The sequence below is a fragment of the Streptomyces sp. NPDC093591 genome (assembly GCF_044764885.1).
Lineage (GTDB): Bacteria > Actinomycetota > Actinomycetes > Streptomycetales > Streptomycetaceae > Streptomyces.
The window spans coordinates 133,656-191,326 of record NZ_JBIWIY010000007.1; the positions used below are offsets into that span (position 1 = coordinate 133,656).

The following is a 57,671-nucleotide window of genomic DNA, read 5'->3' on the forward strand; positions in this document are numbered from 1 at the left end:
GGACCGGTGCCCGGCTTCGGCGGCACCCCGACGGAACCCTGCGCGGGCACGGCACCCGGCCGCGAAGACGCACCACCAGGACCCTGCCCCGGCATGGCGCCCGACCGGGAAGACCCACCGGCAGAACCCTGCCCAGGACCGGTGCCCGGCTTCGGCGGCACCCCGACGGAACCCTGCGCGGGCACGGCACCCGGCCGCGAAGACGCACCACCAGGACCCTGCCCCGGCATCGCGCCCGACCGGGAAGACCCACCGGCAGGAGCCTGCCCGGGACCGGCACCCGGCTTCGGCGGCACCCCGGTGGCGCCCTGCGTGGCTCGGGTGCCCGGTTGGGGGCGGGCGTCGGTGGAGCCCCGTGCGGGGGACGGGTGGTTGTCGGCCTCGGGGGACGGCTCCGCGGAGATCGGGCGGAGGCGGAAGGTGGTTTCCGCGGCGGTCTCGGCGGGGGCGCCCGTGCGGCGTGGCGTCGGGGGACGGTCGGCCGGGCGAGGCGGGGCGGCATCGGGCGCGGCCTGTCCGGCGCCCTCGTGGCGCAACGATCCGCCACTGTCCCGACGCCCTGCCATCGGCGGCGTGTCCGGGAAGCGCGCCGAGGCGCGGGGCGGCGGCGGGGACGTGGGGGCGTTCGGGTCGGTCCGGTCGCCGCGCGAGGGCGACGGAGAGACACCGGAGTTGTTTCCGGCCACCGACCGGGCGCCTACACCGCTGCTCCGAGGCGACGGCACGGCACCTGAGCCGTCCACGCCCTGCGATCCGGCCCAGGCCTGCGGGTCCGGGGACCCGGCGCCACCGTCGGCTCGCCGAGGCACGGCGGCTTCACCGCGTACGGGCCCTTCAGGCCCCGAGACCGGCCCACCGCCGACACCGCCAGGCACCGATCCCTCCGTTCGCGACCCGTCGCCGGTCGCCCGTGTGGCCTGCGTTCCCGGGACCGGCTGATCGCCCTGCGGACCGCCGGGCACCGGCGGCCGCGTGGGTCTCGGCGGGGTGGTCGGGCGGGGCGGGGCGGCGGGCGGCGGAGGTGCCGTGGGGCGTGGGGGGACGGGGGCGCGGCGCGCTTCCGTGCTCATGCACCCCCCGTTCCCTCGTGCCCGGGCTCGTCCTCGTACGCGGGCCGTCGTCGCGTTGTCCGTCTGCCCGGCGCGGACTCGTCCGACCAGGCACGCATACCCGCACGGGCGGGGTGTCATCCCGGCGCGGTCGTGCGACCGGGGCGTTCCCACACATGCGTGCGCGTCACTCTACGGGTTGATCCTGGGCGAACGGGAACCAGTCCGGGACCCCGTGTGCATCTGCCCGGAACATCCCCCTACCCTGCGGTAATCCTGCATGGCAGGCTTCGTTCATGACTGCGCGCGCCGCCGACCGGGCCCGTTACGACCGGGCCACCGCCCATCTCGACGCCCCTCTCGCGCTCGTGGACCTGGACGCCTTCGACGCCAACGCGGACGATCTCGTCCGCCGGGCCGGCGGGAAGCCGATCCGCGTCGCCAGCAAGTCCGTACGCTGCCGTGCCCTGCTGGAGCGGGTGCTCGCGAAGGACGGGTTCGCGGGGATCATGTCCTTCACGCTCGCCGAGTCCCTGTGGTTGGCGCGGTCCGGGTTCGACGACGTCCTGCTCGCCTATCCGTCCGCCGACCGGGCAGGTTTCGCCGAGTTGGCCGCCGATCCCAAGCTCGCCTCCGCCGTCACCGTGATGGTCGACGATCCGGCACAGCTCCGGCTCATCGACGAGTCCCGGGACGGGGGGCGTGAAGTCGTCCGGGTCTGCCTGGAGTTGGACACCTCGCTGAAGCTGCTCGGCGGGCGCGTGCGCGTCGGCGCCCGGCGTTCGCCGCTGCACTCCCCCGCCCAGGTCGCGGACATGGCTCGGTTCGTCGCCCGGCGGCCGGGGTTCGAGGTGGTCGGGATCATGGCGTACGAGGGGCATGTCGCCGGGGTCGGGGACGCCGTGGCGGGGCGGCCGTTGCGGTCGCGTGCCGTGCGGCTGATGCAGGCCGCCGCGCGCCGGGAGCTCGCCGAGCGGCGGGCCGAGGTGGTGCGGGCGGTGCGGGCCGTGGTGCCGGGACTGCGGTTCGTCAACGGCGGCGGGACCGGCAGTGTGCAGCACACCGCCGCCGAGGAGTCCGTCACCGAGATCGGGGCCGGGTCGGGGCTGTACGTGCCGCGGCTGTTCGACAACTACACGTCCTTCAGCGGGCGTCCGGCCGCGCTGTTCGCCCAGCCGGTCGTGCGCCGGCCGGGGGTCGGGGTGGTGACCGTCCTCGGCGGTGGATACCCGGCCTCGGGTGCGGCCGGGCCCGACCGGCTGCCGGTGCCGTATCTGCCCGAGGGGCTGCGCTACGACCCCCAGGAGGGGCCCGGCGAGGTGCAGACCCCGCTGCTCGGCTCCCCCGCCGACGATCTGCTGATCGGCGACAAGGTGTGGTTCCGGCACGCGAAGGCGGGTGAGCTGTGCGAGCGGTTCGGGGAGCTCCACCTCATCGAGGGAGACTCGGTGACGGCCACCGTGCCGACGTACCGGGGTGAAGGGCACACCTTCCTGTAGCCCGGCCTTCGGTGGCTCAGTCCGTCGCGGACCGGATGCCTCGCGTGAAGCGGTCCATGTCGGCCAGGGGCGGCCCGTCCTCGCCCGCGTCGAAGACGTAACGGACGATGACCGGTGCCTCGGTGCCGGCTGGGGACGCGAAGGCGAGGGACTGGACGTATCCGCCCGGTCCCTCGGCGGTCCTGACCCGCCAGCGCACGAAGTAGCCGGTGCGGCCCGCCACTTCGACCGGGCCGGACTTGACGACCTGGTGGGACTCGATGCCGCCGAAGGGCCGCCGGCCGACGCGGTCACGGTCGTAGGCCTCGTCGGCCGCCTCCTTGATGTCCGCCTTGGCGAGGGCCTCGGGGGCCGTCTCGCCGTCACGGTTCGTCGCCGTGCGCGAGATGACCTTGCCGTGCCGGCAGAAGCCGAGCTCGTCGCCGGGACATTCGTAGGTACCGTCCGTGGCCATGAGCACGTCGGGCTCGGTGAAGGTCTGTGGCCTGACCCAGCCGTCGAGCAACGGCAGGGTGATGCCGTTGAGTTGGTCCACCACGACGGCCGGGTCGTCGGCGGAGGGCTCGGAGGTGGACTCCGACGGGGTGGGGGTGGGGGTCTCGGTGGCCGGCTCACGGGGTGCGGGCTCCGTCGTCGCCAGTGTCGGGGCGGTGTTCACCTCCGCGCCCCCGTCGTCCTCGCCGAGCACGATCGCGCCCGTGACGATCGCGGTGACCAGTACGGCTCCGGCGGCGGTGAGGGCGATGGCCCTCGACCGCAGCGCGGAGGCGTCACCGGCGGACGGCGGACGGGGCGGCACCGGCGACTGCGGGCCGGGGTCCGGCGGGCCGTACGCCTGCGGGTGGCCGGGCACGGGGGGCGCCGGCACCGGCGGTCCCGGGACGTCGGGAGCGCGCCGGTGCTCGGTCCAGGCCGTTCCGTCCCACCAGCGCTCCAGATGCGGGGCCTTGGGGTCGCGGTACCAGCCGGGCGAGGGTGTCATGCTCACCCCGGCCACTGTAGGGCGGCCTACAGCGGCGTGACGTACGCCCCGGAGATTCCGCCGTCGACCAGGAAGTCGGTGGCGTTCACGAACGAGGAGTCGTCGCTGGCCAGGAAGGCGACCGCGGCGGCGATCTCCTCGGCTTCGGCGAAACGGCCGACCGGGATGTGGACGAGGCGGCGCGCGGCGCGCTCCGGGTCCTTGGCGAACAGCTCCTGCAGGAGCGGGGTGTTGACCGGCCCGGGGCACAGGGCGTTGACCCGGATGCCGTCGCGGGCGAACTGCACGCCCAGCTCGCGGGACATGGCCAGGACGCCGCCCTTGGAGGCGGTGTACGAGATCTGGGACGTGGCGGCACCCATCCGCGCCACGAAGGACGCCGTGTTGATGATGGAGCCCTTGCCCTGCTGCCGCATGTAGGGGATGGCGGCCTTGCAGCACAGGTAGACGGAGGTGAGGTTGACCTCCTGGACGCGCTTCCAGGCCTCCAGGCCGGTCTCCAGGATGGAGTCGTCGTCGGGCGGCGAGATACCGGCGTTGTTGAAGGCGATGTCGACGCTGCCGTAGGTGTCGTACGCCGTCCTGAACAGCGCCTCGACCTGCTCGGGGTCGGTGACGTCGACCTTCACGAAGAGCCCGCCGACCTCCTCGGCGACGGCCTTGCCGCGCTGCTCGTCGACGTCGCCGCAGACGACGTGGGCGCCCTCGGAGGCGAGGCGGCGGGCGGTGGCGAGGCCGATGCCGCTGCCGGCTCCGGTGATGACGGCCGTACGGCCGACGAGGCGACGGCAGATGCTTTCCTCGGTGGGAGAGGTCACTGTGCGGGGCCTTCCGTGCTGATGAAGACGTTCTTGGTTTCGGTGAAGGCGGTCAGGGCGTCCGGGCCCAGCTCGCGGCCGATGCCGGACTGCTTGAAGCCGCCGAAGGGGGTCCAGTAGCGGACGCTGGAGTGGGAGTTGACGGACAGGTTGCCGGCCCGGACCGCCTGGGAAACGCGCAGGGCGCGGCCGACGTCACGGGTCCAGATGGAGCCGGAGAGGCCGTAGTCGGTGGCGTTGGCGAGGGCGACGGCCTCCGCCTCGTCCTCGAAGGGGAGGACGACGGCCACGGGTCCGAAGACCTCCTCCACGGCCACGCGCGCGTGCGGGTCGACGCCGGTGAGGACGGTGGGCGGGAACCAGAAGCCGGGGCCTTCGGGGGCCTTGCCGCGGATGCCGCCCAGGTCGTCGGTGACGTACGAACGGACACGGTCCAGCTGGGACTTGGAGATCAGCGGGCCCATCTGCGTCTGCTCGTCGGACGGGTCGCCGACCAGGACCGACTCGATCGCGGGGGCGAGGAGGTCGAGGAAACGGTCGTGGACCGAGCGCTGGACGAGGATGCGGGTGCGGGCGCAGCAGTCCTGGCCGGAGTTGTCGAGGAAGGACATGGGGGTGGCGGCCGCGGCGGCTTCGAGGTCGGCGTCGGCGAAGACGATGTTGGGGCTCTTGCCGCCGAGTTCGAGGGTGACGCGCTTGAGGAGCGCCGAGCCCTTCGCCAACACCTGTTTGCCCACGGTCGTGGACCCCGTGAAGACGATCTTCGCGACACCCGGGTGCTCGACGAGGGCGTTGCCCGCGACGGGGCCGTGGCCGGGAAGGACCTGGAACAGTCCCTCCGGGAGTCCTGCCTCCAGGGCGAGTTCGGCCAGCCGCATCGCGGTCAGCGGGGTCGTCTCGGCGGGCTTGAGGAGGACCGCGTTGCCGGCCGCGAGCGCCGGGGCGGTGCCCCAGGCCGCGATGGGCATCGGGAAGTTCCAGGGGGCGATCACGCCCACGACGCCCAGCGGTTCGAGGATCGTCACGTTCAGGCCGCCGGGGACCGGGATCTGGCGCCCGGTGAGCCGTTCCACTCCCCCGGCCGCGTAGTCGAGCAGATCGCGGACGTTGCCCGCCTCCCAGCGGGCGTTGCCGACGGTGTGTCCGGCCTCGCGGACCTCCAACTGGGCAAGTTCTTCGAGGTGTTCGTCGACGACGACGGCGAACCGGCGCAGCAGCCGGGCGCGTTCACCGGGTGCGAGGGCGGCCCATCCGGACTGCGCCTTCGTGGCCCGTACGACAGCGGCGTCGACGTCGGCCGCGGTGGCGGCGGGGACGGTGGCGACGACCTCTTCGGTGGCCGGATCGAGTACCTGGAGCTGGTCGGACAAGGAGGGCCTCACATGCGTTCGAAGGAGCGGCGCAGCTCCCAGTCGGTCACCGCGGCGTCGAAGGCGTCCAGCTCGACGCGCGCCATGTTGCGGTAGTGCGCGACGACCTCGTCGCCGAAGGCGGCCTTGGCGATCGGGCTGTTCTCCCAGAGCTCGGCGGCCTCGCGCAGGGTCGTCGGGACGTGCTCGAAGTCGGCGGCGTAGGCGTTGCCGGGGCAGGGCTCCGGCAGCTCCAGCTTCTGCTCGATGCCGTACAGACCGGCGGCCACCAGCCCCGCCACCGCGAGGTGCGGGTTGACGTCGCCGCCGGGGAGCCGGTTCTCGAAGCGCATCGAGCGGCCGTGGCCGACGACGCGCAGGGCACAGGTGCGGTTGTCGTAACCCCAGGCGACGGCGGTCGGGGCGAAGGAGCCCGGCTGGAACCGCTTGTAGGAGTTGATGTTGGGGGCGTAGAGCAGCGAGAAGTCACGCAGGGCGGCCAGCTGCCCGGCGAGGAAGTGCCGCATGACGTCCGACATGCCGCCCTCGCCGTCCCCTGCCATGGCGTTGTTGCCGGCGGCGTCCGCGAGGGAGAGGTGGATGTGGCAGGAGTTGCCCTCGCGCTCGTTGTACTTGGCCATGAAGGTGATCGACACGCCCTCCTGGGCGGCGATCTCCTTGGCGCCGGTCTTGTAGACGGCGTGCTGGTCGCAGGTGACCAGGGCGTCGTCGTACTTGAAGGCGATCTCGTGCTGGCCGGGGTTGCATTCGCCCTTGGCGGACTCGACGGTGAGGCCGGCGCCGGTCATCTCGTTGCGGATACGGCGCAGCAGGGGCTCGATCCGTCCCGTCCCCAGCACCGAGTAGTCGATGTTGTACTGGTTGGCCGGCGTGAGCCCGCGGTAGTTCGCGTCCCAGGCCTGCTCGTAGGTGTCCTTGAAGACGATGAACTCCAGCTCGGTGCCGACCTTGGCGGTGTACCCGAGCTCGGCGAGGCGCTCCAGCTGGCGGCGCAGGATCTGGCGAGGGGCGGCGACCACGGGCGAGCCGTCGTTCCAGGCGAGGTCGGCGACGAGCATGGCCGTACCGGCGTTCCAGGGCAGGCGGCGGAGCGTGGCCAGGTCGGGGTGCATGGCGAAGTCGCCGTAGCCGCGGTCCCAGGAGGACATGGCGTAGCCGTCGACGGTGTTCATCTCGGTGTCGACGGCGAGGAGGTAGTTGCAGCCCTCGGTGCCGTGGTGCAGGACCTCGTCGAGGAAGAAGCGGGCGGCGAACCGCTTGCCCTGGAGCCGCCCTTGCATATCGGGGAAGGCCAGGACGACAGTGTCGATCTCACCGCTCGCGACGAGGGCGCGCAGCTCCTCGACGCTCAGCGGGGGTGTGCGGTCTGCCACGGGAGAGCCTCCATTCGGCTACTTCGGTCAGCCGGAAGCCATAAGGTATTGCCGGGGACCATTGATTGGGAAGGGGGTCCGGCCACATGTCGCAGTCCGACCGCATGCCGCAGGCGGGCACGGAGCACGGGGCGCCCGGGGCCGACGACCGGCTGACGTCGGTGCTGCGGCCGGTGCGGGCAGGCAACGGCTTCGAGGAGGCCCTGGAGCAGATCCTCCAGGTGGTCCGGCTCGGGCTGGTGCCGGGCGGCGAACGGCTGCCCGCGGAGCGCGAGCTGGCCGACCGGCTCGGGATCAGCCGGGTGACGCTGCGCGAGGTGCTGAAGGTGCTCCAGGACCAGGGCCTGGTGGAGTCGCGGCGCGGGCGTTACGGCGGCACGTTCGTGCTGCCGCGCCCGCAGACCCCTGGCGAGGAGGAGCTGCGCCGCCGCCTGAAGGGCGTCGACGTCGAGGACACGTTGCGCTTCCGCGAGGTCCTGGAGGTGGGCGCGGCCGGGCTGTGCGCGGCGCACGGCCTGGACGACGACCAGGCCGACCGGCTGCGCGAGGCCTTGGCGCGCACGCACGACGCCCCGCTCGCCGAGTACCGCCGCCTGGACACGCTGCTGCACCTGACCCTCGCCGAGCTGTCCGGCTCCCCCACGCTCACCGCCCAGTACGCGGCCGTCCGCGCCACGGTCAACGACCTGCTCGACTGCATCCCGCTCCTGGTACGCAACCTGGAGCACTCCCAACGGCAGCACACCGCCCTGGTGGAGGCCGTGATCGAGGGCAACGCGGAGTGCGCGCGGGAAATCATGCGGGAGCACTGCGGGGGTACGGCGGCGCTGCTGCGGGGCTTCCTCGGCTGAGCCGCGCCACCGGCCGGCGACCCAAGGATTTACGGGCGATTAACGCACGGGTATTGCCTTCCCATGGCCGACCCCGCAAAGGTGTGGATCCATTCCATTGAGCCGGAGCTCGGTCGACCCCACCGTGCCCGGAAATGCCCGGTGTCCGCCACCCGTGGGGAGTCCACCCATGTCCCAGGAATCCACCAGCACAACCGCCCCCGAGGCGGACGACTATCTGGAACGCAGAGCCCTGCGCCGAGGCAGCGCCGGCTGGGTGCTGCTGACCGGTCTCGGCGTCGCCTACGTCGTCTCCGGCGACTACTCGGGCTGGAACTTCGGCCTCGCCGAGGGCGGCTTCGGGGGCCTCGCGATCGCCATGGTGCTCATGGGCGCGATGTACGCCTGCATGGTCTTCGCCCTCGCCGAGCTGTCCTCGATCCTGCCCACGGCGGGCGGCGGCTACGGCTTCGCCCGCCGGGCGCTGGGCCCGTGGGGCGGCTTTCTGACCGGTACGGCGATCCTCATCGAGTACGTCCTCGCGCCCGCCGCCATCGTCATCTTCATCGGCGACTACGTCGAGTCGCTGGGCCTGTTCGGCCTGGAGTCGGGCTGGCCGATGTACCTGGTCTGCTTCGCGATCTTCCTCGGCATCCATCTGTGGGGCGTGGGCGAGGCACTGCGCTTCAGCTTCGTCGTCACCGGCATCGCGGTGGTGGCCCTGGTCGTGTTCGCGCTGGCGGCGCTGCCGGACTTCAGCTTCGCGTCCCTGGACGACATCCCGGTCGACTCCTCGGCCGCTGGATCGAGCTCCTGGCTGCCGTTCGGCCTGCTCGGCATCTGGGCGGCGTTCCCCTTCGGCATGTGGTTCTTCCTCGGTGTCGAGGGCGTGCCGCTGGCGGCCGAGGAGACCAAGGAGCCGGCCCGCACGCTGCCGAAGGCGATCCGCTGGTCGATGGCCATCCTGGTGGTGCTGGCCGTGGTGACCTTCTTCGCGGCGGCCGGCGCACGTGGCTCGGCGGCGATCCAGGAGGCGGGCAACCCGCTGGTGGAGGCGCTCCAGCCGGACGGCAGGGCGACGGCTCTGAGCCGGATCGTGAACTACGCGGGCCTGGCGGGGTTGGTGGCGTCGTTCTTCTCTTTGATCTACGCGGGGTCGCGGCAGCTGTTCGCCCTGTCGCGGGCAGGCTATCTGCCTCGTTTCCTGTCCCTCACCAGCCGCCGCAAGGCGCCGTACCTGGGCCTGGTGGTGCCCGGCACGATCGGCTTCCTGCTGGCGGCGGTGTCGGGTGACGGCGCCCGGATGCTGAACATCGCGGTCTTCGGCGCGACCATCTCCTACGCGCTGATGTCCCTGTCGCACATCGTGCTGCGCCGCCGGGAGCCCGAGCTGGCGCGGCCGTACCGCACGCCCGGCGGGGTGCTGACGTCGTCGGTCGCCCTGGTGCTGGCCTGCGCGGCACTGGTGGCCACATTCCTCGTGGACGTGACGGCGGCGCTGATCGCGCTGGCGGTGTACGTCGTGGCCGTCGGGTACTTCGGTCTGTACAGCCGTAAGCGGCTGGTGGCGCAGGCGCCGGAGGAGGAATTCGCGGCGCTGGCGGCGGCCGAGGCAGAGTTGGCACGGGACTGAGGCGTTCGACTGTGAGGGAGTTGCGGTGGCCAGGCCGTTGATCGGTGTCAGCACCTATCTGGAGTCCGGTGCGCGCTGGGGTGTGTGGGAGCTGGACGCGGCGCTGCTGCCGGTCGGCTATCCCCGGCTGGTGCAGCGGGCCGGCGGCCTGGCCGCGATGCTGCCGCCGGACGACCCGGCGCACGCGGCCGCGGCCGTGGCGCGGCTGGACGGGCTGGTCATCGCGGGCGGTCCCGACGTGGAGCCCGTACGGTACGGCGCCGAACCGCATCCCCGCACCGGGCCGCCGGCGCGTGCGCGGGACGCCTGGGAGCTGGCCCTGATCGACGCGGGGCTGGCCGCGGGGATTCCTGTGCTGGGGATCTGCCGGGGGATGCAGCTGCTGAACGTCGCCCTCGGCGGCACGCTTGTGCAGCACATCGACGGGCACGCGGAGGTGGTGGGCGTCTTCGGCAGCCACAGCGTGAAGCCGGTGCCGGGGAGTCTGTACGCCGGGGTGGTGGCGGAGGAGGCGTCGGTGCCGACGTATCACCATCAGGCGGTGGATCGGCTGGGTGCGGGGCTGGTGGCCTCGGCGTACGCGGAGGACGGGACGGTGGAGGCGATCGAACTTCCCTCCGCGTCCTGGGTGCTGGGGGTGCAGTGGCATCCGGAGATGGGTGACGATCTGCGGGTGATGCAGGCCCTGGTACGTGCGGCCGGTGGCTGACAGGGGGATTTTCGCCCCCGCCGCCCCTACCCGTCCCATCCCCAGGGGCTCTGCCCCTTCGACCCCGCTCCCAGGGGGCTCTGCCCCCTGGACCCCCGCTCCTCAAACGCCGGAGGGGCTGAGTAGTTCAGCCCGTCCGGCGTTTGAGGACGAGGCCCGGAGGGCCGACAGCGGGGGTCCGGGGGCGGGACGGGTAGGGGCGGCGGGGGCGAGGAACTACCCCCGCGTCAGCGACAGCAGGTCGCGCGCCGGCCCCACCGGACGATGCCCCGTCGGCCACACCGCCCGCAGGTCCCGCGCCAGCGACACATCCGCCACCGGCACACTCACCAGCCGCCGCATCGCCAGCTCCTCCCCCACCGCGAGCTCGCTCAGCACCGCCGGCCCCGCCCCACTCACCGCCGCCGCCTTGACCGCGGTCGTCGAGGACAGCTCGATCAGCGGCCGGGCCAGCCCGCCCAGCGCCGCGTCCAGGACCTGCCGCGTACCCGAACCCTTCTCCCGCAGGATCAACGGAGTCACCGCGAGCTCAGAAGCCTCCAGTGGACGTCGGCGGCGGGACCAGGCGTGCCCCGGCGCGGTCACCACGATCAGGTTGTCGTGGGCGATGACCACGGAGTCCAGCCCCGTCGGCGCGGTGAGCCCCTCCACGAACCCCAGGTCCGCCTCGTCCGCCAGCAGCCGCTCCGCCACCGCCGCCGAGTTCCCGGCGAGCAGCGACACCGCCGTGTCCGGACGCTGGGCGCGCAGCGCGAGGAGCCAGCCCGGCAGCAGGTACTCCGCGATCGTCATGCTCGCCGCCACCCGCAGCCGCGAGTCCCGCCGGTCCCGCAACGCCTGCGCACCTGCGTCGAAGGCCTCCGCGGCCTCCACGACGCGCCGCGCCCAGTCCGTCACCAGCGCCCCCGCGTCCGTGAGCCGCGATCCCCTCGGTGACCGGTCCACCAACGCCACGCCCAGCTGCCGTTCCATCGACCGGATCCGGCTGCTCGCCGCCGGCTGGGTGATCCCCAGCTCACGCGCCGCCCCGCCCAGACTGCCGAGCCGCGCCACCGCCAGCAACAGCTCCAGCGCGCCGAGATCCGGGACACGATGTGCCAGGGTTCCCGCGCGAAACTGCCCCTCCGCCGCTTGAGTCATAAAGCCAGTTTATGTCGCCATAGAGGCAAACTCCCTGGTGGCAAGCAATTCACCCGGCGACCCTGAGCGCATGGTCTCCGCCGTCCGTCATCTCGGACCCAACTGGTACGCGTCCGTCATGGGCACCGCCGCCGTCGCCACCGCCGGAGCCGGACTGCCGCTGCACCTGCCCGGCCTGCGTACCGCCTGCACGGCCGTCTGGGCCCTGTCCCTGGCCCTGCTCGTCACCTTGCTCGGCGCCCGTGCCCTGCACTGGACCCACCACCGCGACCAGGCCCGCGCCCACCTCCTCGACCCGGCCACGGCGCCCTTCTACGGCTGCCTGGCCATGGCCCTGTCGGCCGTCGGCGGCGGTGCCGTCACCGTGGGCCGGGACTGGATCGGGGTCGGAGCGGCGGTCGCCCTCGATGCCGTCCTCTTCACCGCCGGTACGGTCGTCGGGCTGGCGGCGGCGGTCGCCGTCCCGTACCTCATGGCCGTACGCCATCGCATCGAGCCGTCGCAGGCCACGCCCGTGTGGCTGTTGCCGCTCGTCGCGCCCATGGTGTCCGCCGCGCTCGGGCCGCTGCTGGTGCCGCATCTGCCGCCCGGGCAGGCCCAGGAGACCCTGCTGCTCGCCTGCTTCGCGATGTTCGGGCTGAGTCTGCTCGCCACCCTGCTGATGCTGCCGCTGGTCTTCGCCCGGCTGGTCGCCGGCGGACCCCTGCCCCTCGCCCTCACCCCGACCCTGTTCCTGGTGCTGGGCCCGCTCGGGCAGTCCACCACCGCCGTCGGCATGTTCGCCGAGGTCGCACCGGGAGTGGTCGCCGCGCCGTACGGCCAGGCCTTCGGCATTCTCGCCGTGCTCTACGGCGTGCCCGTGCTGGGCTTCGCGCTGCTCTGGTTCGGGCTCGCCACCGCCCATGTGCTGCGGGCTCGGCGGCACGGCATGGGGTTCGCGATGACGTGGTGGGCGTTCACCTTCCCGGTCGGCACCTGTGTCACCGGCGCCGCGGCAATGGCCCGGCACACCGGGCTCGTGGTCTACGACGGTCTCGCGGTCGGGCTGTACCTGGTGCTCGTCGCCGCCTGGGCCGTCGCCACCGTGTGCACTGCCCGCGGTCTGCTCAACGGTGCGCTGCTCGCAGGCCCCCGGACAGCACCCGCGGCGCCTCGGCCAGTGACGGGCCGTACCACGTCAGGTGCCGCCCACTGACCAGCGCACAGGGCAGACCGGGGAACGCCTCCGGACCGTCCTCGGCCGTGAAGCGGTACGGCTCGTCGGGGAGGACGACGACACCGGGGGCCGCCGCCCGCAGGTCGTCCAGGGGGATGCGGGGGTAGCGGTCCTCGTGCGTCGCGTACAGGTGGTCCACGCCGAGGCGGGTCAGTACGTCGCCCGCGAAGGTGTCGCGGCCCAGCACCATCCAGGGGCGCCGCCAGATCGGGACCACGGCTGTCGTACGGCGTTCGGGGAGCGGCAGCGAGGACCAGGTCCGCTCCGCCTCGTCCAGCCAGCGCGGGCGGGCCGTTACCCCGCAGGCGTCCAGCACGCGCGCCAGTTCCCGGAAGGCCGCCGGGACGTCCCGCACCTCGGTCACCAGGACCTCGATACCGGCCGCGCGGAGAGCGGCGAGGTCGGGCTCGCGGTTCTCCTCCTCGTTGGCGATCACCAGGTCGGGGGCGAGGGCGACGATCCGGTCGACCTTGGGGTTCTTGGTGCCGCCGACGCGGGTGACGTCCAGTTCGGCCGGATGGGTGCACCAGTCCGTGGCGCCGACCAGGGCGCCGGGGGCCGAGACGGCCACGGCCTCGGTGAGGGACGGCACCAGGGAGACGACGCGCATCATCGCCCCGGCCGGTCCCGGACCGCCTCGATGTGCTCGGCCACCGCGACGACGACCACGCGCGTGTCCGGCACGGTCGCCCGCCAGCGGTGGCGCACCCCGCCGGTGAGGTACAGGGTGTCGCCGCGGCCGAGGCGGTACGCGCGCCCCTCCGCCTCGATCTCCACGGCGCCGTCGGCGACGTACATCAACTGGTCGTTGCGGTACTGGAATTCACGGCCCGCGTCATGGTCGCCGGTGAACTCCGAGGCGTGCATCTGATGGTGACCGCGCACCAGGGAACGCACCCGCGGTTCCGGCTCCAGCTCGGTGGACTCGGCCCGCACCACGTCGACGCTGCACGCCGGGTCGGCGGCGGCGAGGAGCTCCACGGCGGTCGTGCGCAGCGCGTCGGCGACCTTCTCCAGGGAGCTGCGGCTGGGGCGTGCCCGGTCGTTCTCGACCTGGCTCAGGAAGGGCACCGACAGGCCGCTGCGCTCGGCGACGACGGCGAGGGTGAGGTCCAGGGCGCGACGACGACGCCGCACGGCCGCGCCCACTCGAAGGGACTGTTCTTTGTGGTCGCCCATCGCTCCGGCTCCCTCCTTCGCTCGTCGGCCCGATGTCCTCGCGTCCGCCTCCCGGCGCACACCTTCTGTTGAGTTCTCTGCACCCTACGCATGTTCGGCAAACCGTTTCATGCGCCCGTCGCATCGACGACACCTCAGGGGGAGTACGACCCATCGGTTCGCGCCAGCGGGATCGGCGCCCCGGACGGGACGGCCGCCCGCGCGGCACCGCTGACTCCCGATCAGCACGAGTACCCCGTGTTCATTTCAATGCTGCGGCAGCCTCCCCTGTTCCCTCGCGGCCGCCGGTGGAGTGCCTGGCGGAGCGGCCAGGGGCTCGGGTGGTGGCGTAGCGCTCTGTGGTTGGCCGGATCCTTCTCGTAGGCGTGGGCACAGGTCTCGGTCCGGCCCAGGGTGGTGGTGACGCGAACAGAAACCGGGTGCGGGATTCACGTACGCGTGAATCCCGCACCCGGTGCATTTTTCTACGTCGGGGCCGGCGGAGCTACCCCGTCACAGGCGCCAGCTCGTCCTCGATCCCCGGATGGGCGTCCATCCAACGGCGTGCGGATTCCTTCTCGTTTCCGGCGCCGCCCTTCTGGATCTCCACCTCCAGTGAGGCGAGTTGCTCCTCGGTCAGCTTGAAGTCCTTCAGCCAGCCGCTCAGTTCGGGGAATTCCCGGCCGAAGTCCTTCTTGGCCACGGTGTGGATCTGCTCGCCCTCGCCCCAGGCGCCCTTCGGGTCCTTGAGCTTCTTCAGGTCGTACTTGCCGTACGCCCAGTGCGGCGTCCACAGCGTCACGACCACGGGCTCACGCTTCTTGATCGACCGGTCCAGCTCCGCCAGCATCGACGACGTACTGGACGACACGACCTTGTACTCACCGTCCAGACCGTACGCCTTCAGCACCGACTTGTTCAGCGTGCCCATCATCCCGGCACTCGCCTCGATACCGATGATCTTCCCACCGAACTTCTTCCCCTGCCCCTTCAGGTCGGCGAGCGAATCGACGCCCTTCACATAGGAGGGAACCGTCAACTCCAATGACGTCGGCCCGTACCACGGCCCGAGGTCGTCCAACTTCCCCTTGAAGCGGTCCACGTATTCCTTGTGCGTGGTCGGCAGCCAGCCGTCCAGCTGTACGTCCATCTGCCCCTGCGCGAGCGAGGTGTAGAGCGGGCCGGGGTCGAGCTGCTTGACGTTCGGCTTGTAGCCGCGGTCCTCCAGGATGTTCTGCCAGAGGTAGGTGGCGGCGATGGCCTCGTCCCACGGGAAGTAGCCCATGTTGACGGTCTTGCCCGCGTCCTTGCCCTGCGCCTTCGCGCCGCCGGGAACCGGGGCGAGCTTGTCGACCACGCCGGGGTTCTTCTTCAGCCAGGTGCGCACGCCGTCCTGCTCCTGGCCCTCGCCGGCCGCGCGGATGTCGTTCTCCAGGCCGGTCAGTTGCGTCTCGGTGAGCTTGAAGTCCTTCAGCCACTTCGCGACGGTCGGGTCCTTCTTGCCGAAGCCCTTGTGCGCGACGGTGTGGATCTGCTCGCCCTTGCCCCAGGCGCCCTCGGGGTCCTTGAGCTTCTTCAGGTCGTACTTGCCGTACGCCCAGTGCGGCGACCACAGCGTCACCACGACCGGCTCACGCTTCTTGATCGACCGGTCCAGCTCCGCCAGCATCGACGACGTACTGGACGACACGACCTTGTACTCGCCGTCCAGACCGTACGCCTTCAGCACCGACTTGTTCAGCGTGCCCATCATCCCGGCACTCGCCTCGATACCGATGATCTTCCCGCCGAACTTCTTCCCCTGACCCTTCAGATCGGCGAGCGAATCGACGCCCTTCACATACGACGGAACGGTCAGCTCCAGCGACGTCGGCCCGTACCAGGCACCCAGATCGTCGAGCTGCGAGCTGTACTTGTCCCAGTACGCCTTGTGCGTGGTCGGCAGCCAGGCGTCGGTCTGGAAGTCGATGTCGCCGCGGGCCACGCCCGAGTAGAGCGGGCCGGGGTCGAGCTGCTTGACGTCGGTCTCGTAGCCACGCCGCTCCAGGAGCTCCTTCCACAGGTATGTGGTGGCGGTGCCCTCGTCCCAGGGGATGTAGCCGATGTTGATCTTCTTGCCCTGGCCCACGTTCGTGCTGTTCCCGCCGGCGGTCTGCTCGCTGCCGCCGGAGCCGGTGAGGTTCATGCCGCCGGCGACGAGGGCGAGGACGACGACGCCGATGACCGCCACCGCGCCGCCCGGCTTGTAGTGGGCGAGCCTGAAGCGGCCGGCGGCGGCGACCGCGGCCTTGGCCGCGGCGCGGCGGCCGAGCGGCGAGACCCGCTGGCCCAGCGCGCCGGTCATCCGGTCCAGGTACATCGCGAGGATGACCACGGCGACACCGCTCTCGGCGGCCAGGCCGACCTTGAGCTGGGTGATGGCGGAGTAGACCTGCTCACCGAGGCCACCGGCACCGGCCATGCCGCCGATGACCACCATCGACAGGGCCAGCATGATCACCTGGTTGACGCCGGCCATGATCGTCGGCAGCGCGAGCGGCAGCTGGACGCGGGCCAGCGTGGTGCGCGGGCTGGTGCCGAACGCCTCGGCCGCCTCGATCAGTTCGCCGTCCACCTGCCGGATGCCCAGCTCGGTCATCCGCACGCCCGGCGGCATGGCGAAGATGATCGTCGCGAGGAGGCCGGGGGTGGTGCCGACGCCGAAGAACATGACGCCGGGGATGAGGTAGATGAAGGCCGGCATCGTCTGCATGACGTCGAGCACCGGCCGCAGCTGGGCGCTGACCCGGTTGCTGCGGGCGGCCCAGATGCCCAGCGGCACCGCGAACACGATGGTGATGACCGCGGCGACGAGGACGAGCGAGAGCGTGTCCATCGCGTCGTCCCACAGGCCGAGCGAGTCGATCAGGGCGAGGCCGACGAAGGCCAGGGCACCGGGCAGCAGACCGCGCAGCCAGCACGCGATCACGGCGAGGATGCCGGCCATCAGCAGCGGCTCGCCGCCGCCGAGGACGGCGTCGACCGCGTCGTACATGCCGCCGAGGACGGCGTTGATGATGTCGAACACCCAGTTCAGGTGGGACTGGAGCCAGCCCACCAGGTCTTCGATCCAGTCTCCGAAGTGGATCCTAGGCATTGGCGATCACCTTCCCGTCGCGGGTGCCGCGCGGGTTGTCGCAGGGCTCGGGCTCGCCCTGCTGGTCGCCGAGGAGGCCGACGAGGCGCTGCCGGGGGACGCGGCCGACGAGTTTCCCCTTGACGTCGAGCACTGCCACGGGGTGCGTCAGGCGGGCGCTGATCGCGCAGAGTTCGGTGAACGGTGTGTCCGGCGTCGCGGTCTCGCAGCCGCAGCCGATCTCGTCGCCGCGGACGTCCTCGTCCATGACGGCCGCCGCGGTCAGGACCCGGGAGCGGTCGACGTCCTGGATGAAGGAGGCGACGTAGTCGTTGGCGGGACGGATCAGGATGTCCTCGGCGCTGCCGGTCTGGACGATGCGGCCGTCACGCATGACCGCGATGCGGTCGCCGAGCCGCATGGCCTCGTTGAGGTCGTGGGTGATGAAGACGATCGTCTTCTTCAGGGTCTGCTGGAGCTGGAGCAGCTGGTCCTGCATGTCACGGCGGATCAGGGGGTCGAGCGCGCTGAACGACTCGTCCATGAGGAGCAGGTCGGCGTCGGTGGCGAGCGCGCGGGCCAGGCCCACGCGCTGCTGCATGCCGCCGGACAGCTCGTCGGGCCAGGACTTCTCCCAGCCGGCCAGACCGCACAGTTCCAGTGCCTCGGCGGCGCGCTTCTCGCGCTCGGCGCGGGGCACGCCCTGGACGCCGAGGCCGTAGGCGGCGTTCTCCAGGACGCTGCGGTGCGGGAAGAGCGCGAAGTGCTGGAACACCATGCTGATCTTCTGCGCGCGGACCGCACGCAGCTCGCGGTCGCCGAGCGCGGTCAGGTCCTGGCCGTCGAAGCGGACGTGACCCGCGGTCGGCTCCAGGAGCCCGTTGAGCATGCGCAGCAAGGTGGACTTGCCGGACCCGGACAGGCCCATGACGACGAAGATCTGGCCGGCTTCCACGGTGAAGGAGGCGTCGATCACGGCGGCGGTGGTGCCGTCGGCGCGCAGCTCCTCCCGGTCGGCTCCCTGGCGGAGCCGCTCGACGGCCTCGTCCGGTCGTCTGCCGAACACCTTGTAGAGATGCTCGGCCTCTAGTCTGGATGACACGGGTACCTCTTGTTTCGACGGCGAATTCGACGGCAAAGGAAAGGGAGCGACGCGCGCAACAGTTGAATGCGCAAGCGCGTCACTCCGGGCGGGCGCCTGCCCTCGTTCCCCCAGCACAAACGCACAAGTGCGCCAGCTCACAGGGCATGCGCACACCGCAACACGTTGCACAGGGAGGGCGGCGGGTGCGCGGGGAGGACGGCGACGTGCGCACCAGCGGGCCGGTGTCAGTGCCGTACGGCATGATGCGTGGCGTGACCGGACGACTGATGCTCCTCGACACCGCCTCGCTCTACTTCCGCGCCTACTTCGGCGTCCCGGACTCCGTGAAGGCGCCGGACGGCACGCCGGTGAACGCCGTGCGCGGGCTCCTCGACTTCATCGACCGCCTGGTCAAGGACCACCGCCCGGACGCGCTGGTGGCCTGCATGGACGCCGACTGGCGGCCGCAGTGGCGGGTCGAGCTGATCCCCTCCTACAAGGCGCACCGTGTCGCCGAGGAGCACGAGGTCGGGCCCGACGAGGAGGAGATGCCCGACACGCTGTCGCCGCAGGTGCCGGTCATCGAGGCCGTCCTCGACGCGCTCGGCATCGCGCGCGTGGGGGTCGAGGGGTACGAGGCGGACGACGTGATCGGCACGTTCACGGCTCGGGCGAAGGGCCCGGTCGACATCGTCACCGGCGACCGGGACCTGTACCAGCTGGTGGACGACGCGCGTGGCGTGCGGGTGCTGTATCCGCTCAAGGGCGTGGGCACCCTCCAGCTCACCGACGAGGCGTGGCTGCGCACGAAGTACGGCGTGGACGGGCGTGGGTACGCGGATCTGGCGCTGCTGCGCGGCGACCCGAGCGACGGCCTCCCGGGCGTGCCCGGCATCGGTGAGAAGACGGCCTCGAAGCTGCTGGCCGAGTTCGGTGACCTGGCCGGGATCATGGCGGCGGTCGACGACCCGAAGGCGAGGCTCACGCCGTCGCAGCGCAAGCGGCTGGACGAGGCGCGGCCGTACCTCGCCGTCGCGCCGACCGTCGTGCGGGTCGCCGCCGACGTCCCGCTGCCCGACGTCGACACGACGCTGCCGCGTGCACCCCGGGACCCGGCGGGGCTGGACGAGTTGGCGGTGCGGTGGGGGCTCGGCGGGTCGCTGCAGCGGCTGCTGGTGACGTTGGGGGCGTGAGGACGTCCGGGAGTGTGCCGACGTGGGGGGCGTGAAAGGGGGCCCGAGGCAGTGCATGGGGTTCCTGGCGCGGGGAATTCGTTCCGTGTGTGCGTGTATATGCACCCTTTCGTGAACGAGCAGTGGCGAGTCATCTCGGCATTCATCGAAGGGAGGTGCTAACTTAGGTAAACCTAAGCTTGGAACGAGGGAGGCCAGTGATGGCTCTACGCCCTGCCCGCAAGCCGCGGAAGCCCCACTCCGCGCAGGTCGTCCGTACCGAACGGCTGACCCCGCACATGCAGCGGGTAGTGCTGGGCGGCGAGGGGCTCGCCGACTTCGCGGCGGACACCTGCACGGACCACTACGTGAAGATGCTGTTCTCCCCCGAGGGCGTGAGCTATCCCGAGCCCTTCGACTTGGAGCGCATTCGCGAGGAACTGCCGCGCGAGCACTGGCCGGTGACGCGGACGTACACCGTGCGCGCCTGGGACCCCGAGCACCGTGAACTGACGCTTGACTTCGTGCTCCACGGCGACGAGGGCCTGGCCGGCCCGTGGGCGATGCGCGCCCAGCCGGGCGAGACCGTGCGCTTCATGGGCCCCGGCGGTGCCTACGCGCCCGACCCGGACGCCGACTGGCATCTGCTCGTCGGTGACGAGAGCGCCCTGCCCGCCATCGCCCGCTCCCTGGAGTCGCTGCCCGACGGCGCCACGGCGTACGCCTTCGTGGAGATCTCCGGCCCCGCGGAGGAGCAGAAGATCGACTCCGATGTGGACGTCATCTGGCTGCACCGCGGCTCCCGCCCCGTCGGCGAGGCGCTCGTCGAGGCCGTGCGCGCGCTGGAGTTCCCCGAGGGCCGGGTGCACGCGTTCGTGCACGGTGAGGCGCACTTCGTGAAGGAGCTGCGCCAGCTGCTGCGGGTCGAGCGCGGCGTGCCCCGCGAGGATTTGTCGATCTCCGGGTACTGGCGGCTCGGCCACGACGAGGACGGCTGGCAAGCCTCCAAGCGGGACTGGAACGCGCGGATCGAGGCGGAGCAGGAAGGGGCGGCGCCGGCGGCGTAGCCCTGCGTGAACTCAAAGGGGCGGCACCTTCACGGGTGCCGCCCCTTCGCTGTGCCCAGGGAGTCCGTCGGCTACCGCACTCTGCCCAGGGAGGCCGCCCAGCTGCCGCAAGAGGCCTGCGCCGCCGATCCGTGAGCACTTAGGATCGGCTCGGACATGAGCACGTCATGCGTTCGAAACAGCCCCTCCCTAATTTCTGTCGCCCGACAGGAACTCTCGCGCCGCTGTGCGAAAGCAGGTTGCCGCCATGACGAGCACCGCCCCCGCCACACCTCGCCCCGACCCGCCGCACGACCCTGACGCGCGCTCCCTCGCCGCCTTCGGATACCGCCAGGAACTGCACCGCAGCCTCGGCCGGTACGCGTCGTTCGCGGCGGGTTTCTCCTTCATCTCCGTCCTGACGACCGTCTTCCAGTTCTTCGCCTTCGGGTACGCGTTCGGCGGCCCCGTCTTCTTCTGGGCCTGGCCGGCGGTGCTCGTCGGGCAGTTGCTGGTGGCGGCGTGCTTCGCGGAGCTGGCCGCGCGCTATCCGATCTCGGGCGCGATCTACCAGTGGTCGTCGCGGCTGTCGAACGTCACCTTCGGCTGGTTCGCCGGCTGGATCATGGTGATCGGGCAGATCGTGGTGGTCGCGGCGGCGGCGCTGGCCCTGCAGATGGTGCTGCCGGCCCTGTGGTCCGGCTTCCAGCTGATCGGCACCGACCCCGCGCCGACCTCGGCGGACGGCGCGGCCAACGCGGCCGTGCTCGGCGTCGTCCTGCTGATCCTCACCACGCTCGTCAACCTCGTGGACAACCGCGTGCTGTCGCTGATCAACCGCGTCGGGGTGACCGCCGAGATCATCGGCGCGGTGCTGATCATCGCGCTGCTGCTGACCCACTCCGAACGCTCCCCCGGCATCACCTTCCACACCGAAGGCGCCGCCGAGTCCAGCCTGTTGGGCGCGCTGCTGGTCGGCTCCTTCACGGCGGCGTACGTGATGATCGGCTTCGACAGCGCGGGCGAGATGAGCGAGGAGACGCGCCATCCGCGCCGCACCGCGCCCCGCACGATCCTCACCGCGCTGGGCGCCGCGGGCCTGCTCGGCGGCCTGCTCGTCCTGGGCGGGCTGCTCGCCGCACCGAGCCTCACGGACGGCAGGCTGGCGGTCGACGGCCTGAGCTACGTCCTGACGAGCAGCCTGGGCGACGGCGTGGGCCGCGCGCTGCTGGCCGACGTGGTGGTGGCGATCACGGTGGCGACCCTCGCGATCCAGACGGCGGCCTGCCGGATGCTGTTCTCGATGGCCCGCGACGGCCAACTCCCGTTCTCCCGCCGCCTCGCGAAGGTCAACGCGCGCACCGGCATGCCCCACGCACCCGCCATGGTGGTGGGTGTCCTCGCGGCGGCCCTGCTGCTGCTCAACTTCGCCTCACCGGAGGCGTTCCTGGCCATCGGTACGACCTGCATCGTGATGCTGTACCTGGCGTACGCGATGGTCACCGGTCCGCTACTGATCGCCCGCCTGCGCGGCCGCTTCGCTGCCGACGGCACCGACGAGACGGGCGCCCGCCTCTTCTCCCTCGGCCGCTGGGGTGTCCCGGTCAACGCCCTCGCGCTGCTGTACGGCCTGGTCATGACCGTGAACCTCGCCTGGCCGCGGGCGGCGGTGTACGACCCGGCGGGTGGGCACTGGTACTTCCAGTGGTTCACGGTGCTGTTCCTGGGCGCCACGCTCGTCGTCGGCGCGGCGTTCCGGGCGTACCGCGGCCTCAGGGCGGCCTCGGCGACCGCGCCCGAGACGACCGGCTAGGCGGTCTGCCTGTCCCGGTCTGCCTGTCCCGCTCTGCCTGTCCTGTTCTGGCGGTCTCGGTCTGCCTGTCCCGTCAGTCGCCCTGGACGCGCGCGTGCAGGTGCATGTCGTGCCACCCGTCCGCATGGAGGACGGCGCTGCGTTTGGTGCCCTCCAGCGCGAAGCCCGTCTTGGTCGCCACGCGGCAGGACGCCTCGTTGTGGACGGCGTGCATGAGTTCGAGGCGATGGAAGCCGATGTCGTCCAGGGCCCAGCGGGCCAGGGTGGTGGTCGCGCGGGCGGCGACGCCCCGGCCGCGGGCCTCGACGGCGGTCCAGTACGCGACCTCGGCAGAGCCCTCGTCGAGCCGTATCTCACGCAGTGCCACCCGGCCCAGCAGGCGGCCGGTGTCCGCGTCCACGACGGCCCATTGCGCGGTGCGCTCCTCCTCCCAGTCCTTGAGCCAGCCCTCGATCCAGCCACCGACCTCCTCCGCGGAATCGGCGTACCTGGCGTGCCACTGCTGGAGGACGGGGTCCTGGAAAGCAGCGTGCACGGCGGGCGCGTCCGAGGCCGTCCAGGGGCGCAGGACCAGGCCGTCGCCGGTGGGAATGGTGGGCTGGGGGGTGCCGGAGAGGACGCCTGGGGTGAGGACGGGGGCGGTGAGGAAGGGCATGCCCGGCATCCTGCCAACGGGTCCGGGCGCGGCCAACGCAATTTCCGGCGCCGTTCGCTTGATCGTGATGAGACGCCGCACCGCGCGGCCGCCCTCTCCCCGGCCACAGCACGACGGCGGCAGCGGCGTCGGCCTGCGGCTCGGCCAGGATCCGCTGCTACAGCACCCCGCTGATCACCTTGCGGTGGATCGGCCCCCTGCCCGCCGAGCCTGCCGTTGCCAGGCACCAAGGGCTCGATCCTCCGCCCGCTGAACCAGCGGTCAGTTCATGCCGCCGCGCCATAAGGCGCGCTCGCCCGACCCCAACTCTGATCCACCCACCCAACAAGCCGACAGAAGGAGCCTATTCAGGCACACGCTCCAGACACTCCACTCGAACCTGGAGCTTGTGAGGATTCAGGGTCACACGGGGTTCGATGTGCGGCCGTTGAAGGTCGGCGTGCGAGAGTCGCCACCGGGCCACGATCGTGGACAAGGCCATTGTCGCCAAGATCAGCGCATAGTTGTCGCCGATGCACTTGCGCGCCCCTCCGCCGAACGGAATGAAAGCGCCGCGCACGTGTTGATGCTCCGGAAGCCACCGGTCGGGATCGAAGGAGCTGGGGCGCGGATTGAATCGTGCATCGTGGTGGATGAGATACGGGCTATAGATGAGGGTGGTGTCGGGGGGGATCACTGCGTCCGCCAACCGCGCCTCGGTCGTGGTCGTTCGAGTCAAGATCCATCCGGGAGGATAGATGCGCAGCGTCTCGGTGATGACCCGGCGTGCCAGGTCGAGCCGGGGGAGATCTTCCCAAGTGGCCGTTCGGGTGCCGAGAACATCGACCGTCTCGGTGCGCAACCGCTCTTGGAGATCGGGATACTGGCACAGGAGATGCACAGCCCAGGTAAGGGCCACCGCGGTGGATTCGATGCCGGCGACGAGCAGGGTCATGATCTGAGCGTGGATCTCGGCGTCACCGAGGTCTCCGCCCGCGTCGTCCTGCGTCTTGAGGAGCATCGACAGCACATCGCCGTGGGTCTCACCGTCCTGCCGGTACAAGCTGATGGTCTTGCTGACAGCGGCCCATGCGCGGTTGCGAGCCCGCTCGTAGCGCAAGTTCGAGGGGAGCGGCAGACGGCGCAGCAAAGGCGGGAAGACAGCCTGCTGGTAGATGCCTCGGAAGATGTCCGGCAGACATTCCTTAACGGTGTCCACAGCGGGTCCCGCGGCTTCAGCCGTGAACAATGTCCGAGCAATGGTGTCACTCGCGAGCGTGTACATCTGCGCGTCCACGCCGATGGTCCGTCCACCGCTCCAACTGCTTGTGAGCGTGTCGATTTCCTCGGCCATGATGGCGGCGTATTCACGCAGGCAGGTGCGGGAGAAAGCCGGCTGCACGCTGCGTCGCTGCCGCCGGTGGGCACTGTGGGGGCACGACGCAAGGCCGTCCCCGAGCGCATTTCCGATCCGCTCGATGATGGGCCCGCCCTTGTCGTACATGCGGTCGTTCAGGAGAACTTGCTGCACGAGTTCGGGTCGGCAGACCACGACGGCCCTTTGTGGACCTAACCGTATCTGCACCAGATCACCGTACGAGGGGAGGGTGTTCAGGAAACGCAGCGGGTCACGGAGCAGGGGAATCAGATGCCCGACGATCGGCAGTGCCCCTGGAGCGTGTGTGATGCCTGCACGGTCTGTTGCCATGGTGTGTTTGGCCCTTCTTGTCGATCCAGAAAGCCGGGGGATTGCTCACTGGTCAACCGCCCTATGCCGAAGCACGCTCCTGGCTCGGAAGCAGCATCTCCAGGTGAGCATGCTGTTGATCCGACTCACCAGAGGTGGTGGGGATCCTGTAACGGGTGGTGTTCCCGTACCACTCCAGGCATCCGTTCGTCCACTGCCGCATTCCGGCGGTGACCTTCAGGATCTCTTCACGGGTGCGGAGTGGTACACCGCGACTCGCCAGGAAGGGCAAGAGCCGCTCCTCGGCGGCCAGGAAGTCGGCCACACGCCTTTGAACCATGACAACAGCCGATTCGATGGCTTCCTGCAGCGAGATTCCGGCGGCGTGTTGCATCACGATGACGACGTTGTGGAAATCGCCACGCTTGTTGTCCAGGTGAACTGAATGCAAGTCGTTCTGCCAGGCGACCACATCGCTCGCAGCTTCGATGATCTGCCGGAACAGCCTTGTCTCGTATATACCCTCGGGCACCTCCGTATCCAGGCTGAGTTCAACCAGATCGAAGCCGAACTCCATACCCACGGACAGTCGCCTGGTCTGAGTGAAGCTCGCCATCCCCGGAGGAGTTCCGCGGAACCGGTTCTCGGATTCCTCGGCGAATCCTTGGAAGAACAGGTCCAAGTGCCGGTTCAGCCGTCCGCGAAGTGCCGGCGAGAGCCTTTCGCCAGTGCGGATGGAGAGATCCGTGAGCGCCTTGGTGAAAGGAGTCCACTCTCGCGCGGGGGCAGGGTCTTCTCCGGTGTTGATGATGTCCATCAGGCGTCGGTGGACCGGAGCCCAGGCTCCCGGGGCATCGTAGACCTTTAACGTGTGCAGGTCGTCCAGGATGAAGGTGACGAAAAGCCATTCCGCACAAAGGCAGAGATCACGAAAAGAGGCTTCTGGATAGGTCCAGGCAACAAAATGCCCGTAGCCTGCCTCCAGCCGCTCCCGGCCGCCCTGCGTCTCTGTCAGCCCGAGGCGCTCTCCGAGCGAGCGGACGTACTCCTCGATCTTCTGGGTGTACGGGCTCACAGTCGGGGGGGTGGGCTCCGGATAGGTCGGGATCATGGCGAGCAACAGGTCCTCCAGGTCTATGGCGCCGGAGTTGCTGACGCGGATGAGGTTCGGTCAGGTTGCCTGCTCTCAGAGTGAGAAGCATGCGCCCCGGTCGGCGAGGGCAGGACGAGCGGAGGCACGGCTTCCCCTTCCGTGATGGCGCGAACACTACGCGCCGCCTTCGGCGGTACGCCCTTCAATCACATCGCAGTTGAGTCCGCACCGGAAGTGGGCACCACCGATCGAGTCGTGAACACTTTTGAACGCTCGGCTGGACGGTAGCCGGATCAGGACGCGATCATTCGACCACCTTGGCGATGGTGACGTGCATCGTGCGACACTCCTGTCACCCCTGCCACCCACGGCGTGCCGGCCAAAACCGCAGATCGTCGGGCGGACTGACAGCTGAGCGGTGACCATGGCGGCTCCCACGAGGTCCACGTCATCAGAGCAACGGTGTTTGCAAGGCCATGGAGTTGCGCGGACCGCTCCCAGTAGACGCAGGCCCGCCGGACGGGACAAGTGATCGCGTGGGGGCGCGTGGGGGCGCAAAGGCGATCGCGCAAGCACAATGAACGGTCGGTTTACCGCACGCACCGCTCAACGTGCACGTGCGCCGGAGCCTGTGGCATTGAGTTGGCGCGCAGAGGTGATGAACTGCGTCCGGCGTGGAATTCCGAGAACTCCGGATCACCCGCCTCGGGTGGATCACTTTCACCGCTGCGCCCGTACATACGGCAGCCTGCGGAGATGTGTCTCTCGTACGCTTGATCGTGATGAGACGTCGCACTCCACCCCCGCCCTCTCCCCTGCCACAGCGCGAGGGGGTGGACCCCGTGCGTGTGCGGTTGCCTGCCGGGGGCGCGTGGGCGACCGTACGGGATCATCTCGTGGCGCGGCTCGCGGCCGAGGCCGGAGTGATCGACGAGATGCTCGATGCGGGCCTGGTCGTCGACGCCGCCGGGCGTCCGGTGCCCAGGGACATGGCGTACGTACCGGGGATGTTCGTGTGGTTCCATCGGGAGCTGCCCGACGAGGAGCGGGTGCCGTTCGAGGTCGACGTCCTGTACCGGGACGAGCACCTGGTGGTGGCCGACAAGCCGCACTTTCTGGCCACCACCCCGCGCGGCAGCCATGTCGCCGAGACTGCACTGGCACGGTTGCGGCGGCAGCTGGGCGTCCCGACGCTGAGCGCGGCGCACCGGCTGGATCGGCTGACAGCCGGGCTGGTGCTGTTCACCGTGCGCCCCGAGGAGCGCGGGGCGTACCAGTCGCTGTTCCGCGACAAGCGAGTCGCGAAGGAGTACGAGGCCGTGGCCCCGTACGACCCTGTACTGACCCTGCCGCGCACCGTGCGCAGCCGGATCGTCAAGGAGCGCGGGGTGTTGGCGGCCCATGAGGTCGAGGGCGAGCCCAACGCCGTCAGCCGGGTCGAGTTGCTGGAGCACCGTAACGGGCTTGCCCGGTACCGGTTGACACCGCGTACCGGGCAGACGCACCAACTGCGCGTGCACATGAGTGCGTTGGGGGTGCCGATCCTCGGCGATCCCCTCTATCCGGTGGTGACCGACCCCGTGGCGGCCGGTGACTTCCGGCGTCCGCTTCAACTGCTGGCGCGGGCGCTGGAGTTCACCGATCCGGTCACGGGGTGCGAGCACCGGTTCGTCAGCCCGCGTGTGCTACGGGCCTGGTCGTCATACGACGAGTGGGCCGAGTAGACCCGGTGACCGTTGGGCTCAGTCGCCGCGCCACCAGCGCAGGAGGCGCCGGAACACGCCCGGCCGACGGACCGGTTCGGGCGTCGCCACCGGCATCGGAGCGGCGGGCTCCGCGCCTGTGGGCCGTGGTTGCGGCGAGCTGACCTGCCAGTTGTTCGGGCGTGGTTGTGGCATCGGGTTGATGGAGGGCCCCTGCATGACGTCCTGCTGGGGCTTCGGCGCGAACTTCACCGGCAGCTCCACCAGGTGCCGGTTCATGATGGACGACCGCCAGCGCAGCTCGTGCTCCTCGCAGGCGAGTTGGGCATCCGGGAGGCGGGTCAGCAGCGCGTCCACGCCGACGTCGGCGATGGCGCGGCCGATGTCCTGGCCCGGGCACTCGTGAGGCCCCCCGCCGAAGGCGAGGTGCGAGCGGTTGCCCTGCATGTTGGCCTTGAGGTCGGGACGGACGCGCGGGTCCACATTGCCCGGCGCGATACCGAAGAGCAGGCCGTCGCCCTTGCGGATGCGCTGGCCGCCCAGTTCGGTCTCCTGCTTGGCGACGTAGGGAAAGATGGAGCTGAACGGCGGCTCGTCCCACAGGGACTGTTCGACCGCCTCGGGCACCGTCATCTCGCCGCCCTTGAGCTGGGCGCGGAACCGCGGGTCGGTGAGTACCACTCGCAGTACGTTGGCGAGCAGGTTGGCGGTGGCCTCGTACGAGACGATCAGGACTACGCGCAGGTGCTGGCCGACCTCCTCGTCGGTGAGTCGCGCCGGGTGGTTGATCAGGTGGCTGGTGAAGTCGTCCTTGGGTTCGACCCGGCGGCTGACGGTGAGCCGCATCAGGACATCCATGATGTACGCGTTGCTGGCGATGGCGGTCTCGGTGCCCTTGAGCATGTCGCGGGCGGCCTGCACGATCCGGTCGTTGTATTCGTCCGGCATGCCGAGGATCTCGCACATCACCGCCATCGGCAGGTGCTCGGCGAACTGGCTGACCAGATCGGCCCTGCCCTCCGCACAGAACCTGTTGACGAGGTCTTGGGTCGCCCGATTGATGTAGCGGCGGATGCCCCGGTGGTCGATGGTCGACATGGCGCCGGTGACCGCGCCGCGCAGCCGCAAGTGCTCGTCGCCCTCGGCATGGCAGCAGATGGGCTGCCAGGCGAAGATCGGCATGAGCGGGTGATCGGGCTTGATCGAGCCGTCCTGCAGCGCGGTCCACAACCGGGTGTCACGGGAGAACTGCGAGGGGGTTCGTACCGTGTGCATGTTCTCGGCGTGGCCGAGCACCACCCAGATGGGCACGTCCTCATGCAGCAGCGCGGGAGCCACGGCGCCGTGCTCGGCACGGAGCTTCTCGTACACGGCTCCCAGGTCCTCCGCCTCGGGGCCGTACAGCCGGCGCAGCCCGCCGGGGCCGATGCCGTGCGCGGGGCAGCCGGGGGGCGGGGAGGCCATGGGCTCGTCCGTACCGGTCGGGAAGAGAGATTCAGGCGTCACGATGGTCGCTCCGAAGCTGAAGTGGTTCGGTGTGCAGAGGTGAAGGGCTCCCCCGGTCCGGGCGGTGCGGCGAAGCCGGGACCGGGGGAAGAGATGTGCGCGGGGTGGTACGTGCCTTACGCCGGTGCCTTCGCCGTGGCCAGCGCATGCAGGAAGTGCATCAGGGTCATCAGGACGTCGCGGCTGGAGGCACGGCGGCGGACGTCGCACTCGACGATGGGGATCTCCTCGGGCAGGTCGAGTGCCGTACGGAGTTCGGAGTCGGGGTAACGGGGCGCGTCCGGGAAGGTGTTGACGGCCACCACGAAGGGCACTCCGCACTCCTCCAGTCGCCCTATGACGTCGAAGCTGACCTCGAGGCGGCGGGTGTCGACCAGCACGACCGCGCCCAGCGCGCCCTCGAACAACCCGTTCCACAGGAACCAGAAGCGTTCCTGGCCGGGGGTGCCGAAGAGGTACAGCACCAGCTGTTCGGTGATGCTGATGCGGCCGAAGTCCATCGCGACGGTGGTGGCCGTCTTGGTGTCCGAGCCGTAGTTGTCGTCGACGCCGATGCCGGCCTGCGTCATGGTCTCTTCGGTGGTCAGTGGCTTGATCTCGCTGACCGATCCGACCATGGTCGTCTTGCCGACGCCGAAGCCGCCCACGATCACGATCTTGACCGCGGCCTCGGCCGAGTGCGGCAGTTGGTCCTCGGCCCGTGGACCGGGGAGCATGTCAGAGCCTTTGAAGTCCATGCATCACCGCTTCGAGAAGTGAACGGTCGGCGACGGCCTGGCGCACGATCGGGGCGCGCGCCGTCACCAGTCCGGCCGTCAGCATGTCGGTGAGCACGACCGTCATCATGCTGAACGGCAGGTTGAGATAGGCCGAGAGCTCGGCCACGGACAGAGGGGCGGTACAGAGCCGGAGCAGCGCCGATTGTTCCGGCGTGGCGGAGGGCGGCGGGTCGGCGCGCGCCACGATTAAGGTGACGAGGTCGAGGTCCCCGTCGCGCTCGCCGCCGTCCGGGCCGGCCACCACGAAGAGCCGTTCCGGGTGCTTCTGCTTCCCGGTCCGGGCGGATGGCAGTGGTGGAGGCGGTTGTTCCTTGGGGGATCGCCGCTGTCGTTGCGGAGGAGTCATACGGTCTGCCCGTTGCGCCGGGGCGGACTGGTGAGATGAGCGCCGATGCGGGCGACCAGGTCGGTCATGCGGTTGCTCATCCGGCCCGGTTCGGCGAACGTGTCGGAGAGCACCGCGAGATAGGCGTTGGCGCCGGCGGCCATCAGGTAGAAGTAGCCGCCGTTGATCTCGATCAGGACCATCTTCATCTTGCCGTCGCTCTTCGGGATCTCCGAGGCGACGGCGCTCGCCAGGCTCTGCAGGCCGGCGCAGGCCGCGGCCACGCGGTCGGCGGTGTCCGGGTCGCCGCCGTAACGGGCGATGCGCAGTCCGTCGGCGGAGAGCACCACGATCATCTGGATGCCCGGTACGCCGTCGTGGAGCTCCTTGAGCATCCAGTCGAAGTTCGCGCGCTGCTGAATCACTTGAGGTCCCCCTCCTCGTCGGCCTCGGGGCGGGCCGGCTGGGTTCGCGGTTTGAGTGTGAGCGGGTCCGGACCGTCCTTGAGTCCGTTCCAGAACGCCTCGACCCAGGCACCCGGGGCGGGCTCGTCCGCCGCCGGCTCGGGGTCGGGCTCGGGCTTGCGGGTCGACCAGATGGTCGGCCGGCCCTCCCGTTCGGCCTGCTCGATGGCCGCCTGCTCGGCGATCCGCTTGCTGAGCGGGGTCTTGACCCGGCTGCGGCGCTGGGGCAGCCCGCCCGCGGTCCACTCGGTGACGACGGGGACGTCGTCCGACAGGGAGACCCCGGCGGGGATCTTCGGGCTGGTGGGGCGCCGCTTCTTGGGGGCGCGCTTGGGACCCTCGATCACATCGGGGCCCTCGGCCTTGGGCGCCGACCCGGCGCCGATGCCGTGGGCGAGTCCGGGCGCGGGGTCGGTGGTCATCATCTCGCGCGGCACCACGAGGACGGCGCGGACGCCGCCGTAGGCGGAGGAGCGGAGCGAGACCTGCATGTTGAAGGCCGTGCAGAGGCGGCCGACGACAGCCAGGCCCAGGCGCGGGGATTCGCCGAGGTCCTGGAGGTCGGTGCCCTGCTTGGCGCGCTCGAGCATGCCCTCGACCCTGGCGCGGGCCTCCTCGCTGAGGCTGACGCCGGCGTCCTCGATCTCGATCGCGACACCGGTCTGTACCTCGGTGGCGGTGACGTGGACCTTGGTCTGCGGCGGCGAGTAGCGCGTGGCGTTGTCGAGGAGCTCGGCCGCGGCGTGGATGATCGGCTCGACGGAGATGCCGGCGATGTTGACCTTGACGATGGAGTCCAGGCTGATGCGGCGGTACTCCAGGATGCGGGACATGGCGCCGCGCAGCACGCTGTACAGCGGTACGGGTTCGGGCCACTGGCGTCCGGGGCGGCCGCCGCCGAGCACGGAGATGGAGTCGGCGAGGCGGCCGATCAGCATGGTGCCGTGGTCGATGCGCAGCAGGTCGTCGAAGACCTCGGGGTTGCGGCCGTGGTCTTCCTCCATCTCCCTGAGTTCCACGGCCTGTTGGTGGACGATCGCCTGGACGCGGCGGGCGATGTTGACGAAGGAGCGCTGGGCCGAGTCGCGGATGGCTTCCTCGTGGTCGACGATGTCGACCATCGACCGCACGAACTCGACCTGCACCGGAGGGAGTTGCGCATAGGACGGGTCGATCTCGGCGAGGTCGCGCATCACCTCATAGGGTGAAGCGCCACAGCGCAGCCGGTGGATCGCGGCGGGCGTGATCTCCGTGGCGAGACGGACCATCTCCGCGTCGTGGGCGGCGACGCGCCGTTCCAGATACGCGGTGTGACGGGTGTGCTCGGCCCGCGCCTCCCGCAGAGCGCGGCCGCGGCGCACCGCTTCGGCCGCGGACACCATCACCAGCAACAAGGCCACGGCACCGCACACGCCGACGGCCGTCCGGGCCGGTTCCGCCACCAGGGCGACGGCGGCTCCGGTCGCCGCGGCCATCACTATGGCCGGCAGCAAAAGCACGCGCATGTACGGGAGTTCACGCCGACTGGGCGGGGATTGAACGCTCACCATGTGGGCCCTCTGAAATGAATCGGGTGGGTGTAGGGGGAGCTTGCAAGGGGGAATGTCATGGGTATGTCGGAATCTTCTGCATGATTGGGAACAAGCGCACGATTACACCTCAACTCGGTGCGCTGCGGGCGAGCTTAGTCCGACAGGATCATCGCCGTGTCATATTCAGCAAGCGCCTGAAATGACCCGTGTGACAGGAGTACGCTCGGCTCTTTTATACGCTAAGCTCACATTCGAACACGTTCCGTAACTGCGTTCGAGCACGCGAAGAGTACTCACCGTGACGAGTGAGGCACCGGGATTCGGCGTCAGATCCCCGCGATGCGCAGCGCCGCGTCGGCCGTGGCCTCGGCGAACACCGACACCGGGCGCTCCGGGTCGGAGCGGTGGACGAGGATGACGCCCTCGATCAGGCCGAAGACCAGATCCGTACGCAGATCCAGCTCGCTCTTGGCGAGTGCGCCGCCCGCCGCCGTGGCGGCGAGCAACTGGCGGTACGCGTCCTTGAGTTCGGCGCGCACGGCATGGAAGCCGGCGAAGCGTTCGGCGCGCACCTCGGGCAGCAGATACAGCCCGCCGAGGTTGTGCGGACCACCGCAGAGCAGTTCCACGTCCGCCCGGCACAGCTCCCACAGCCGATCCTCGGCCGCGGCCGAGTCGTCGGCGAGGAGTTCACGGGCGTACGCGAGCGAGGGCGTGACCGTGGACTCCAGGAGCTCGGCGAGGAGTTCCTCCTTGCCGGAGACGTAGTGGTACATGGACGCCTGCCGCATACCCGCGCGCTCGGCGACGGCGCGGGTGGTGGTGGCCGCGTAGCCCCGGGTGGTGAACAACTCGGCGGCGGCCGCGAGGAGTTCGGCACGCGGCTCCAGCCCGCTGTCCGGCCGCTGAGCGGCCCGCGGCCTGCCGACCCGGCGACTGCCCGGCTCATCCGACGTACCCATGGGTTCGATCCTCGCACACGGGGGCGCACGACGATCTCCACGAGGCCCCCTCCCGCGAACCCGTGGTAACCGCTCGGCAACACTCCGATAATCCTCCCGACCCACCCCGCCCCTAATTTCTGTCGGGCGACAGAAATGATCCAGGAGGCCGACACCGAAGCGGAGGTCCCGCGCATGGCGACAGAGACCACGTACGGAGCCCGTGACCATGCCCGAGCCCAGGAAGGGAGCCGGGCCGAGGCCATGCCCGTCGTTCCGGCCCGGGACTGGCCGGCGCCGCCCGGTGAGGCCGACCGGCTGGTGTGGGCCGAGACGGTGGCGGGCGGCAACTACACGCACAAGGTGCTCGCCCGCGGCACGGAGCTGAGGCTGACCGATCTGCGCGGCGACGCCTGCGCGCATCTGCTGCTGTACGTGGCCGACCGCCCCTGGGAGCGGCTGAACGTCGCCGACACGGTCAAGGTCCAGTGGAACGCCTACCTCGGCGAGAACCGGCTCCTGCTCTCCGACCAGGGCCGCGTCCTCGCCTCCGTGGTCGCCGACACCTCCGGCCGGCACGACGCCCTGTGCGGCACCTCCACCCTCGTACGCAACACCGAGCGCTACGGCGACGGCAGCCCGCAGTCCGCCTCCCCCGCCGGCCGCGAACTGTTCAAGCTGGCGGCCGCGAAGAACGGGCTCGAGCCGAGGGATCTGCCGCCGTCCCTGTCCTTCTTCCAGGGCGTCGAGGTACGCGAGGACGGCACCCTCGACTTCACCGGCTCGACCGGACCGGGCGGCAGCGTGACCCTGCGCGCCGAGCAGGACGTGACCGTACTGATCGCCAACGTGCCGCATCCTGCCGACCCCCGCACCGAGTACGTCAGCACCCCGCTGGAGGTGCTCGCCTGGCGCGCGGCCCCGACCGGCCCCGACGCCCCCCTGTGGGACGCCACGCCCGAGGGCCGCCGCGCCTTCCTCAACACCGCCGAATTCCTTGCCGCGAGGGGGCTCGCATGACCACGAAGACGACCCGGAACACGACCACGAACACGACCGTTGTTCCGGCCCGCGCCCCCTGGTCGTCCGTCGTCCGCGAGGGCGAGACGCTCACCATCACCGACCTGCACGGCAACCAGGCCGTCGACTTCCTCGTGTACGACGCCCACGACACGTCCGTCCGCTACAGCGCGCCCGACACGATCCAGGCGCAGGGCGGCATCTTCCTCACCACGTCAAGCGTGCTCATGTCGAACGAGCACACCCCGCTGATGACCGTCGTAGCCGACGAGGTCGGCCGGCACGACACCGTCGGCGGCGCCTGCTCCAAGGAGTCCAACACCCTCCGCTACGGCCACCACACCTGGTCGCAGCACGCGTGCGTGGACAACTTCCTCGCCGAGGGCGCCAAGTACGGGCTCGGCAAGCGCGACCTCGTCTCCAACATCAACTGGTACATGAACGTGCCGGTCGAGAAGGACGGCACCCTCGGCATCGTCGACGGCATCTCGGCACCGGGGCTGTCCCTGACCCTGCGCGCCGAGCGCGACGTCCTCGTCCTCGTCTCCAACTGCCCCCAGATCAACAACCCCTGCAACGGCTTCGACCCGACGGCCGTGGAGATGACGATCAGTCAGGCGGACGGCGGAGCCGAGGCGGGCGGCGCATGAGCTTCGACACGCTGTTCGTCGCCAACCGGGGCGAGATCGCCGTCCGCATCATCCGTACGGCCCGCGAGCTGGGCCTGCGCACGGTGGCCGGATACTCCGACGCGGACCGCTCGGCGCCCCACGTCCGGCTCGCCGACACGGCCGTACGGCTCGGCCCCGCGCCCGCCAAGGAGTCGTACCTCGACGCCGACCTGGTGCTGAAGGCGGCCAAGGACAGCGGGGCCGGGGCGATCCACCCCGGCTATGGCTTCCTGTCCGAGGACGCGGTGTTCGCCCGGCGGTGCGAGGAGGCCGGGATCGTGTTCGTGGGGCCGACGCCCGAGCAGCTGGAGCTGTTCGGCGCCAAGCACACGGCGCGGGCGGCGGCCGAGGCGGCGGGCGTGCCACTGGCGCCGGGGACGGGACTGCTGGGCTCACTTGCCGAGGCACTCGAAGAAGCCCAGGTCATCGGCTATCCCGTCATGCTCAAGGCGACCGGCGGCGGGGGCGGCATCGGCATGTCGGCATGTCGCTCCGCCGATGAACTGACCGAGGCCTGGGAGCGGGTGCAGCGGGTCGCCGCCGCCTCCTTCTCCTCCGCCGGCGTCTTCCTGGAGCGGCTCGTCGAGCGGGCCCGCCATGTCGAGGTGCAGGTCTTCGGCGACGGCGAGGGCGGGGTGGTCACCTTCGGCGACCGCGACTGCACCCTGCAACGGCGCCACCAGAAGGTGGTGGAGGAGGCCCCTGCACCCGGTCTCCCCGCTCACCTGCGCGAGCAACTGACCGCCTCCGCCCGCGACTTGTGCGCCTCCGTCGGCTACCGCTCTGCCGGAACCGTCGAGTTCGTGTACGACCCGGCCCGCGAGGAGGCCTACTTCCTGGAGGTCAACACCCGCCTCCAGGTGGAGCACCCGGTCACCGAGGAGATCTACGGCGTCGACCTGGTCGCCTGGATGCTGCGCCTGGCGCGCGGCGAGCGGAACGTTGTCCGCGACCCGGGCGCACCGCGCGGCCACGCGGTCGAGGCCCGCCTCTACGCCGAGGACCCCACACGCGAACACCGGCCCAGCTCCGGCCTGTTGACGAGGGTCGAGTACCCGCCCGGGGTGCGAGTGGACGGCTGGGTCGAGACGGGCACCGAGGTGACGACGGCGTACGACCCACTGCTCGCGAAGATCATCGCGTACGGCCCCGACCGCGCACACGCGCTGCAACGGCTGGACGAGGCGCTGGCCCGCACCCGCGTCGACGGCATCGAGACGAACCTCGGCCTGGTCCGGGCGGCGCTGGCGCACCAGGACTTCCTGGCCGTCGCCCACTCGACGGCGACCCTCGCGACCGTGCCCGACCCGACGCCCCGCGTCGAGGTCCTCGCCGGCGGCACCCTCACCACCGTGCAGGACTGGCCGGGCCGCACCGGCTACTGGCAGGTCGGCGTGCCGCCCTGCGGTCCGATGGACGACCTGTCCTTCCGGCTCGGCAACCGCGCCCTCGGCAACCCCGAGGGCGCTCCGGGTCTCGAATGCACCCTCCAGGGCCCGCAGTTGCGGTTCTCGCACCCCACCACCGTGTGTGTGACGGGGGCCCCGGCCTCGGTCACGGTCGACGGCAGGGCGGTGGCGCAGTGGGAGCCGGTGACGGTGCCGGCGGGGGCCGTACTGGAGGTCGGAGCGCCGGCCGAGCAGGGATTGCGGACGTACGTCCTCGTCGCGGGCGGCCTCGCCGTCCCCGCTTTCCTGGGCAGCGCGAGCACCTTCACGCTCGGCCGGTTCGGCGGGCACGGCGGACGCGCGCTGCGGACGGGGGACGTACTGCACGGCGGCACGGTCGCCGAGGGGACGCCGGTCCCCCTGTCCGACCGCCCCTGCTTCGGTGCGGTATGGCACATCAAGGCCGTCGAAGGACCGCACGCCGCCCCGGAGTTCTTCACCGAGGACGACATCCGCGACTTCTACGCCGCCGACTGGAAGGTCCACTTCAACTCCGCGCGGACCGGCATACGGCTCATGGGACCCCGGCCGCGCTGGGCGCGCGCCGACGGCGGTGAGGCGGGCCTGCACCCGTCCAACATCCACGACACGCCGTACTCCGTGGGTGCCGTCGACTACACCGGCGACATGCCGGTGCTGCTCGGCCCGGACGGCCCGTCACTGGGCGGGTTCGTGTGCCCGGCGACGGTGATCAGCGGCGATCGCTGGAAGCTGGGACAGTTGCGGCCGGGCGACACCGTGCGGTTCCGGCCCGTGCGGGCCGACGGCTCGGCGCGCCCGGAGATCGCCGACGGCGGGGTGCTGGCCCGGGACGGCGATGTGACGTACCGCCGCAGCGGTGACGACAGTCTGCTGGTCGAGTTCGGGCCCATGCGGCTGGATCTGGCCCTGCGCATGCGCGTCCACGCGCTGATGGAGGCGGTGGCCGAGGCGGGCCGGGACGGGATCACCGACCTGACCCCGGGCATCCGCTCCCTCCAGATCCAGACGGACCCGACCCGTCTGCCGCAGCACGAACTCCTCGCCGAGGTAAGGGAGATGATCGCCTCCCTGCCGCCCACCGACGAGCTCGTCGTCCCGTCCCGCACCGTCCACCTCCCCCTCTCCTGGGACGACCCGGCCACCCGCGAGGCCATCTCCCGCTACATGGCGGGCGTACGCGACGACGCGCCCTGGTGCCCGTGGAACATCGAGTTCATCCGCCGCGTCAACGGTCTGGAGTCGGTCGAGGACGTGTACCGGACGGTCTTCGACGCGGAGTATCTGGTCCTGGGGCTGGGCGATGTGTACCTGGGCGCCCCCGTCGCGACCCCGCTGGATCCCCGGCACCGCCTGGTGACCACCAAGTACAACCCGGCGCGCACCTGGACCGCGGAGAACTCGGTCGGCATCGGCGGGGCCTATCTGTGCGTCTACGGCATGGAGGGGCCCGGCGGCTACCAGTTCGTGGGCCGTACGACCCAGGTGTGGTCGGGGTGGCAGCAGCGCGGGGCGTTCGAGCCGGGCTCGCCCTGGCTGCTGCGGTTCTTCGACCGGATCAGGTGGTATCCGGTGAGCGCCGAGGAGTTGCTGGAGCTGCGGGCGGACCTCACCTCCGGCCGGTTCGTGCCGCGCATCGAGGAGGGCACCTTCTCGCTCGCCGACCACCGGGCGTTCCTGGCCGAGAACGCCGGGTCGATCGCGGAGTTCCGGGCCCGGCAGCAGGCCGCGTTCGCCGCGGAACGGGACGCCTGGGAGGCGGCCGGCGAGTTCGCGCGGGCGGAGCAGGCGACGGCGCCGGCCGTACCTGCGGCCGAGGTGACCGTCCCGGCGGGCGGGCGGCTCGTCGAGGCCGAGTTCGCGGCGTCGGTGTGGCAGTTGAACGTCCGGCCGGGTGACGAGGTGACGGCCGGAGAGCCGCTGCTCGCCCTGGAGGCGATGAAGATGGAGTCCAGGGTGCACGCGCCGATCGCCGGCGTGGTCGTGGAGGTCCTGGTCAGCCCCGGGGATCAGGTGGAGGCGGGGACGGCGCTGGTCGTACTCGCGCCCACCACGCCCTGAACGGCAAGGAGAACACAGACATGTCGAGCGCTCTGTCCCGAGTCCGCGCCGCCTACGCCCGCATCGAAGCCGTGGACCGCCCCGAGATCTGGATCGATCTGCGCCCGCGGACGGCGGTCGAGGCCGAGGCCCGCATCATCGACGAACGCGTGGCCACGGGGGAACGGCTCCCCCTCGCGGGCCGCCTGTTCGCCGCCAAGGGCAACATCGACGTCAAGGGGCTCCCCACCACCGCGGGGTGCCCTTCGTACGCCTACGAGCCCGAAGCCGACGCACCCGTGGTCGCCCGTCTCCGTGCCGCCGGCGCGCTCGTCCTCGGCACCACGAACCTCGACCAGTTCGCGACGGGCCTCGTCGGCACCCGCTCCCCTTACGGCGCCGTCCGCAGTGCCCACGACCCGTCGAGGATCAGCGGCGGTTCCAGTTCCGGCTCGGCCACAGCGGTGGCGCTCGGCCTCGTCGACTTCGCGCTCGGCACGGACACGGCCGGCTCGGGCCGGGTTCCCGCCGCCTTCAACGGCATCGTCGGCCTCAAACCCACCCGGGGTCTCGTCCCGACGCAGGGCGTCGTCCCGGCCTGCGCGTCCCTGGACTGCGTGACGGTGTTCGCGCGGACGCTGCCGGAGGCCGAGCAGGCACTGGCGTTCATGGCGTCCCCGCCCGGCCGCGCCCTGTCCCCGCTCCCCCAGCGCACGCCGGGGCCATGGCGCATCGCGGTCCCGCCGACGGACCGGCTCGGCGAGCTGGACGAGGGCTGGGCCGAGGCCTACGAGGCAGCCGTACGGCAGCTCGCCGCCGCGGGCGCCGAGATCCGCACCCTCGACCTCACCCCGTTCACCGAAGCCGCCGCCATGCTCTACGAGGGTGCCTTCGTCGCCGAGCGCTACACGGCCGTGGGGAGCTTTGTCGACAAGGCGGTGGCAGCGGGCGACGACGCCCTCGACCCCACCGTCGCCGGCATCATCACCCGCGCCCGCGACATCCCGGCCCACCGGCTCTTCGCCGACCAGGACCGTCTCGCCGTCCTGCGCGCACGAGCCGAGGCCGAACTCGCGGACGCGGACGCCCTGTTGCTCCCCACCACGCCCGGCCATCCCACCCTCGCCGAGGTGGCCGCCGACCCGCTGGGGGCCAACGCCCGCCTGGGCCGTTTCACCAACTCCACCAACCTCTTCGACCTGGCGGCGATCGCCGTCCCGGCCGGTGAGGTGAACGGCCTGCCCTTCGGCGTGATGCTGATCGGCCCGGCGTTCACGGACGAACGACTCGCGCGGATCGCGGGCCTGCTCCGCCCGGAGGTCCCTCTCGCCGTGGTCGGCGCCCACCTCGCCGGCCAGCCCCTCAACCCCCAACTCCTGTCCCTGGGCGCCCGATTCGACCGTACGACCGCCACGGCCCCCGTGTACCGCCTGCACGCCCTGTCCACGTCCCCGCCCAAGCCGGGCCTGGTCCACGTCGGCGAGGGCGGCGAGGGAGGCGCCTCGATCGAGGCCGAGGTGTGGCGGCTCCCGGCGGAGGGGCTCGGCCGGCTCCTCGCTCAGCTGCCCCGCCCGATGGCCCTGGGGTGCGTGGAGCTGGCGGACGGCAGCCACGTCCCGGGGTTCCTGTGCGAGCCTGTGGCCCTCACGGACGCCGAGGACATCACGTCGTACGGAGGCTGGCGGGCGTATCTCGGGGGCGGCCGCTCCTGACGGCTGGGCCCGGGAAACAGCGAAGGCAAGGAGGTCACTCACTCCTTGCCACTCTCAACTTATAGCGCACCGGGGGGCTTGCGGCAAGGCCCCAGTCGTACCGCACAATCGTCGACCTAAGCCCAGGACCTGCAGAAATAAAATGGGGGAGTCGCGAAGTGCGCGTGTTGTTGTCGACGTATGGATCGCGCGGAGACGTCGAGCCGATGGTGGGACTCGCGGTGCAGCTGCGGGCGCTCGGCGCGGAGGTTCGGATGTGTGCGCCGCCGGACTTCGAGGAACTGCTGAACGGTTTCGGCCTGCCGCTGGTACCGATCGGCTGGCCCGTGCGTGCGCTGACGAAGGGCGCGGTCACCGGGACGGCGCCGGTGCCGGCGAAGACTCTGCCGCAGCGCGCGGCCGAGTTGATCGCCTCGACGTACGACACGGTCGCCCCGGTGGCCGAGGACTGTGACGTGCTGGTGGCGACCGGCTCACTGCCGGCCGCGGCCGCCGGGCGGGCGGTGGCCGAGAAGCTGGGCATCCCCTATGTGTTCGTGTCCTACTTCCCGTCCTACCTGCCGTCGCCGCACCACCCGCCGCTCGAGTGGCCGGGCCGGCCGCTCCCACCGGACGTGACCGACAACCGGGTGCTGTGGGACCTGAACACCGAGAGCCTGAACGCGCTGTTCGGTGACGCGGTCAACAACCACCGGGTCTCGATCGGCCTGCCGCCGGTGGACAACGTCCGCGACCACGTCCTGACCGACCGGCCGCTGCTGGCGGCGGACCCGACTCTGGGCCCGTGGCTAGAGCCGGCGGATCTCGACGTGGTGCAGACCGGCGCCTGGATCCGGCCGGACGAACGGCCGCTCCCGGCAGATCTGGAGGCGTTCCTGGACGCGGGCGCACCCCCGGTCTACGTGGGCTTCGGCAGCATCCCCCTGCGCGACGCGGAGGACGTCTCCCGGGCGGCCATCGAGGCGGTGCGCGCGCAGGGCCGCCGCGTACTCGTGGGGCGCGGCTGGGCCGACCTGACCCTGATCGACGACCAGGACGACTGCTTCGCCGTCGGCGAGGTGAACCAGCAGAAGCTGTTCGGCCGGGTGGCCGCCGTGGTCCACCACGGCGGGGCGGGCACGACGACGACAGCCGCCCGGGCCGGTGCGCCACAGGTGGTGGTGCCCCAGATGGCCGACCAGCCGTACTGGGCCGGCCGGGTCGCCGAGTTGGGCATCGGAGCGGCACACGACGGTCCCACCCCGACGTTCGAGTCCCTGTCGGCCGCGCTCAAGACGGCCCTGGTCCCGGAGACCCGCGCACGGGCGACGGCTGTGGCCGACAAGGTCCGCACGGACGGGGCGACGGCGGCCGCGAAGCTGCTGATCGACGAGTTCGACCGATAGGGCCGCCAGGTCCCGCGTGAACCGCGCGGGACCGGCCGCCCGCGGAGCCAGAACACAGAACCCAGAACACAGAACTCGAGAACCGGCGCGATTCGCCGCGCCGGTCCGGACGCCTTGCCACGCGCACGGTCGCACACGACCTCATTCGGAGCTGATGACGTGAATCACCCCCTGACCACCAGCGCGTTCGACCTGCCCGACCGCCTCTCCGCCAAGGCCGACCCGGCCCTGATCGCCGACGACGAGCGGCACTTCGCGGCCATCGCCCAGTGCCTGGAGCAGTCGATCGCCGAGCTGACCGACCGTCTCGACGCCGAACGCAGGGCACCAGGCGGCGCGGGCCGGCAGGCGATGGACCGGGACGCGGAGATCCACCGGCTGACCGCCCGCCTGCGCACACTGCGCCGCTTCGGCCTGGACCTGTGTCTCGGACGCATGGTCGGCGCGGACGACTCCGAGCCCCTGTACATCGGACGGCTCGGCCTCACCGACAGCACGGGCCGCCGGCTGCTGATCGACTGGCGCTCCCCCGCGGCGGAACCGTTCTTCGGAGCCACCCACGGAAACCCGATGGGCCTGGCGAGCCGCCGCAGGTATCGCTGGACCGGCGGCCGGATCAGTGACTACTGGGAGGAGGTGTTCACCGCGGACGGGCTGGACGGGCACGCCGCGCTCGACGACCAGTCCGCCTTCGTCGCCAGCCTGGGCAGCAACCGTTCGCCCCGGATGCGAGACGTGCTCGGCACCATCCAGGCCGACCAGGACGCCATCATCCGCGCCGGATCCCGCGGCGCTCTCGTCGTGGACGGCGGTCCGGGCACGGGCAAGACGGTCGTCGCCCTGCACCGCTCCGCCTACCTCCTCCACTCCGACCCGCGCCTCGGTCACCGTCGGGGCGGCGTGCTGTTCGTCGGCCCGCACCGGCCGTACCTGGCTTACGTCGCCGACGTCCTCCCCAGCCTCGGCGAGGAGGGCGTGCAGACCTGCACCCTGCGGGATCTCGTCGCCGAGGGAGCCTCGGCGGCGGTCGAGGCCGACCCGGAGGTGGCCCGTCTGAAGTCGTCGGCGGATCTGGTGAAGGCGATCGAGGCGGCCGTCAGGTTCTACGAGGAGCCGCCCACCAAGGGGATGACGGTCACGACCCACTGGTCCGACATCTGGCTGAGCGCCGACGACTGGGCCGAGGCGTTCGAGGCGGCTGAGTCCGGGATTCCGCACAATGAGGCACGTGCCCTGATCTGGGAGGAGCTGCTGGCGATCCTGACGGACAAGCACGACGGCGACGCCTCACCCGAGTTGCTTCGCAAGTCGCTGCTGCAGAACAGGGAGCTGCTCACGACCTTCGACCGCGCGTGGCCGCTGATCGAAGCGGCCGACCTGGTCGGGGACCTCTGGTCGGTCCCCGCCTACCTGCGGCTGTGCGCTCCCTGGCTGAGCCGGGAGGAGATCCAGCGGCTGCAGCGCGCGGACGCCCACGCCTGGACGGTGTCCGACCTGCCGCTCCTGGATGCGGCACGGCAACGGCTGGGCGACCCGGAGGCGTCACGGCGAAGGCGCCGGCAGCAGGCGGCCCTCGCCGTCCAGCGTGAACGCATGGCTCAGGTCGTCGACAACCTGATCGCGGCCGATGACGACGGTGAAGGCCTCATGACGCAGCTGCGCCGAGCGGACTTCCAGCGCAACCTGGTCGACGAGTCGGAGCTGCAGACCCCCGAACCGGACCTGCTCGCGGGCCCGTTCGCGCACATCGTCGTCGACGAGGCTCAGGAACTGACCGACGCGGAGTGGCAGATGCTGCTGCTGCGCTGCCCGTCGCGCAGCTTCACGATCGTCGGCGACCGCGCCCAGGCACGGCACGGCTTCACGGAGTCGTGGCAGGAGCGGCTGGAGCGGATCGGACTCGACCGCATCAACCTGGCCTCCCTGAGCATCAACTACCGCACGCCGGAAGAGATCATGACGGAGGCCGAGCCGGTCATCCGGGCCGCGCTCCCCGACGCCAACGTGCCGACGTCCATCCGCAGCGGCGGCATCCCCGTCCTCCACGGCTCCGTGTCGGACCGCGACTCGATCCTGGACATGTGGCTCGCCACCCATGCGGAGGGAACCGCTTGCGTCATCGGCGACCCCGAGTTCCAGCCCACGGAACGAGTCCAGTCACTGACCCCGGAGCTGTCGAAGGGGCTGGAGTTCGACTTGGTCGTCCTCGTCGACCCGGAGGAGTTCGGCGAGGGCATCGGGGGAGCCGTAGACCGCTATGTGGCGATGACGCGGGCGACCCAGCGGCTGGTGATCCTGACCCGGACTTCTTGATCGGCGTCGGGCGCACGCCGGGTCAGGGGGCGCGGGGCCGTATCGATGTGCGGCTCCGCCGCGCGGGCGCGACCAGCCACGACGCACCCCGCACCCGCCCACAAAGCCCTCACCCCACCGATGAATAGGCGACAACTCCCCGCAGCAACCCGTCCACAGCCTTCCGCGCACTCTTCGCCACGGTCGAGCCCTCCACAGGAGACGCCGCCGAGATCTGCCCCAGCACGTCGATCACCTGCTTGCACCACCGCACGAAGTCCCCCGCCGGCATCTCCGCCTCACGCAACACCTCATCGAGCCCCTTGCCACTGGCCCACATATAGGCAGCCCAGGCGAAGCCCAGGTCGGGTTCACGCTGCCCGACCCCTTCGCTCTGGGTGATCCGGAAGTCCTCCTCAAGGGCGTCCAGCCGCCCCCAGATCCGGACCATCTCACCCAGCGCGGCCTTGGCCTTGCCCGACGGCAGCTTCGGCGCCATCGCATCGTCCCCGACTCGCGCCTCGTACACCAACGCCGAGACACAGGCGGCCAGTTCGGCAGGGCCGAGGCCCTCCCAGACGCCCTCCCGCAGGCATTCGCTGGCCAGCAGGTCGAGTTCGCCGTACAGCCGCGCGAGCCGCTTGCCGTGCTCGGTGACCTCGTCGCCGCGCAGATAGTCCAGCTCGGTCAGCAGCGCCACGATCCGGTCAAACGTACGGGCGATCGTGTTCGTGCGGCCTTCGATACGGCGCTCCAGCTGCGAGGTGTCCCGCAGCAGCCGGTGGTAGCGCTCGGCCCAGCGGGCGTGGTCCTCACGGTCGTTGCAGCCGTGGCAGGGGTGCGCGCGCAGAGCCTTGCGCAGCCGCTCGATCTCGCGGTCGTCGGCCGCCTGGGAGCGCCGCTTGCGGTGCCGGTCGGGCGGAATGTGCCCGGCCTTGGTGCGCAGCGCGGAGGCGAGGTCCCGACGGGACTGCGGGGAGCGCGGGTTGAAGGACTTCGGGATCCGCATCCGCTCCAGCGCCTCGACGGGCACCGGGAAGTCCATCGACGCCAGCCGCTTGACCTGCCGTTCGGCGGTCAGGACGAGCGGGCGCGGGCCGTCGTGGTGCTCGAAGCCGCGGTGGCCGTTGGACCGCCCGGCGGGCAGCCCGGGGTCCAGCACCAGCGCGAGACCGGCGTACTTGCCCGTCGGCACATGGATGACGTCGCCCGGCTTGAGCTTCTCCAGCGCGACGGCGGCCTCCGCACGCCGCTGTGCCGCGCCCTGCTTGGCCAACTCGTTCTCGCGGTCCTTGAGTTCGCGGCGCAGGCGCGCGTACTCCTCGAAGTCCCCGAGGTGGCAGGTCATGGACTCCTTGTAGCCTTCGAGCCCTTCCTCGTTGCGCTGCACCTGCCGTGAGATCCCGACGACCGACTTGTCGGCCTGGAACTGCGCGAAGGACGTCTCCAGCAGCTCGCGCGAGCGGTGCCGCCCGAACTGCTCGACCAGGTTGACCGCCATGTTGTACGACGGCTTGAAGCTGGACCGCAGCGGATACGTGCGCGTGCCGGCCAGCCCCGCGAGGTGGTCGGGGCTCATGCCGCGCTGCCACAGCACCACCGCGTGGCCCTCGACGTCGATCCCGCGCCGCCCGGCGCGACCGGTCAACTGGGTGTACTCGCCCGGCGTGATGTCGGCATGCTGCTCGCCGTTCCACTTGACGAGCTTCTCCAACACCACCGACCGGGCAGGCATGTTGATGCCCAGCGCCAGCGTCTCGGTGGCGAACACGGCCTTCACCAGGCCGCGCACGAACAACTCCTCGACGACCTCCTTGAACGTCGGCAGCATGCCCGCGTGGTGGGCGGCTATACCGCGCTCCAGGCCTTCCAGCCACTCGTAGTAGCCGAGGACGTGCAGGTCCTCGGTCGGGATGGCGGCGGTGCGCTCCTCGACGAGGGCACGCACCTTTTCCCGCGCCTCCTCGTCGTTCAGCCTCAGCCCCGCGTACAGGCACTGCTGTACGGCGGCCTCGCAGGCGGCCCGGCTGAAGATGAAGGTGATGGCGGGCAGCAGGCCCTCGGCGTCGAGCCGCTCGATGACCTCGGGACGCCCCGGCGTCCACACCCGGGACCGCTGTCTGCGCTCCCGCTCCCGGTCGGCCTCGCGCATCGCACGCCCGCGTCTGCGGTCCTGGTAGGAGGGGCGCTGGGCCTCCATCCGGGCCAGGCGCGTCAGGTCGGGATTGACGGCCTTCTTGTGGCCCTCGCCCTCCTCGAACAGGTCGTACATCCGGCGTCCGGCCAGCACGTGCTGGAACAGCGGCACGGGCCGGTGCTCGGAGACGATCACCTCGGTGTCGCCGCGGACGGTGTCGAGCCAGTCGCCGAACTCCTCGGCGTTGGACACGGTCGCCGAGAGCGACACGAGGGTGACCGACTCGGGGAGGTGAATGATCACTTCTTCCCATACGGCGCCGCGGAAGCGGTCGGAGAGGTAGTGCACCTCGTCCATGACCACATAGCCGAGGCCGAGGAGGGTCTGCGACCCGGCGTACAGCATGTTCCGCAGCACCTCGGTGGTCATCACGACCACGGCGGCGTCGGGATTGATGCTGTTGTCGCCGGTGAGCAGACCGACCATGCCATCGCCGTAACGGCGGCACAGGTCCGCGTACTTCTGGTTCGACAACGCCTTGATGGGCGTCGTGTAGAAGCATTTCTTGCCCTGCATCAGGGCGAGGTGGACGGCGAACTCGCCCACGATCGTCTTGCCGGAGCCGGTGGGCGCGGCCACCAGGACGCCCTTCCCCGCCTCGAGCGCCTGGCAGGCCTCGATCTGGAAGGGGTCGAGGCCGAAGTCGTACATCTCGCGGAAGGAGGCGAGCGCGGTGGCCTGCTCGGCAGCGCGCTTGCGTGCTGCCGCATACCGCTCGGCCGGTGAGAGGTCCTCTGTCATCGTGCTTTCGAGCGTACCGGGCCCCACTGACAACAGGACGATCATTATCCGGATCCACCCGTCGCAAACCCGGGATCCGCGCAGCTCACGGCCGCGAAGCGGAAGCGGCCGGGTGCGCCCCGCAGGCGCCCCGGCCGCACTGTCCCTCGCATCCCTGGGAACCGCCCCTCAGGGATCTTGCGCGTCGCCTCTCAGGTGACGTCGTCGTATCCGTTGACCCGGTCGGTGCTGGCCTGCTCGGGCAGCGCCCGGCTCGCGGTGACGGCCTCGACCTCGCCGATGTCCTCGGGGGTCAGGTCCAGGTCGGAGGCCTCGTCGTCGGCCGGTCCCTCCGCGTCACGACGGGCACGGCGCTTGTCATTGACCAGAGCGATGGCCGTCGCGCCGAAGTACAGGATCCAGATGGGACCCGCGAGCGCCAGCATCGAGATCGGGTCGGTGCTGGGCGTGGCGATCGCAGCGAAGACCGTGATGCCCATGATCATGCCGCGCCACCAGCCGGCCATCTTCTTGCCGGACAGCACGCCGCCGAAGTTCAGCATCACCAGCAGCAGCGGAAGCTCGAAGGAGAGGCCGAAGACGACGATCATCCGCATGATCAGCTGCAGGAGATCGTCGAGGGGCAGCTGGTTGTCACTGCCGATGATCGAGAACTCGAGCATCACCGACGCCATCTTGGGCAGCGACCAGTACGCGAAGTAGGCGCCCATGAGGAACAGCGGGAAACCCGCGCCCACGAAGGCGAGGCTGTACTTCTTCTCGTGCCGGTGCAGGCCCGGGGCGACGAATCCCCAGAGCTGGTAGAGCCACACCGGGGCGGCCAGTACGACTCCCGATGACAGGGAGACCGTGAGCGCGAGCGTGAACGGGCTCAGCAGACCGTTCTGCACGATGCGTGCGCACTTGTTCTCACTCGTGTCGTTGGCCAGCTCGGCGAAGCTGTGGTTGCATCCCACCGCCTGGAGGATGGGATCCGTGAAGAACTGAATGATGTCCTTGTAGAAGAGGGCCGCCACGATCGTCGTGACGAGGATCGCCAACAGGCTCTTGACCAGCCGGTTACGGAGCTCGCGCAGGTGCTCCGCGAGGGGCATCCGCCCCTCGGGATCCTTCTCCTTGTTGCGGGCAGACTTGAGCAACCCACGTCCTCATCTCGTGCTCAGGCCGGAGGCGTCCGGCCCTGCGTCATCGCTTGGTGGTGTCCGTCGGCTCGCTGACCGGGCGCGAGCTGGTCACGTCGCCGGGGGCGGCCTGGATGACGCGCTGAGCAGGGGGCTGCTCGTCGTTGGTGTTGTTGTTCGGCGGGTCGGCCGGGGCGGGGGACTTGCCCTCGTCCTTCATCGCCTTGGCCTCGCTCTTCAGGATCCGGGCGGACTTGCCCAGCGAGCGCGCCATGTCCGGAAGCTTCTTCGCGCCGAACAGCAGGATGATGACGACGAGAATGAGAATGATCTCGGGGGCTCCGAGCTTTCCGAACATAAGTCTTTACCTTCTCACCGAGGCGGCTTGGGGTGGATGCTGTCCGGCCGGTCGGACAAGTGTCCGAACGATCGTGTTGTCAGCGATCGTAACGCTCAGGGGTAAACGTCAGGCAATCCCCGTGCGTACTCCCTGTCCGCGGACCGGGCCTCGTTCTCCGAACCGCGACCAGCAGCGTACCTGTCCGAACCGTCAAGTTGACAGGGCGAAGTGGCCCAAAACGCATGCGACGCAGGACTCACACCCAATACTTTGCCGGACTAAAGCGAGTCCACAGCCCGGGCCGCGCTCACGCTCGCCCGCTCCAGATCCTCGGCCGCCCTGCTGATACGCCGCGCCGAGTCCGTGACCTGCCTGCCGAGGCGCCGCGCCTCCAGGAAGACCCGGACGGCGAGCACGCCGAGTACGGCGAGACCCAGAAAACCCACAGCTACCGCGAACATCGGCCAGAACATGACGCCGAGCCTAGACCGTCCTACAGCGCGGAGTGCAGCCGCAGGGTGCTGACCCCGCCGCCCGTCAGCAGCTCGACGATCCGCTCACCGGCCGGCTTGCGCACGGAGGCGCCGCAGTCGGGGCAGGTGAAGGAGTAGAAGGTCGTACGGCTGCTCGCGCCGATGGCGAGACGCAGGGCGCTCGCGGCGAGCTCGAAGCTGCCCCGGCAGTCCGGGCAGCCCGCTCTGAACACCACCGGAGTCACGCTTCTCATCCCGGCGAACGCGGAAGCCACCGTCATTCCCACCGCACCAGACGTCGCCGACTCGCTCAAAGCCCTGGCTCCCCTTCTCTTTGGTCGCTCGCCTTCGGGGCGCTCCAGCCCTGCGGCTCACTCCTGCCTGTCGTCGCACTGCCGGTCGCGCCGCCCGCCGAACCGCATGTCCTACTGCCCGTCGTGAACCCGGTGCGGCCCGTGAACGCTCTGCACCTCGACCCCGTCGTACGCCGCCAGCGCCTCGCGGGCCGCCTGCCGGGCGCTGTCGGCCAGCTCGGGCGGCGAGACGATACGGCCGTCACGCCCCAGCCGTAGCGCCAGGCGCCGCAGCGACGCCGGGTCGGGGGTGCGCAGGGTGATACGCAGACCGCCGTCCGCAAGCTCATCCGCGCTGTCGTGCGGGTAGTACTCGGCGACCCAGCGTCCGCCCGGACCGACCTCGACGACGACCTCCGGATCCTCCGCGGCGGGCTGCACCAGCCCCTCCGACAGATCACGCAGCTCGATCTCCGGCGGCGCCGACGGCTCGTCCAGGATCTTGATCTCGGCGACCCGGTCGAGGCGGAAGGTGCGCCGCGCCTCGGAACGACGGCACCAGGCCTCGACGTAGGTGTGGCCGACGCTGACCAGGCGGATCGGGTCGATCTCGCGCTCGGTGACCTCGTCGCGGGCCGGCGAGTAGTAGCGGATCCACAGCCGGCGCCGCTCGGAGATCGCACGGTCGACGTCGGCGAAGACACCGCCCTCGGACTCGAAGGTCACCGACAGCCGGGAGCTGGCGCCGGCCGCCTCCCCGGACGCGGCCTCCACCTTGGCGGTCGCCCGCAGCAGCGCCTGCCGGTCGCTCTCGCGCAGCCCCGGCAGCGTGGACACGGCCCGGGCGGCCACCAGCAGCGCGGTCGCCTCGTCGGCGGCGATCCGCAGCGGCTCGGCGACGTCGTCGGGGTTGTGCCACCAGATGCGCTCGCCGTCGGTGTCGATGTCGAGCAGGTCACCGCCGCGGAAGCTGGTGCCGCACATGGGCAGCACATCGAGGTCGGAGACCAGCTCGTCCTCGGAGATGCCGAAGGCGCGCGCGACGTCCTCGACACGGGCGCCGGGGCGCTCCCTCAGATACGTCACCAGGGAGAGCATCCGCCGGGTCTGGTCGATGGCGTTGACGGGCCGTACCGGTTTGCCTGCCACTGTCTTGCTCCGCTCCCCCTCAGCCCTTGGCCACGGCACGCAGCCGGTCCACCACGTCGGCCCGCAGCTCGGCCGGCTCCAGGACCACCACGTCCGGCCCGAACTCCACCAGCCAGGCATCCAGCCCGTGGCCGTACGGAATCTCCAACTCGTCCCAGCCGTCGCCGAGTTCCCGCACCGAGGTGGCCTTCGCCCGAAGGGGGTACCCGGCGCCCGTCCGCAGCCGGATCAACGCGGAGCGGTCGGCGGTCTCCCCCGCCCAGCTCGCCACGGTCTCCCGAACGGTGACGACGTCCGGGACCTCGGCCGTGAAACGGCCACCGCGGCTGCGCACCTTGCCAGTGATCCTGGACAGCCGGAAAACCCGCTCGGCGCCACGGTCGCGGTCCCAGCCCGCGAGATACCAGTGGCCGCGCCAGCACTCCAGCGCCCACGGCTCGACATGCCGGGGCTCGGGGCGGGCGGCGGTGGCCTTGCGGTACTCGAAGACGACCGGGCGGCGATCACGGCACGCCAGCATCAGCGGCTCGAAGGCCGCCTCATGCACCGGAATACGGGGCTCCAGGGCGCCGTGCGCCTCGTACGGGTCGACGTCCTCCGGCATCCCGGCCGCGCGCAGCTTCTGCAGGGCTCCGCTGGCCGCGCCCGCGAGCCGGGCCTGCTGCCACACCTTGGCCGCCAGGCCCAGGGCGGCGGCCTCCTCGGCGTCCAGGGTGATGGGCGGCAGACGGTTGCTGTCGCGGCGGGCGAGATAGCCGACCTCGCCGTCGAGGTTCTCCACGGTCTCGATGACCAGGCCGAGTTCGCGCAGGTCGTCCTTGTCGCGCTCGAACATCCGGTTGAAGGAGTCGTCGGAGCCGGCTTCCAGATAGGCCTCGATGGACTCACGCAGCTCGCGCTTGCTCAGCGGCCGCCGCGTCCCGAGCAGACACAGCGCCAGGTTCATGAGCCGCTCGGCCTTGGCAATGGCCATCGACGCCCTTCGCCTTCCCTATGGTGCTTACGGACGATGACCGTACCGCCCCATGGTGGCGTGGCAAAAGCCGAGGGCCCATGCCCGGACAGGCATGGGCCCCAGGAAGTCGGGTCCGGTCGTATACCGATCAGCCGTACGCCGATCAGAAACGACCGTCACACGCGACGATCAGACACCGAGCAGGTCGACCACGAAGATCAGGGTCTCACCGGGCTTGATCGCCGGGGTGGGGCTCTGGTTGCCGTAGGCGAGGTGGGCCGGAATGGTCAGCTGGCGGCGGCCGCCGACCTTCATGCCCTGCACGCCCTGGTCCCAGCCCTTGATGACACGGCCGCCACCCAGCGGGAAGCGGAACGGCGTGCCACGGTTCCAGCTGGCGTCGAACTCCTCACCCGTGCTGAAAGCGACACCCACGTAGTGGACGGTGACGGTCTGGCCCGCCTGCGCAACCGCGCCGTCGCCCTCCCAGATGTCCTTGATCTCGAGGTCCGCCGGGGGCTCGCCGCCCGGGAAGTCGATCTCGGGCTTGTCGATGCTCACGTCTTACGCTCCATGCTTGTTGTGGAAAGGCAACGGCCCCAGTCTTTCATCACCCCGGGCGACCTCACATCTTCGCCAGGATGTCCACCGTGAACACCAGCGTGGCTCCCTTGGCGATGCCGCTGCCCTGCGGCGGGTTGTCGCCGTAGCCCAGGTCCGGCGGGATCACGATCAGCACCCGGCTGCCCACCTTCTTGCCGGTCAGACCCTGCGACCAGCCCTTGACGACCTGCTGCAGCGAGAACGACACCAGCTGCTTGTTGGCGTACGTCGAGTCGAACTCCTTGCCGGTGTCCCACTGCACGCCCTTGTACTGCACCAGCACCGTGTTGTCCGCGCCGACCTCGTCGCCGTCGCCCTCGATCACGTAGTTGGCGACGAGCTTCTTCGGCGGGTCCGTCTTGGGGATCTCCAGGGACGGCGCCTTGCCATCGGTGTTGGCGCCTGCCTTGGGCAGGTCGATGTTGTCCTGGGCGACCTCGCTGCCCTTGGCGGAGCTCTTGGTGTTGAACGTGTCCTGGATGTCGAGCACGAACACCAGCGTGTCGGTGCCCTTGACCCCGGCCTGCTCGTTGCCCTCCTTGCCATAGCCCCACGTCGGAGGAACGGCCAGCTGAACACGGCTGCCGACCTTCTTACCGGTCAGCCCGTACCGCCAGCCTTCGTAGATCTGGCCCTTGGCGAGCGGGACGAGCGCCGCCGTCTTGGCGTCGTAGGAGTTCGCGAAGACCTTCCCGGTGTTCCAGATCTGACCGAGGTAATGGGCCTGGAGGTAGTCGTTCTCGGCCACCACCTTGCCGCCGCCCGCGATGACCGTCTTCACCGCGAGATCCTTCGACGGCTCGCCGCTGCCCTTGGCGACCGTCGGCTTCTCACCGAACTTCGTGCCCGCGGTGATCGCCGGCAGCGGACCCTCCACGATCTTCGGCGACGGAGCGGCCGACGCCTCAGGAGTCGAGGGCGACGCACTGGCGTTCCCCTCGGCCGAGTCGGCCCCGTCGTCGTCGCCGCATCCGGCGAGCGTGACCAGTCCTGCGGGTACGGCGATGAGAAGTGAGCGTCGGCGCACGGTGGGGGCCTCGTAATCGTCGATCTTGTGGATGGCGTGCGCGCAACTCTACGGCGTGAGAAGGGCGCCGTACGGTAAACGTACGGCGCCCGTGTTGCGTTCCGAAATTGTCCCGGAACCCGATGCTCACCCACCGGCTCACATACCGGCGATCAGTTTCTCCACCCGGTCGTCCACGGAACGGAACGGGTCCTTGCACAACACCGTGCGCTGCGCCTGGTCGTTGAGCTTGAGATGCACCCAGTCCACGGTGAAGTCCCGGCGCTGTTCCTGAGCCCTGCGGATGAAGTCACCGCGCAGCCGGGCCCGAGTGGTCTGCGGCGGAACCGACTTGCCTTCGAAGATCTTCAAGTCGTTGCAGATACGCGCGGCTTGACCCTTCTTCTCCAGCAGGTAGTACAGGCCACGACGGCGGTGGATGTCGTGGTAGGCGAGGTCTATCTGAGCGACCCGCGGATGCGACATGGTCATGTTGTGCTTGGCCCGGTACCGCTCGATGAGCTTGTACTTCATCACCCAGTCGATCTCGGTGCCGATCCGGTCGAGGTCCTCGGCCTCGATCGCGTCCAGCGTGCGGCCCCACAGCTCCAGGACCTGCTCCACGGTGCCGGTGCGGATGCCCCGGCGCTCGCAGAAGTCCACGGCCTTCTCGTAGTACTCGCGCTGCACCTCCAGCGCGGAGGCCTCCCGGCCACTGGCCAGACGCACCTTGCGACGGCCCGTGATGTCATGGCTGACCTCACGGATCGCCCGGATCGGGTTCTCCAGGGTCAGGTCGCGCATCACCGTGCCCGCCTCGATCATGCGCAGCACCAGGTCGGTGGCGCCGACCTTGAGCAGCATGGTCGTCTCGGACATGTTCGAGTCGCCCACGATGACATGCAGACGCCGGTAGCGCTCGGCATCCGCGTGCGGCTCGTCACGCGTGTTGATGATCGGCCGGGAACGGGTCGTCGCCGAGGAGACGCCCTCCCAGATGTGCTCCGCCCGCTGACTGACGCAGTACACCGCGCCACGCGGAGTCTGTAGCACCTTGCCCGCACCGCACAGCAGCTGGCGCGTGACAAGGAACGGGATGAGGATGTCCGCGAGCCGGGAGAACTCCCCGTGCCGGGCCACCAGATAGTTCTCGTGGCAGCCGTAGGAGTTGCCCGCCGAGTCGGTGTTGTTCTTGAAGAGGTAGACGTCGCCCGCGATTCCTTCCTCGTGCAGGCGTCGTTCGGCGTCCACCAGGAGTCCTTCGAGAATGCGCTCGCCTGCTTTGTCGTGGGTGACCAGTTCGGTCACGTTGTCACATTCGGGTGTCGCGTATTCCGGATGTGAACCCACGTCGAGATACAGGCGGGCGCCGTTTCGCAGAAAGACATTGCTGCTGCGGCCCCATGACACGACACGGCGGAAGAGGTACCGCGCCACCTCGTCAGGCGACAGGCGGCGCTGTCCCCTGAACGTGCACGTGACGCCGTACTCGTTCTCCAGCCCGAAAATGCGGCGGTCCATGACTGAACATTACGCCCGATCCCCCGAGCTGAAACGGGGTTCGACGGCACGGTTTGGATCATTTTCCGATGAAGCCGCAACCACCGCACCCCTCACAGGAGCTGCGAGGACCCGCCCCGTGGCCAGCAGGACCAGCAACGACACGGCCCCAGCGGCCCCCGGCACGGCAAACCCCCACAGCGCCCCGCCCGCCTCGACGACCGGCCCCGCCACACCCGTTCCCACCGACGCACCCACCGTGAACGTCGTCACCAGCCAGGAGAACGCCTCAGTGACCGTGCCCCGCGGCGCATGCCGGTCGACCAGCACGAACGCACAGGCGATGCACGGCGCGAGGAACACCCCCGCCAGCACGGCCAGCAGCGTCATCACGACCGCACCCGGCATCAGCATCAGCGGCAGGTAACACACCGCCAGAAGCGCCACCAGCAACCGCAGTCGCCGCGCCGGCTCACCGGCCCACTGCCGCGCCCCGTACACCACGCCACCGATCAGCGCCCCCAGCCCGAGACCTGCCATCAGCCAGCCGTACACCGTGTCACCACCATGGTCGTCCGCATACGAGACGGCCGCGACCGCGATCGAACCGAGCGCCATCCCGATGAACAGGAACGAGGCGAGCAGCGCGAGAAGCCCCCGGGAACGCAACGCCCCCAGCCAGTGCGCCTCACGCGGCTCCGAACGCCACGCACGCGAAGGCGGCGACACCACCACCGAGAGAGCACCCAGCACCCCGACCACGTTCAGCAGCAGCAGCGCCGCCTGCGCCGACCACACCGACGCACCCAGCGTCAGCAACAACGGTCCGACGGTGAACATGACTTCCTGCGCCACCGCGTCCATGGCATACGCCGTGTGCAGCTGATCCTCCCGATGGAGGACCGACGACCACAGCGCCCGCAGACCACCCTCCAAAGGCGGCGTGAACAGCCCGGCGGCCGCCACCGCGGCGTACGCGAGCCGCAGCGGCCCGATCCCCACGAAGGCGAACCCGGCCATCGCCAGGGCCGAGGCGACCGCCGCGGGCAACTGCACCCGCGGCTGCCCGTACAGATCCACCAGCCGGCCCAGCACCGGCTGCCCCACGGCGTTCGCGACCCCGTACACCGCCGCCAGACCCCCGGCCAGGCTGTACGAGCCGCCCTCCTCCCGCACGAACAACACGATCGCGATCGCCGCCACGGCGTTCGGCAGCCGCCCCGTGAGCGTGCCGGCCAGCAGCCGGGCGGCATGCCTCGCCCTGAGGATCTCCACATATGCGCCGGTCATCAGCCGCGCCGCCCTCCACTGGCTCAAGTTTTACGTATAACGTCTCCCGTCATACGTACCATGAGCGCTGTTCACGAGTCCAGAAGGCCAACAGCCGGCCACAGGGCCGAACCGCCCCCGGGCAAACGACCACGAGAAGGGAAGCAGGCGAACGGTGGCACACGGCAGCACCCGCCCCACCAGCCGAGACGTCGCCCAGGCCGCAGGCGTCTCCCAAGCCGCGGTCTCCCTCGTACTCGGCGACAAATGGCGCGGCCGCGTCTCCGAAACCACAGCCGAACGCGTCCGCACAGCCGCCCGCGACCTCGGCTACCGACCCAACCTCGCCGCCCGCAACCTCCGCCTCGGCCACACCCGAACCGTCCTCCTCGTCGTCCCCGCCCTCACCACCGAATTCTTCGCCGGCGTCTACACCGGCGCCGCCCGCATCGCCGCCCAGAACGGCTTCGGCGTCGTCCTCTACCCCTCCCCCGAAGGCATCGGCCCCGCCCGCGACCCCTTCGCCTCCGCCCAAGCCGCCCTCGACGGCGTCATCGCCTCCTCCATGGCCGCCGACGCCCTCACCGCCATCCGCGGCGACCAGCTCCCCCTCGTCATGCTGGACAGCGACCCGGAGGGCAGCCTGGGCGCCGCCACGGTGAACCTCGACATCGTGGACGGCATCCGCCAAGTGGCCGAACACCTGCTCACCCTCGGCCACCGCCGCATCCTGCACCTCGCCGCCGACGTCCCCTCCTGGACCTTCGACATCCGCGCACGGGAACTCGCCACACGAATCGGCGAAGTACCCGGCACATCACTGCTCACGATCCGCGCCCCCATCTCCATCGAAGGCGCCCGCACCGCAGCCGAAACCGCACTCTCCGCCAAAGGCCCCCGCCCCACCGCCATCGTCTGCGACGACGACAAACTCGCCGCCGGCGCCTACAAAGCCGCACGCCGCCTCGACCTGCGCATCCCCGACGACATCTCCGTCACCGGCCTCGACGACCTCGCCCTCGCCACCGCCATCGACCCGGAACTGACCACGGTCCGACTGGATGCCGAACTGTTCGGAGAACGCGGCATGCAAGCCCTCCTGGCAGTCCTGGAAGGCCGCGAGCCCGACGCCGGAGACATCCCGGTCCACCTCGTCGTACGAGGCTCCACAGCGCCGCCCAGCACCCCCTGAACGCCCTGTGCCCCGGCCGAGCGGGCGGCCGGGGCACAGTACGGACAAAACGAGGTCGGCGAGTGAGGCCGACGAATGAGATCGGCGCTACTCCTCGGAACCGCCGGAATCCTCGGAGTCCTCCGCACCATCGGCACTCTCGGCCTCGGTGGACGCTCCACCCACCTCCAGCAGCCGGGCCAGCTGACGACCGACAATGCGCTTGAACTTCCGCGACTGCGGACGCGTACGGTCCAGCACCGCGACCTCCAGCCGCTCCGCCGGAATCTCCCGCTGCGTACCGTTCGACTCACGCGACAGCGCCTGGACCGCCAGCTTCAAAGCCTCGGCGAGGCTCATACCGTCCTGGTGCCGCTGGTCAAGGAAATTGCTGATCAGCTCGGCATTGCCACCGACCGCGACCGAGCCGTGCTCATCCACGATCGAACCGTCATGCGGCAACCGATAGATCTGGTCACCCTCCGGCGTCTCACCGACCTCGGCGACGACCAGCTCCACCTCATACGGCTTCTCGGCCGCGGAAGAGAAGATCGTGCCCAGCGTCTGGGCGTAGACATTGGCGAGGCCACGGGCGGTCACGTCATCACGGTCATAGGTGTAACCACGAAGATCGGCATACCGCACACCACCGATCCGCAGATTCTCGTACTCGTTGTACTTACCAGCCGCCGCGAAGCCGATCCGGTCATAGATCTCGCTGAACTTGTGCAGCGCGCGGGACGGGTTCTCGCCAACGAAGACAATGCCATCGGCATACTGCAGCACGACCAGGCTGCGACCACGGGCAATGCCCTTACGGGCATACTCCGCCCGATCGGCCATGGCCTGCTGGGGTGAGACATAGAACGGCGTCGACACCGGTTATCCGTCCCTTTCTGTCGAAGTCACAGGATCACCTTGATAAGACCGACCCGCCGCCTACAGCAGCGCGGCCCGCGGGCCGTCAGGCTGCTCCAGACGCCGCTCCAGAATGGAACGCGCGATCTCGGACGACTCCTCATCGCCGAGCCGGCGGAAACCGTCCTCGGTGATCACGGTGACGATCGGGTAGATCCGGCGGGCGACATCGGGACCACCGGTCGCCGAGTCGTCGTCAGCCGCGTCATACAGGGCCTGCACCACAAGCGTCGTGGCCTCGGCCTCGCTCAGGTCAGCACGGTAGAGCTTCTTCATGGCACCACGGGCGAAGATCGACCCCGAACCGGTCGCGGCGTAACCCTGCTCCTCGGAACGACCACCGGTCACGTCGTAGGAGAAGATCCGCCCCTTCTCCCGGTCGACGTCATACCCCGCGAAGAGCGGCACGACCGCCAGCCCCTGCATCGCCATCCCCAGGTTCGACCGGATCATCGTCGACAACCGGTTCGCCTTGCCCTCCAGCGACAGCTGCGCACCCTCGACCTTCTCGAAGTGCTCCAGCTCCAACTGGAAGAGCTTCACCATCTCGACGGCCAGACCGGCGGTACCGGCGATACCGACGGCCGAGTACTCGTCCGCCGGGAAGACCTTCTCGATGTCACGCTGGGCGATGAAGTTGCCCATGGTGGCGCGACGGTCACCGGCCAGCACCACGCCGCCGGGGAACGTCACCGCCACGATCGTGGTGCCGTGCGG

Annotated in this window: 47 protein-coding genes (1 of these 47 only partly in view); 16 read left to right on the forward strand and 31 right to left on the reverse strand. The window is 70.3% G+C overall.

The window, feature by feature from the left end; translation table 11 throughout:
* The first annotated feature begins 1,345 nt into the window (after positions 1–1,345).
* Positions 1,346–2,548, forward strand: a complete 1,203-nt coding sequence (locus tag ACIREI_RS16760; protein WP_403333259.1) for an amino acid deaminase/aldolase — start codon at positions 1,346–1,348, stop codon at positions 2,546–2,548.
* Between the two features lie 16 nt (positions 2,549–2,564).
* On the opposite strand, the gene ACIREI_RS16765 is transcribed toward ACIREI_RS16760, so the two are convergent.
* From ACIREI_RS16765 to ACIREI_RS16780, 4 genes are read right to left on the reverse strand one after another with little or no spacing between them, the layout of a single operon-like run.
* Positions 2,565–3,530 (reverse strand): DUF2510 domain-containing protein, encoded by a 966-nt coding sequence (locus ACIREI_RS16765; protein WP_403333683.1) that lies wholly within the window; start codon positions 3,528–3,530, stop codon positions 2,565–2,567.
* A 26-nt stretch (positions 3,531–3,556) separates the two neighbouring features.
* Positions 3,557–4,348 carry a 3-oxoacyl-ACP reductase gene (locus ACIREI_RS16770; protein WP_403333261.1) on the reverse strand — a complete coding sequence of 264 codons (792 nt, stop codon included), beginning with the start codon at positions 4,346–4,348 and terminating at the stop codon, positions 3,557–3,559.
* Positions 4,345–5,718, reverse strand: coding sequence for an aldehyde dehydrogenase family protein (locus ACIREI_RS16775; protein ID WP_403333263.1), 1,374 nt, complete (start codon positions 5,716–5,718; stop codon positions 4,345–4,347). Before ACIREI_RS16775 ends, ACIREI_RS16770 begins: the two co-directional genes overlap by 4 nt.
* An 8-nt stretch (positions 5,719–5,726) precedes the next feature.
* Entirely contained in the window at positions 5,727–7,091 is a 1,365-nt protein-coding gene (locus tag ACIREI_RS16780) for a glutamine synthetase family protein (protein ID WP_403333264.1), read from the reverse strand.
* A gap of 104 nt (positions 7,092–7,195) precedes the next feature.
* Between ACIREI_RS16780 and ACIREI_RS16785 the strand changes: the two genes are divergently transcribed.
* The 3 genes from ACIREI_RS16785 to ACIREI_RS16795 all read left to right on the forward strand — a co-directional run bounded on the left by ACIREI_RS16785 (position 7,196) and on the right by ACIREI_RS16795 (position 10,263).
* Positions 7,196–7,942 (forward strand): FadR/GntR family transcriptional regulator, encoded by a 747-nt coding sequence (locus ACIREI_RS16785; protein ID WP_403333685.1) that lies wholly within the window; start codon positions 7,196–7,198, stop codon positions 7,940–7,942.
* Between the two features lie 169 nt (positions 7,943–8,111).
* Positions 8,112–9,554, forward strand: coding sequence for an ethanolamine permease (gene eat, locus ACIREI_RS16790; RefSeq protein WP_403333266.1), 1,443 nt, complete (start codon positions 8,112–8,114; stop codon positions 9,552–9,554).
* Between the two features lie 37 nt (positions 9,555–9,591).
* Positions 9,592–10,263, forward strand: coding sequence for a gamma-glutamyl-gamma-aminobutyrate hydrolase family protein (locus ACIREI_RS16795; protein WP_403333687.1), 672 nt, complete (start codon positions 9,592–9,594; stop codon positions 10,261–10,263).
* Positions 10,264–10,479: 216 nt separating this feature from the next.
* Here ACIREI_RS16795 and ACIREI_RS16800 read toward each other — a convergent pair whose 3' ends face one another.
* A complete protein-coding gene (locus tag ACIREI_RS16800; RefSeq protein WP_302001973.1) occupies positions 10,480–11,403 on the reverse strand; it encodes a LysR family transcriptional regulator in 924 nt (307 codons plus the stop codon).
* A 70-nt stretch (positions 11,404–11,473) separates the two neighbouring features.
* Between ACIREI_RS16800 and ACIREI_RS16805 the strand changes: the two genes are divergently transcribed.
* A complete protein-coding gene (locus tag ACIREI_RS16805; RefSeq protein ID WP_403333269.1) occupies positions 11,474–12,598 on the forward strand; it encodes a TDT family transporter in 1,125 nt (374 codons plus the stop codon).
* Here the strand turns inward: ACIREI_RS16805 and ACIREI_RS16810 are convergent.
* The 4 genes from ACIREI_RS16810 to ACIREI_RS16825 form a co-directional block, all read right to left on the reverse strand.
* Positions 12,510–13,229 (reverse strand): helical backbone metal receptor, encoded by a 720-nt coding sequence (locus ACIREI_RS16810; RefSeq protein ID WP_403333689.1) that lies wholly within the window; start codon positions 13,227–13,229, stop codon positions 12,510–12,512. The two genes, ACIREI_RS16805 and ACIREI_RS16810, sit on opposite strands and share 89 nt — an antisense overlap.
* Complete coding sequence (locus ACIREI_RS16815) at positions 13,229–13,798, reverse strand: helix-turn-helix domain-containing protein (RefSeq protein WP_403333271.1); 570 nt, start codon at positions 13,796–13,798, stop codon at positions 13,229–13,231. The genes ACIREI_RS16810 and ACIREI_RS16815 overlap by 1 nt, the downstream gene beginning before the upstream one ends.
* 484 nt (positions 13,799–14,282) lie before the next feature.
* Positions 14,283–16,913: an ABC transporter permease/substrate binding protein gene (locus ACIREI_RS16820; protein WP_403333273.1), complete on the reverse strand. Its 2,631-nt coding sequence runs from the start codon at positions 16,911–16,913 to the stop codon at positions 14,283–14,285.
* Entirely contained in the window at positions 16,906–17,994 is a 1,089-nt protein-coding gene (locus ACIREI_RS16825) for a glycine betaine/L-proline ABC transporter ATP-binding protein (protein ID WP_403333275.1), read from the reverse strand. Before ACIREI_RS16825 ends, ACIREI_RS16820 begins: the two co-directional genes overlap by 8 nt.
* Before the next feature lie 245 nt (positions 17,995–18,239).
* On the opposite strand from ACIREI_RS16825, the gene ACIREI_RS16830 reads away from it, so the two are divergent.
* From ACIREI_RS16830 to ACIREI_RS16840, 3 genes are all read left to right on the forward strand, one after another.
* Entirely contained in the window at positions 18,240–19,169 is a 930-nt protein-coding gene (locus tag ACIREI_RS16830; RefSeq protein ID WP_403333691.1) for a 5'-3' exonuclease H3TH domain-containing protein, read from the forward strand.
* 200 nt (positions 19,170–19,369) lie between these two features.
* Positions 19,370–20,215 carry a siderophore-interacting protein gene (locus ACIREI_RS16835; RefSeq protein ID WP_403333277.1) on the forward strand — a complete coding sequence of 282 codons (846 nt, stop codon included), beginning with the start codon at positions 19,370–19,372 and terminating at the stop codon, positions 20,213–20,215.
* 247 nt (positions 20,216–20,462) lie between these two features.
* A complete protein-coding gene (locus tag ACIREI_RS16840) occupies positions 20,463–22,007 on the forward strand; it encodes an amino acid permease (RefSeq protein WP_403333279.1) in 1,545 nt (514 codons plus the stop codon).
* A gap of 73 nt (positions 22,008–22,080) precedes the next feature.
* Here ACIREI_RS16840 and ACIREI_RS16845 read toward each other — a convergent pair whose 3' ends face one another.
* From ACIREI_RS16845 to ACIREI_RS16855, 3 genes are all read right to left on the reverse strand, one after another.
* Entirely contained in the window at positions 22,081–22,662 is a 582-nt protein-coding gene (locus ACIREI_RS16845) for a GNAT family N-acetyltransferase (RefSeq protein WP_403333281.1), read from the reverse strand.
* A 343-nt stretch (positions 22,663–23,005) separates the two neighbouring features.
* Positions 23,006–24,349 (reverse strand): cytochrome P450, encoded by a 1,344-nt coding sequence (locus ACIREI_RS16850; protein WP_403333283.1) that lies wholly within the window; start codon positions 24,347–24,349, stop codon positions 23,006–23,008.
* 61 nt (positions 24,350–24,410) lie between these two features.
* Positions 24,411–25,439: a hypothetical protein gene (locus ACIREI_RS16855; RefSeq protein ID WP_403333693.1), complete on the reverse strand. Its 1,029-nt coding sequence runs from the start codon at positions 25,437–25,439 to the stop codon at positions 24,411–24,413.
* A gap of 764 nt (positions 25,440–26,203) precedes the next feature.
* Between ACIREI_RS16855 and ACIREI_RS16860 the strand changes: the two genes are divergently transcribed.
* Positions 26,204–27,145 (forward strand): RluA family pseudouridine synthase, encoded by a 942-nt coding sequence (locus ACIREI_RS16860; RefSeq protein ID WP_403333285.1) that lies wholly within the window; start codon positions 26,204–26,206, stop codon positions 27,143–27,145.
* 18 nt (positions 27,146–27,163) lie between these two features.
* Here the strand turns inward: ACIREI_RS16860 and ACIREI_RS16865 are convergent, their stop codons facing one another.
* The 6 genes from ACIREI_RS16865 to ACIREI_RS16890 form a co-directional block, all read right to left on the reverse strand.
* On the reverse strand, positions 27,164–28,630 hold the full coding sequence (locus ACIREI_RS16865; RefSeq protein ID WP_403333287.1) for a cytochrome P450: 1,467 nt from the start codon (positions 28,628–28,630) through the stop codon (positions 27,164–27,166).
* 116 nt (positions 28,631–28,746) lie between these two features.
* Entirely contained in the window at positions 28,747–29,367 is a 621-nt protein-coding gene (locus ACIREI_RS16870) for a GTP-binding protein (RefSeq protein WP_403333289.1), read from the reverse strand.
* Complete coding sequence (locus ACIREI_RS16875; RefSeq protein WP_403333291.1) at positions 29,348–29,755, reverse strand: DUF742 domain-containing protein; 408 nt, start codon at positions 29,753–29,755, stop codon at positions 29,348–29,350. The genes ACIREI_RS16870 and ACIREI_RS16875 overlap by 20 nt, the downstream gene beginning before the upstream one ends.
* Positions 29,752–30,159, reverse strand: a complete 408-nt coding sequence (locus ACIREI_RS16880) for a roadblock/LC7 domain-containing protein (protein ID WP_062710000.1) — start codon at positions 30,157–30,159, stop codon at positions 29,752–29,754. Before ACIREI_RS16880 ends, ACIREI_RS16875 begins: the two co-directional genes overlap by 4 nt.
* The gene (locus ACIREI_RS16885; protein ID WP_403333293.1) at positions 30,156–31,748 is read right to left on the reverse strand and encodes a sensor histidine kinase; all 1,593 of its coding nucleotides are present in this window, start codon (positions 31,746–31,748) and stop codon (positions 30,156–30,158) included. Before ACIREI_RS16885 ends, ACIREI_RS16880 begins: the two co-directional genes overlap by 4 nt.
* Before the next feature lie 308 nt (positions 31,749–32,056).
* Entirely contained in the window at positions 32,057–32,692 is a 636-nt protein-coding gene (locus ACIREI_RS16890) for a TetR/AcrR family transcriptional regulator (protein ID WP_403333295.1), read from the reverse strand.
* Between the two features lie 174 nt (positions 32,693–32,866).
* Between ACIREI_RS16890 and ACIREI_RS16895 the strand changes: the two genes are divergently transcribed.
* The 6 genes from ACIREI_RS16895 (at position 32,867) to helR (ending at position 43,239) form a co-directional block, all read left to right on the forward strand.
* A complete protein-coding gene (locus ACIREI_RS16895; RefSeq protein WP_403333297.1) occupies positions 32,867–33,691 on the forward strand; it encodes an urea amidolyase associated protein UAAP1 in 825 nt (274 codons plus the stop codon).
* Positions 33,688–34,341: an urea amidolyase associated protein UAAP2 gene (locus tag ACIREI_RS16900; protein WP_403333299.1), complete on the forward strand. Its 654-nt coding sequence runs from the start codon at positions 33,688–33,690 to the stop codon at positions 34,339–34,341. Before ACIREI_RS16895 ends, ACIREI_RS16900 begins: the two co-directional genes overlap by 4 nt.
* Entirely contained in the window at positions 34,338–37,850 is a 3,513-nt protein-coding gene (locus tag ACIREI_RS16905) for a 5-oxoprolinase/urea amidolyase family protein (RefSeq protein ID WP_403333301.1), read from the forward strand. Before ACIREI_RS16900 ends, ACIREI_RS16905 begins: the two co-directional genes overlap by 4 nt.
* Positions 37,847–39,541 (forward strand): allophanate hydrolase, encoded by a 1,695-nt coding sequence (gene atzF / locus ACIREI_RS16910; protein WP_403333695.1) that lies wholly within the window; start codon positions 37,847–37,849, stop codon positions 39,539–39,541. Before ACIREI_RS16905 ends, atzF begins: the two co-directional genes overlap by 4 nt.
* Before the next feature lie 158 nt (positions 39,542–39,699).
* Positions 39,700–40,926, forward strand: coding sequence for a glycosyltransferase (locus ACIREI_RS16915; protein WP_403333303.1), 1,227 nt, complete (start codon positions 39,700–39,702; stop codon positions 40,924–40,926).
* A gap of 159 nt (positions 40,927–41,085) precedes the next feature.
* The gene (helR, locus tag ACIREI_RS16920) at positions 41,086–43,239 is read left to right on the forward strand and encodes an RNA polymerase recycling motor ATPase HelR (protein ID WP_403333304.1); all 2,154 of its coding nucleotides are present in this window, start codon (positions 41,086–41,088) and stop codon (positions 43,237–43,239) included.
* Positions 43,240–43,348: 109 nt separating this feature from the next.
* Here helR and ACIREI_RS16925 read toward each other — a convergent pair whose 3' ends face one another.
* The 11 genes from ACIREI_RS16925 to ACIREI_RS16975 form a co-directional block, all read right to left on the reverse strand.
* The gene (locus ACIREI_RS16925) at positions 43,349–46,201 is read right to left on the reverse strand and encodes a DEAD/DEAH box helicase (protein WP_403333306.1); all 2,853 of its coding nucleotides are present in this window, start codon (positions 46,199–46,201) and stop codon (positions 43,349–43,351) included.
* A gap of 146 nt (positions 46,202–46,347) precedes the next feature.
* Positions 46,348–47,295 carry a twin-arginine translocase subunit TatC gene (gene tatC / locus ACIREI_RS16930; protein ID WP_403333308.1) on the reverse strand — a complete coding sequence of 316 codons (948 nt, stop codon included), beginning with the start codon at positions 47,293–47,295 and terminating at the stop codon, positions 46,348–46,350.
* Positions 47,296–47,341: 46 nt separating this feature from the next.
* Positions 47,342–47,635: a Sec-independent protein translocase subunit TatA gene (gene tatA / locus ACIREI_RS16935; protein WP_403333310.1), complete on the reverse strand. Its 294-nt coding sequence runs from the start codon at positions 47,633–47,635 to the stop codon at positions 47,342–47,344.
* 260 nt (positions 47,636–47,895) lie between these two features.
* On the reverse strand, positions 47,896–48,090 hold the full coding sequence (locus ACIREI_RS16940) for a hypothetical protein (protein ID WP_403333312.1): 195 nt from the start codon (positions 48,088–48,090) through the stop codon (positions 47,896–47,898).
* A gap of 20 nt (positions 48,091–48,110) precedes the next feature.
* Positions 48,111–48,404 carry a hypothetical protein gene (locus ACIREI_RS16945; protein WP_403333314.1) on the reverse strand — a complete coding sequence of 98 codons (294 nt, stop codon included), beginning with the start codon at positions 48,402–48,404 and terminating at the stop codon, positions 48,111–48,113.
* A gap of 111 nt (positions 48,405–48,515) precedes the next feature.
* Positions 48,516–49,532, reverse strand: coding sequence for a helix-turn-helix transcriptional regulator (locus tag ACIREI_RS16950; RefSeq protein ID WP_403333316.1), 1,017 nt, complete (start codon positions 49,530–49,532; stop codon positions 48,516–48,518).
* A 19-nt stretch (positions 49,533–49,551) separates the two neighbouring features.
* Positions 49,552–50,505, reverse strand: coding sequence for a helix-turn-helix transcriptional regulator (locus ACIREI_RS16955; RefSeq protein ID WP_403333317.1), 954 nt, complete (start codon positions 50,503–50,505; stop codon positions 49,552–49,554).
* Positions 50,506–50,676: 171 nt separating this feature from the next.
* Positions 50,677–51,048 carry an FKBP-type peptidyl-prolyl cis-trans isomerase gene (locus ACIREI_RS16960; protein ID WP_030053355.1) on the reverse strand — a complete coding sequence of 124 codons (372 nt, stop codon included), beginning with the start codon at positions 51,046–51,048 and terminating at the stop codon, positions 50,677–50,679.
* Positions 51,049–51,112: 64 nt separating this feature from the next.
* Positions 51,113–52,117: an FKBP-type peptidyl-prolyl cis-trans isomerase gene (locus ACIREI_RS16965; protein ID WP_403333319.1), complete on the reverse strand. Its 1,005-nt coding sequence runs from the start codon at positions 52,115–52,117 to the stop codon at positions 51,113–51,115.
* A gap of 138 nt (positions 52,118–52,255) precedes the next feature.
* The gene (pafA, locus tag ACIREI_RS16970) at positions 52,256–53,617 is read right to left on the reverse strand and encodes a Pup--protein ligase (protein WP_028801611.1); all 1,362 of its coding nucleotides are present in this window, start codon (positions 53,615–53,617) and stop codon (positions 52,256–52,258) included.
* A 9-nt stretch (positions 53,618–53,626) separates the two neighbouring features.
* A complete protein-coding gene (locus ACIREI_RS16975; protein ID WP_403333321.1) occupies positions 53,627–54,886 on the reverse strand; it encodes an MFS transporter in 1,260 nt (419 codons plus the stop codon).
* A 154-nt stretch (positions 54,887–55,040) separates the two neighbouring features.
* Between ACIREI_RS16975 and ACIREI_RS16980 the strand changes: the two genes are divergently transcribed.
* A complete protein-coding gene (locus tag ACIREI_RS16980) occupies positions 55,041–56,057 on the forward strand; it encodes a LacI family DNA-binding transcriptional regulator (protein ID WP_403333323.1) in 1,017 nt (338 codons plus the stop codon).
* Positions 56,058–56,144: 87 nt separating this feature from the next.
* Here the strand turns inward: ACIREI_RS16980 and prcA are convergent, their stop codons facing one another.
* Both prcA and prcB read right to left on the reverse strand, forming a co-directional pair.
* A complete protein-coding gene (prcA, locus tag ACIREI_RS16985) occupies positions 56,145–56,915 on the reverse strand; it encodes a proteasome subunit alpha (RefSeq protein ID WP_403333325.1) in 771 nt (256 codons plus the stop codon).
* A gap of 60 nt (positions 56,916–56,975) precedes the next feature.
* A protein-coding gene (gene prcB / locus ACIREI_RS16990; RefSeq protein ID WP_403333327.1) for a proteasome subunit beta crosses the window boundary here: on the reverse strand, positions 56,976–57,671 show its 3' portion. Its footprint extends 150 nt past the window's final position; 696 of the gene's 846 nt are visible here — the last part of the coding sequence; the start codon falls outside the window, past its right edge; its stop codon occupies positions 56,976–56,978.

Bases quoted from the DNA above. Each gene is read 5' to 3' on its own strand.
- ACIREI_RS16760 (WP_403333259.1), top strand. From the start codon at position 1,346: ATGACTGCGCGCGCCGCCGACCGGGCCCGTTACGACCGGGCCACCGCC.
- ACIREI_RS16765 (WP_403333683.1), bottom strand. From the start codon at position 3,530: ATGACACCCTCGCCCGGCTGGTACCGCGACCCCAAGGCCCCGCATCTG.
- ACIREI_RS16785 (WP_403333685.1), top strand. From the start codon at position 7,196: ATGCCGCAGGCGGGCACGGAGCACGGGGCGCCCGGGGCCGACGACCGG.
- eat (WP_403333266.1), top strand. From the start codon at position 8,112: ATGTCCCAGGAATCCACCAGCACAACCGCCCCCGAGGCGGACGACTAT.
- ACIREI_RS16800 (WP_302001973.1), bottom strand. From the start codon at position 11,403: ATGACTCAAGCGGCGGAGGGGCAGTTTCGCGCGGGAACCCTGGCACAT.
- ACIREI_RS16805 (WP_403333269.1), top strand. From the start codon at position 11,474: ATGGTCTCCGCCGTCCGTCATCTCGGACCCAACTGGTACGCGTCCGTC.
- ACIREI_RS16810 (WP_403333689.1), bottom strand. From the start codon at position 13,229: ATGCGCGTCGTCTCCCTGGTGCCGTCCCTCACCGAGGCCGTGGCCGTC.
- ACIREI_RS16815 (WP_403333271.1), bottom strand. From the start codon at position 13,798: ATGGGCGACCACAAAGAACAGTCCCTTCGAGTGGGCGCGGCCGTGCGG.
- ACIREI_RS16820 (WP_403333273.1), bottom strand. From the start codon at position 16,913: ATGCCTAGGATCCACTTCGGAGACTGGATCGAAGACCTGGTGGGCTGG.
- ACIREI_RS16830 (WP_403333691.1), top strand. From the start codon at position 18,240: ATGCGTGGCGTGACCGGACGACTGATGCTCCTCGACACCGCCTCGCTC.
- ACIREI_RS16835 (WP_403333277.1), top strand. From the start codon at position 19,370: ATGGCTCTACGCCCTGCCCGCAAGCCGCGGAAGCCCCACTCCGCGCAG.
- ACIREI_RS16840 (WP_403333279.1), top strand. From the start codon at position 20,463: ATGACGAGCACCGCCCCCGCCACACCTCGCCCCGACCCGCCGCACGAC.
- ACIREI_RS16845 (WP_403333281.1), bottom strand. From the start codon at position 22,662: ATGCCCTTCCTCACCGCCCCCGTCCTCACCCCAGGCGTCCTCTCCGGC.
- ACIREI_RS16850 (WP_403333283.1), bottom strand. From the start codon at position 24,349: ATGGCAACAGACCGTGCAGGCATCACACACGCTCCAGGGGCACTGCCG.
- ACIREI_RS16855 (WP_403333693.1), bottom strand. From the start codon at position 25,439: ATGATCCCGACCTATCCGGAGCCCACCCCCCCGACTGTGAGCCCGTAC.
- ACIREI_RS16860 (WP_403333285.1), top strand. From the start codon at position 26,204: ATGAGACGTCGCACTCCACCCCCGCCCTCTCCCCTGCCACAGCGCGAG.
- ACIREI_RS16870 (WP_403333289.1), bottom strand. From the start codon at position 29,367: ATGGACTTCAAAGGCTCTGACATGCTCCCCGGTCCACGGGCCGAGGAC.
- ACIREI_RS16875 (WP_403333291.1), bottom strand. From the start codon at position 29,755: ATGACTCCTCCGCAACGACAGCGGCGATCCCCCAAGGAACAACCGCCT.
- ACIREI_RS16885 (WP_403333293.1), bottom strand. From the start codon at position 31,748: ATGGTGAGCGTTCAATCCCCGCCCAGTCGGCGTGAACTCCCGTACATG.
- ACIREI_RS16890 (WP_403333295.1), bottom strand. From the start codon at position 32,692: ATGGGTACGTCGGATGAGCCGGGCAGTCGCCGGGTCGGCAGGCCGCGG.
- ACIREI_RS16895 (WP_403333297.1), top strand. From the start codon at position 32,867: ATGGCGACAGAGACCACGTACGGAGCCCGTGACCATGCCCGAGCCCAG.
- ACIREI_RS16900 (WP_403333299.1), top strand. From the start codon at position 33,688: ATGACCACGAAGACGACCCGGAACACGACCACGAACACGACCGTTGTT.
- ACIREI_RS16905 (WP_403333301.1), top strand. From the start codon at position 34,338: ATGAGCTTCGACACGCTGTTCGTCGCCAACCGGGGCGAGATCGCCGTC.
- ACIREI_RS16925 (WP_403333306.1), bottom strand. From the start codon at position 46,201: ATGATCGTCCTGTTGTCAGTGGGGCCCGGTACGCTCGAAAGCACGATG.
- tatA (WP_403333310.1), bottom strand. From the start codon at position 47,635: ATGTTCGGAAAGCTCGGAGCCCCCGAGATCATTCTCATTCTCGTCGTC.
- ACIREI_RS16940 (WP_403333312.1), bottom strand. From the start codon at position 48,090: ATGTTCTGGCCGATGTTCGCGGTAGCTGTGGGTTTTCTGGGTCTCGCC.
- ACIREI_RS16955 (WP_403333317.1), bottom strand. From the start codon at position 50,505: ATGGCCATTGCCAAGGCCGAGCGGCTCATGAACCTGGCGCTGTGTCTG.
- pafA (WP_028801611.1), bottom strand. From the start codon at position 53,617: ATGGACCGCCGCATTTTCGGGCTGGAGAACGAGTACGGCGTCACGTGC.
- ACIREI_RS16975 (WP_403333321.1), bottom strand. From the start codon at position 54,886: ATGACCGGCGCATATGTGGAGATCCTCAGGGCGAGGCATGCCGCCCGG.